The organism is Anaerobacillus sp. ABA4_114 (assembly GCF_056159065.1).
Map to the genome: position 1 here is coordinate 1898237 of NZ_JBSWUM010000001.1, position 57671 is coordinate 1955907.

Here is a 57671-nt window from a genome sequence, read left to right on the forward strand (position 1 = left end):
TGAATGACTCGTTCCCAGCTCACAACATCAGCCTCAGGTCTGCTTCACAAGAAAACGTCGTGATCATCGATCAGTCGAACGTAGCGGATCATATCGTCATCGGTGAAATGGATCGTTTCAGCGCTATGACCCTGCTTCATGATGAAGCCATCTACTTGCACCAGGGTATACAGTATCAAGTGGAAGAGTTGGACTGGGATGAGAAGAAAGCTTATGTGCGCCAAGTAGACGTGGAATATTTTACAGATGCGAACCTTGCAGTTAGCTTAAAAGTATTAGAAGAAGACAAACTTTCTGAGCACGATTCCACTACCGTTGGATTCGGAGATGTTACAGTGAATGCGATGCCTACCATATTTAAGAAAATCAAGTTAAGTACGTTTGAGAATATCGGTTCAGGGCCAATACATTTGCCAGAGGAAGAGCTGCACACGACATCGACATGGGTTAGCTTAAAAGAAGATAAAGATCAGCTCGGTACAAAAACGATGGAACAGATCCTCTCAGGCATTTCGAACGTGATTAAACACGTTGTTCCAGTACTCGTGATGTGTGATCAAAACGATGTCCACGTTGTTCCTCAGATCAAGGCAACACACAACAATTTGCCAACAATCTTCCTGTACGATCGTTATCCTGGTGGAATCGGCCTCTCGGATGAACTATATAAGCGATTTGAGGAACTCGTCACTTCAGCTGAGAACCTTATTCGAAACTGTCCATGCGAGGACGGTTGTCCTGCATGTATCGGAACAGAACATGAGGCGAGCAATGCGAAAGAATTGAGTATGAGACTACTTAGAAGACTGATGGAAGAGCGATGATCCTCCATCACAAGAGGGGCGCGAGTAGGTTAGCGCCTCTTGCTTCTAAATTTGTAAGAGGTGAACGTTTATGTCACTTAAAGCAAAATTAAATAGAATGAAAAAGCATATCAACACCGATGAAAAGAAAGAAGAAGTGAAAGCGGTCGAACCTACACTCACTGTGCCTCACCTTGAGAAATGGACGAGCCTTGATTCTGAGCCGTTCTTTTTTGACGATGAGTATGCGATCGTGAGAAAGAAGACTTATCCGAAGGACCATCAACATGGTCGTTATGTATTCAATGAGCTTGAACGTGTGATCGAGAGGTGGAACAATTTTCACAGAGCTCATCCACTTTCATCAAAAAACCTTAATCCAAGTGATCTTTTATTTTTCGATACTGAAACGACAGGCCTTGGTGGCGGAGTTGGAAATACGATTTTTCTTCTAGGGTACTGTCAGTATACGAATGAAGGAATTTCAATGAATCAATACTTTCTACCAGGTCCAGGTAGAGAAGTGCCGATGTATAAGGCCTTTCTCGATGATGTTCAACATTTGAAAAACCTTGTCACGTATAACGGGAAAGCATTCGATTGGCCGCAGGTGAAAACAAGGCATACACTTATCCGTGAACAAGTTCCGAAGCTTCCACAGTTCGGACACTTTGATCTTCTTCACGGAGCACGAAGATTTTGGAAGAACGAAATGGAATCCGTGAGGCTATCGAACGTGGAGCAGCAGAAGCTCGACTTCATTCGTAAAGAAGATACACCTGGATATTTAGCTCCTATGCTTTACTTTGAGTTCGTAAAGGATCCTGATCCAGACTTAATTTCGAGCGTGATGAAACACAATGAGGAAGACATTCTCTCATTGATTACACTCTATATTCATATGTCCAACTTATTATTGGACAATAGAGGACATCATTTATCTGCAATGGAGCAGTTTCAATCTGCAAGATGGTGGGAAGCTGTAGGTGAAGACGATCATGCAGCATCACTTTATCAGCTTTCGATCGACGGGAAATATGATCGAGATGCAAAGAAAGCTCTTGCAAAAATTCATAAAAAGCAAGGCGACCTAGCAAAGTCACTTCCAATTTGGATCGAGTTATCGGAAGACACGAACGATGAAGAAAGTGACATCGAGCTTGCCAAATATTATGAGCATAAAGAGAAAGACTATGAACAGGCGCTTCATCATGCTTTATTAGGCTACCAAAAGTGGAAGAGTAAGAAACGAATACTAAAAGATAAAGCTGAGGCTGAACGAATACAGTACATGAAACGAATCGAACGATTAGAGCAGAAAGAAGCACGTAGACGGTAGGAGGTTATTATGCAGGACTTTTATGACGTATTAAAGAAAAAGGAACCATTTCACTCACTTAGCGACGCAGAAGTTGAGGAATTGATCGCATCAGCTCGCTTCTCCACCTACCATAAAGGGCAATTTCTGTACCATGAAGATGAGGATGCAGATGCGCTTTATTTATTAGTATCAGGTATTGCAAAGAACATCGTTCATAAGTCGAACGGCCAACAAGCCACGATGCGCTTCTATTATCCAGGAGACTTAATCGGGCTCATGATTATGCTGACAGATGAAACGATGACGTTCTCTGTACAAGCCAATGATGATTGTGAAGTCATCCGCATTAAGAAGGAAGTTATGCTGAAGATCATGACGGAGAATCCTACTTTCTCACACAATGTTCTCGACACGATCGGTGAGCGGATGAGAAGCCTGTATGATGAGATCAAGCAGGAGCGGGACCGTGAGACAGAAGGGGAAAACATTGCTCTCTACCGTACAAGAGTGAGCTCGATCATGGATTCGAAAGTGACGATCCCACCTACCTACAGCGTTCTAGAAACCGCTGAATTATTTAGAACGAAGAATTATGATGGCGTGATCGTGAGCGAAGATGGAGAAAGTGTAATGGGGACGGTTACGCCTCTCGAGTTATTTAACGCGTTCACACGTGGGGATTTTCAAGATCCCATTCATAAGTGGATGTATCAAAACCCCAACCTTGTTGAGGAAGATGCATTTAGTTATGAGGCTCTCGCATATTTAAAATTTCACAAAGTATCTCTTCTACCTGTTGTAAAGCGAGATAAGCTCGTTGGGATGGTATCTGCAAAATCGTTCCTAGGCATTCAAGAATCGGCGTATCTTGACCTATCCTATCGATTATCACGTGCGAAAGAACTCCAAGAAATCGTGGATCTTTCTCCGCCAAATCACAAGGAATTTCATTCCTTCATCGAAGAGCTGCTCGAAGCAAACACACTGGGGTACGAAATCTGCGAGATGATGTCCAATTACAATGATGAGATCCATAGAAGAGTGATTCTTCTAGCTGAAAAAGAAATGATCAAGGAAGGGTATGGACGACCTCCCGTCAATTACTGCTTTATCGTCATGGGAAGCGAAGGGAGAAAAGAACAGGCGTTCAGCACTGATCAAGATAATGGCATGATCATTGACGATTATGAGCACCTTGCTCATAGAAAAGAAATTGACTCTTACTTTAGCAAGTTATCTGCAAAGATCAATAGAAAATTAACAGAATGTGGATTACCAGAGTGTTCTGGCGGGATAATGGCACAAAATGAGAAATGGAGAAGATCGCTGACGAATTGGAAAAAAGAGGTAAATAGATGGATCACCGAAACTGATGCAGAAGAAATTCGTAACTTTACAATCTTTATGGACTTCAGACCGGTATATGGTGATTTTGATTTATCAAGAAGTTTACGGCATGCGATAACGAGCAAGATCAAACGTGCCCAAACTCTTCAAATGCTTCTGATGAAAGATACGATTCGGTTCCGTGTACCGTTGAATCCGATTGGGAAGCTTCAGCTTCGTGGAAAGGAAAAGACGCTCGATCTGAAAAAATCAGCGATTATGCAGATCGTAAACGGAATTCGAATCTTTGCCATGAAGTATGGTGTTGAAGAAGTGAATACCATCAAACGATTACACGCATTGAAGAAAAAGGAAATCTTTCACCATCGGGATGTAATCAACATCGAAACAGCACTTCATTATCTCTATAGTTTCAGGATCAGGCAAAACCTCCACCAGTTAAGTAGAGGCATCGAGATCACAAACAGCGTCAAGCCCATGGAATGGGATAAGGAAGAAAGAAGGAAAATGAGGGAAGCGCTCCTAGTTGCAAAGCGTATGCAGCAAGTAAGTGAACTGAGCTTCCGTAGGAATCGGAGTATTTAGTTATGCCTTCAATAGGATACAAGTTAATAAAATATTTAGTGTTCAACCGACGAAAATGGAAAAAGAAGATGCGAAAGGAAATCGACTCACCCGTCTATAAACGGCTTGAAGAAAAGCTGCCTGAATATCAGCAGGAGAGCGTGAGGTATTTTACAGTATTCGACTTAGAGACAACGGGGTTCTATCCTGCGATCGGTGATGAAGTTATTTCGATTGGAGCTGTAAAAATTGATCTTGTAGAAGGTCGAATATTAGAGGAATCGTTTTATCGAATCGTCCGACCGTTTAATAAAGTGCCGAGGTTCGTTAGACAACTAACAGGGTTATCCATCGGAGAGATAAGAGCTGGTTGGTCATTTTTAGAAGCTCTTGAAGAATTCATTTCCTTTAGTGAAGGCACAACGCTCATCGCGCACCCCGTAAAGTTCGATGTGTATGTTCTGCAAGCGCTCGTTCAAAAGTGGAATTTACCAGATTATTTACCACCTTATTTAGACTCTGAAGCACTAGCGAAGGAAGTATTTCCATCAGGAAATCCTCAGCTTGATTCGTTGATCCGCAAGTTAAATATCGAACGGCATGAACGACATCATGCGTTGAACGATGCAAAGATGACTGCGGAGTTGTGTTTGAAGCTATTCTCAAAGCTTCATGTCGAGAAAACACTAGATGAGGAAATAAAGGCTCGAATACAGCGAGAAAATCTGGTATTTGGCAGGAAATAACCATTCTTACTAATCATTTCCCGGGTAAGCGCATAATATTGTGCAATTCGACGAAATCTAAGTAAAAACTTGTCATTTCTGCGTTTACATTTGTCGTAACTTGTTGTAACTTTGAATAGGAAAAAACATTTTGTTTAGCATTAACGTAATGGAGAGATGGAAAGTGAAACAGGTCATAATGGTTTTGTTTTTTGTAGTGATTGCATTAACGGTAGTAGTTATGAGTGAAATCAGCGAGTCTGCTCAATTATACGATGATTCTGAAATCGTCCAACAAAAATAGGCGGTTTCCGAGCGTTTCAAACGGCAAATAAGGACAAACACACAGTACATGTACGCATGTGGTTACATAAATTAGTAGGGAAATCTATATTCTAGAAGGGGGAACCTACTAAATGTTTAGACGTAATGATCACATGGGTCCAAACGGTAACATGCCTAATCAGGTAAGTCCTAGTATGCATGGTCCGAACGCAAACATGCCAAACCAGGTCATGCCTGCTATGCAAGGTCCGAATGCAAATATGCCGAATCAAGTGAGCCCGGCGATGCAGGGGCCAAATGCAAATATGCCACATCAAGTTAGTCCTGCTATGAAAGGTGGAAATGGGCAAGTAAGTCCAGCCAATCAAGGTCCTTGTCCAACAGGTCCATTTGTCTATCCGACAAAGCAATGTGTAAAGAACTACTGCTACAAGCATCAAGTAGAACACATTCATCCTACACACATTAAGAACGTTCATCATCATATGTATGAGCACAACCATGTTTACCCACTAACGCAGTCTGACGAAGTATTGGCTTCGCATACGAACAATTATCCACCACCAAGACCTACAGGTGCTATGCCAGCTGGAATGGGGCAAGACCCATCACAAGTGGCTGGAGCAATGCAAGGTCCAGGCGGCCCGGCTCAAAAGAGAAGAAGATAATTACAACAAAACGAACTGGATCCCAGTTCGTTTTTTAATAGGAGTGGAAACGATGGCTAACGTATTGCTCGTTACAGGGTATAAAGCTCACGAGATAGGCATTTTTAATGACGATCATCCCGGATTACATATCATCAAGGAAGCTTTACGGATCAGGATCTCTCAGCTGATCGAAGACATGGAGTTTGAATGGATACTCATCAGTGGCCAGACTGGCGTCGAGCTATGGGCGGGGGAAGTAGCGCTCGATTTACGAGAAGAATATCCAGACCTTAAATTAGCTGTGTTAACTCCGTTTCTTGATCAGGAAACGAAATGGAAAGAATCAACTCAGGAGTATTATCAAATGATAATGTCAGAGGCTGATTTCGTTGAGTCCATCACGAATCGACCTTATGAAAATCCTGGCCAACTGAAGGCAAAGAACGAATTTTTGGTTAAAAAAAGCGATGCTATGCTCATTCTTTATGATGAAGATACGCCAGGATCACCGGATTTTTATTTAAAAGAAGCGGACAACAGAAAGAAACAGCAAAGTGAATACGAAGTTTATACGATAACCCCTATCGATCTTGATTTGCTGCAGCAGGACTTGCAGGAGAGCGACCCAGATTTTTACAGTCAGTAAACATTCCAATTGACAAGTTGAAAGACTTTTGGAAGAATAAAATAAAGACAAAAAACAGTGTACATACTGAGGTGATATTATGGCAGAACAGCAATCGTTACAATTAACAGCTAAAGATATTCTTGAAAAAGACTTTAAGAGTGGTTTTCGTGGGTATGACCAAGATGATGTAGACAAGTTTTTAGATGTTGTGATCAAAGACTACGAGAATTTCGAGAATGAAATCGATCATCTTCGCCAAGAAAACACGCGTTTAAGAAGAGAAATGGACCGCATGTCTGAGCAACAAAAACGCCAACAAACGCGTTCTCAAACTCAACCAGGCAATACTAACTATGATATTTTGAAACGTTTATCTAACTTGGAGAAGCACGTATTTGGAAGCAAACTATACGAATAAACCGCCAAAACAGGTGGTTTTTTTTCTGAGAAGTAGATAAATTTCAATTACCGTACTTTACGTATAAAAATATTAGTCCAAAACAAGATAATAAGGTATTCTTGCAAAATCCATCGAATTAAGCTATAATGAAGTTTGTTGTCCTAATAAAGATAACGTTCGGGTAATCGCTGCATAGGAGTCTTATCTCTTATGTAGAGGAAAGTCCATGCTCGCACGATCTGAGATGATCGTAGTGTTCGTGCCTGATGAAACAATAAGTCAGGGTAGTCCATTCGGGCTAACGGCGGGGAAAAGGCCTAAGTCTTTCGAGATACGGCCTGAATACTCTGAAAGTGCCACAGTGACGAAGTCTTAATGGAAACATTAAGAGTGGAACGAGGTAAACCCCACGAGCGAGAAACCCAAATTATGGTAGGGGAGCTTTCTTGAAGGAATTTAACGGATAGAAAGCCAGACGGAGGACGCGTCTGGAGATAGATGATTACCACCTGAGTGCGAGGGGAGACCCGTTTGCAGTACAATGGAACAGAACATGGCTTACAGAACGTTATCTACTTTGAAAAGCCCCGCAAAGGGCTTTTTTGCATGTTTAGAGGAATTCCTGTATGATTAAGTCGAAAAAATGTACGGGGTACATCTTAGAAAGATGCAGTCATACGATCGGAGTTGAATAGAATGGCAAAATATGAACTGATTGCAACGGCTACAATGGGTCTTGAATCTCTTGTTGGTCGAGAAGTAAAAGATTTAGGTTTTGAAAACGTACGTGTCGATAATGGAAAAGTTACATATGAAAGCGATGAGCTCGGTATTTGCAGATCAAACTATTGGCTAAGAACAGCCGATCGCGTCAAGTTGAAGGTCGGGGAATTTAAAGTAACAACCTTTGATGAACTATTTGAGGCAACAAAAGCTTTACCATGGGGCGATCTCTTGCCAGAAAATGCGGAGTTCCCTGTTTCGGGTAAATCGGTTAAATCAACGTTATATAGTGTGCCGGATTGCCAGGCTATCGTAAAAAAAGCGATCGTAGAGAGTATGAAAGAGAAATACAACGTTTCATGGTTTGATGAAGACGGTCCGCTCTTTAAGATAGAGGTTGCTATTCATAAAGATACTGCAACCCTTACAATCGATACGAGTGGTAAAGGTTTACATCGAAGGGGATACCGTTATCATCACAGTGCAGCTCCGTTGAAAGAGACGATGGCAGCAGCGATGATCATGCTCACAAACTGGAATGCTGACAAGCCCTTCATGGATCCTTTTTGTGGATCAGGTACGCTTCCAATCGAAGCGGCGATGATCGGGCAGAATATCGCCCCAGGCTTTAACAGAGAGTTTGCTTCAGAAGATTGGGCGTGGATCGGGAAAAAGCGATGGGAAGAAGCGATGATTGAAACAGAAGACCTTGCTAAATATGATCAGCCGCTTCATATCTTTGGAAGTGACCTTGATCCGAAGATGGTCGAACTCTCAAAGAACAATGCATTAGAAGCTGGTTTCGGTGATATGCTTCAGTTCAAGCAGATGCAGGTTTCTGACGTGAGTTCTAAGATGGAATACGGTTGTTTGATCGGTAACCCTCCATACGGTGAGAGACTTGGAGATCGAGAAGAAGTCGAACAAATGTACAAAGACATGGGACGAGCGTTCCGCGATCGTCTCGACACGTGGTCGATCTATATCTTAACATCTCATCCAAAATTTGAAGAGTTATACGGCAAGAAGTCTACAAAGAACCGTAAGCTTTATAACGGTGATATTAAAACCCACTATTATCAGTTCTTTGGACCTAGACCGCCTAAGAAGTAATGAAGAAACCCCCAGCATGTGCTGGGGGTTTTGTTTATACTTTTTCTACGATATACGCTCGTTTATCTCGGAAATACTTTTCCCCGTCATCAGAGGAATGTTCAAAAAAACCTTCCAATTCATTCACTACTTTATATTCCCTCTCAGGATCTGAAAAAAGTTGGGAAGCATTACTTGCTAGTAGTACAACGTCCGTCGTCGATACGAAGCTATCAAGTTCTTTTGCGGTATAATGTTCTCCAGGTTTAAGTGTGTTGATTCGGTGTTGTCTCATGATTAACTCCTCCTATCTAATTGCGTTATAGTATCCTCTACCCGGGAACAACCTGCATGTAAACAACCGAATACGTATAAATTTAGTATTGAGAATTATTTGGGGAGGGAAGGTATGAAGAAAACTGGGTTTTATCTTTTTGTTTTTATTGTGCTAGGGTTGTTCTTGGTGAATCCTCAGTCTGAAGATTATGTGCAGTGGGCGGCTGATGAATTGAAAAAGGATCAAAATAAATTAGTGGAGATCGGGGTAGATCTTGCGGTAGTTCCGTATCTTACTGCAAACACTGCTCGGACAGATTGGTTCGTTTTCTCGATTTACAAAACGAAACATATAGATGGTACTGTCATTACAACGGTGGGCGTGGTGAATAACTTTATCGTTATTTCTAAAAAATGATTGATGGACGTGTACGTTATTTTCATGTATCGTTTTTAGTGGACTCAATAGAAAGGGGGATATGGAAATGGAGTTAAGCATTTTTAGTTTTCTAGTTCCGATTATTGTTGCTGTGTATCTTGCTATCGATGCACCTAAACATGGCAAAAACCCATGGCTTTGGGGGATATTAGGATTTTTATTTACACTTCTACCATTAGGGATCTACTTGATTAAGACGGATCGTAAAGTAGCGGGTTGGATTTTCGTTGTACTATCGATTCTTTCGATCATAGGTACAATCGCACTTATAGGCATGGTGATCGCTATTTTCTCTAGCGGAAGCGCAGGTATGTAATCTAGCTGTTTTGAACTTCTTAAAATAGGGAAAAAGAACCTCATTGGATATATGGAGGAATGGATATGAAGTATTGTATACAATGTTGTTCTTTGTTGAAGCGGTCAGAAAAGGAGTGCCCCGAGTGCTTGAACGACCGGTTTACTACTCTCGAAATTACATTACAGCATTAAAAAAAGACATAGGATTTATCCTATGTCTTTTTTCGTATTCTTAGTTAATCGTATACCAGGTTATGGTAGGATAGTTACATAGAGGGATTAAGTTGTTCTCAGTTCTTTCTCAGAGAAATATTCGGGCTTTTTAGCACCTTGTGCATGTAATTCCTTAAAGCAGCATTGATACTCATGCAATGACATGTTGCCATTTAAGTAATTCACCTGAGCGAAATCGAGCAGCTCGTCCGCAGTAGATGGCTCTTTACCTTTAACTTGTTCGAATGTTTTGATCAGACTATTGATAGACAATCTAGACCCCTCCTTGAACTAGTTTTCCTTACAAAAAGGATAACATGAGATTTTTAAAATCCATTGTTTTTGAATTTTTTAACTTCCGACAAAACGTTACATGTTTTAACGAGGGTTGTCGAATGCGTCATGCCGTTACATAACAAACACTTATACGAAAGGGAGCGAGAAATATGCAAGTCGATTTGAATAAAATTGAACAAGATTTTTTGAACTATACGAAGAAGATGACAGGCTTTAATGAAGCGATCGGGCTGATGTACTGGGATTTAAGAACGGGTGCGCCGAAAAAAGGAGCTGAGCAACGTTCTGAGGTCATCGGTATGATGTCATCTGAGGTGTTTAATATGTCCGTCTCGGACGAAATGAAAAACTATCTCTCTAACCTATCAAATGCAAAAGACCAATTAGATGAGAAGACAGTTAAGGCTGTCGAAGAATGTCAAAAAGAATATGACCGAAACATTAAAATTCCTGCAGAGGAATATTCAGAGTACGTTATTTTAAGTTCGAAAGCTGAAAGCGTGTGGGAAGAAGCGAAGGAAAAGAATGACTTTGAATTATTCCGACCATATCTTGAGAAGTTGGTAGCTTTTAATCAAAAGTTCGTGGAGTATTGGGGCTATGAAGACAATAAGTATAATACGCTGCTAGATTTATACGAACCTGGGGTTACGGTGGATATGATCGACCGCGTGTTTGGACAACTGCGTGACCATATCGTTCCACTCGTTAAAAAGGTAGTTGAATCGAGTGACAAACCTCATACTGATTTCTTATTCGAACATTTTCCTAAAGAGAAGCAGCAAGATTTCAGTTTAGAAATACTTAAGAAGATGGGGTATGACTTTGATGCCGGACGACTTGACACGACTGTACATCCTTTTGCTACTGGCTTAAATCCTGGGGATGTTCGTGTTACAACGAAGTATGATGAAGGTGATTTCCGCACAGCTGTATTTGGAACCATCCATGAAGGTGGGCATGCGCTGTACGAACAAAATATCTCTACAGATTTAATTGGGACACCACTATGTTCGGGCACTTCTATGGGAATCCATGAGTCTCAATCTTTATTCTGGGAAAACTTCGTCGGTCGTAATAAATCATTCTGGAAAAATAATTATGAGACGTTAAAAGCGTATTCTTCAGGACAGTTCGACGGCGTGAGTTTAGACGATTACTACCGTGCGATCAACGTTGCAGGACCATCTCTCATTAGAATTGAAGCAGATGAAATGACGTATGCCCTTCATATCATGGTTCGATATGAAATTGAAAAAGGGTTGATCAACGGGGAGATCGAAGTAAAGGACCTTCCGTCTATTTGGAATGAAAAGATGGAAGAATACCTAGGAATCACTCCTGACAATGATGCGAATGGTGTCCTGCAAGATGTTCACTGGTCAGGCGGTGCGTTTGGGTACTTCCCTTCCTATGCACTAGGTTATATCTACGCAGCACAAATAAAGCATGCGATCTTGAAAGACCTTCCTAATTTTGATGAACTCTTAGAATCAGGCGATTTTCTTCCGATAAAAGAGTGGCTCACTGAGCATATTCATCAATACGGAAAGATGAAAAAGCCTGTTGAGATCATTAAAGATATTACTGGTGAAGGACTAAACGCTGCTTATTTAATCGAGTACCTAGAAAATAAGTACAGTGAAGTCTATCACATAAATGCTTAATTGAAGCTTTTAGCTATCACAAGAGTCGTCTAATAAGACACCAAATACATCTCTGCCTGCACAGAGATGTATTTGTGTTTCATCGTGCATGGACGCCTGTGATTAGCTACCGCTCACGTTTCATATTGGTGTAACTACTCTTAAAGAAGGGTACATCCATTAGTGTTGAAAATGTAAACAGATTAGAGGAGGGACGTTTTATGGAAAAAATTCGTTGGGGTATCATCGGATGCGGTGATGTGACAGAAAAGAAAAGTGGCCCAGCTTTTCAAAAGATTGAACATAGTTCACTTGAAGCCGTGATGAGAAGAAATGGAGAAAAAGCAAGAGATTATGCAGAACGGCATGGCGTCCCTAAGTGGTATGATGATGCAGAAGATCTGATACATGACGAAGATGTGGATGCTGTATATATAGCCACTCCACCTTCTACACATAAACACTATACCTTGATGGTTGCTGAAGCTGGAAAGCCTGTATACGTGGAAAAACCGATGGCGAGTCGTTCGGAAGACTGCCTAGAAATGGTCCGTGCATGTGAAAAACACGAAGTACCATTGTTTGTTGCCTATTACAGAAGGTCGCTACCTAGATTTTTGAAAGTGAAAGAACTAATCGAACAAGGCGCAATTGGAGAAGTGCGATTCGTGTCGGTGCAGCAGATGCAACAACTCGTGAAAAGAGATGAAGAAGGGAATTGGCCGTGGAGAGTGAAGCCTGAAACGAGTGGTGCTGGATTGTTTTATGATGTTGGTTCCCATACATTAGACTTGTTGGATTATTTACTTGGTCCTATTTCAGATATCAAAGGTTCAGCTTATAACCTTGCTGGTTCCTATCCAGCAGAAGATACTGTGAATGGTGCCTGGAGGTTTGAGAGTGGTGCTGTGGGGACTGGCGTTTGGAATTTCTCTTCTTATAAAAACGAAGATGATAACCGTATTGTTGGGACACGTGGAGAAATACAATTTTCTACGTTTGATGATAAACCCATTCTGTTAAAAACGGATTCAGTTGAAGAATCTTTTCGTATTGAGCATCCTCATCATATTCAACAGCCACATATTCAATCGATCGTCGATGAATTACTCGGGAATGGGAAATGTCCAAGCACTGGGAACACAGCTTTAAGGACAAACAAAGCAATGGATATGCTTGTGGAAGAGTATTATCTGGGCATCGAAAAATAAAGGTCAAGGATACATTGAAAGAGCTTGGATCAGCAGCGTGCTTTCCCAAGCTCTTTTTTAATTTTCTAATGCCATAACCGTCAGTCAATCGGCCGACATCACATTCGTATGATGTTCTTTTACCCCTGCAAACCCTCTTATAATAATATCTGAAAATAACTTCGACCTCTCTTTCAAATCGTCAACCGAGTAAAGGCCAGAGAAATATTGGATGACTAAGCCGTCGATCATAGCAACGAAAGCACTGACCCCTTCTCTGTAATGAAGTGCCCAATACTCTTTTTGAGGATCTAGTTCTATGAATTTGTCTCTTAAGTAGAGGAGCATTTCATCAAAAGCACGTTTAAATTCTTTAGGTTCTTTGTTTTGTGCTTGTTTACTCATCTCAGCTTGTATCTTATCGAAGTTATCCTTGTTGTAGTCCATAGAACCATAAATGAAGTTTTCAATGAATTCTGGGACGGTTTCACCTTCACAGCAATCGATAGCATTTTCATAATCAAGCATTAGTCTAGATAAGTTTTCATTCATAAGATCGACTCCTTTTAAAAATGTAAACTCCTAATTCCCCGATAATAAAAAATAAAACCGTTGAAATATATTGAAAATTACAAACGTTTACATGTAAGATTAACATGTAGCTCTTTATTATCGTTGAAAAATGTTCTACATAAAAAAGGAGTGATCTAGGATGGAAAAGGTAACGTATGAAATTGTAGAAAGAACGGCAATCGTCACGATCAATAACCCGCCTCTTAATGTATTAAGTAAAGAAGTGATCAACCACATTTATGACATCTTTCAAGAACTTGAAACGAATGACGAAGCTGTGTCGGTCATCTTAACGGGTGCTGGAGACAAAGCTTTTGTGGCAGGTGCTGATATTAAGGAGTTCCCTGAATGGATGGGACAAGCCAATTTCAAGGAAATCGTCATGGATACCCATCGAATGTTTAACTACATTGATGATTTTCCTAAACCGACGATCGCTCTCTTAAATGGACTAACATTCGGCGGAGGCTGTGAACTAGCCATGACTTGTGATATCCGTGTCGCTGAAGATCAGGCGCAGCTAGGTTTGCCAGAGATTAAACTAGGGTTGTTTCCAGGTGGAGGAGGTACTCAGAGGTTACCTCGCTTGGTGGGAGAAGCGAGAGCAAAAGAAATTATGTTTACTGGTGAACCGATCAGTGCGCACGAAGCAGAACAATACGGACTTGTGAATCACGTTGTGCCAACTGGACAAGGCATGACATACGCACAGAGTCTAGCGTCTAAAATATCTGATAAATCTCTTCAGTCTTTATCCAGAATAAAACAAGCGGTTAATAAAGGAACTGAACTGCAGTTGGAAAAAGGGATTGAACTTGAAGCAGATCTGTTCGACCAAATCTTTCAGACTGAAGATATTAAAGAAGGTGTAAATGCCTTTTTTGAAAAAAGAAAACCACAGTTTACACACAGGTGATAGGGAAGAGGGAATGAGATGAGCCACGAAATGAACGTAAAGGTTAGATTTTGTGAAACAGATGCCCTTGGGCACGTGAATAATACGAGCTATTTCATTTACATGGAGGAAGCAAGGGTTGAGTTTTTGAATCAGCATAGAGGAAGTTCGGGTACTGATGACTGGAAATTCATCTTAGTATCTACAAATTGTGATTTCCATGCTCAACTGTACTTCGGTGAAACGCTTACGGTTGAAACGGATATCAAGAAGATTGGAACGAAGAGTTTCGTCATGCGTCACCGTATGACGAATGCAGAGAACGGTAAGCTTGTTGCTGAAGGTGAATCCGTTATTGTTTACTTTAATTTTAAAGAACAAAAAAGTGAGCCGATTCCTGAAGCGCTTCGAAAAGCGCTCGAGGAAAGTTTTCAAGTAAGTTAAAGGGCTGCAAAATGAGCGTGGGTAAACCTCGCTCTTTCTTTTTTATGAGAAAAATGATTCGAAAAAGAGATTTATGGATATTGTGTAATGTATAGACCTAACGAAAGGACTGATTCTTTTGAAAAAACTATCAAAGCAACAGTATGATAAAGCCTGCTCATACATAGAGAACGAGGCGAGAGGAATCGATCGAGCATATTTTCATTTTTGGAATGGATCAGGAAGTAAAGAGGAAGTGTTAGAACAGCTAGAACAGTACCGAAATGAAGATGGCGGGTTTGGTCATAGTATAGAACCAGATTTTAGACTAAAAGAATCATCACCGATGGCTACCACTGTAGCTTTTCAATTTTTAATTAAGCTCGGATTATCTAAAGACCATCCGTTTATTCAAGAGGGAATACGTTACTTTCAATCTACATGTAAGGAGGAAGGATGGAACGCTGTGCCAGAGGCAGTCAACCATGTTCCTCATGCACCATGGTGGAGTGTTCAGGAGGGAGAGCAGAAATACTCGGCAAACCCTGATGCCGAAATCGTCGGTTACCTGATGGCGTATAGTGATGATAAGGAACCTAAATCTTCAATGCTTATGAAAGTGATGGATCATTTAAGTGATTTGAACGAATATGAAATCCACGAAGTTCAATGTTACTTGAGGCTAGCTGATTTAGCTCAAGGAGATATTCAAAATGTCATACTAGAAAAAGTGCAAAAGCAGCTTCCATATATCGTAGATCGTCCCGAGAAATGGGATTCGTATGGCGTTCAACCCGTTGTTCTCGTCGATTCAGAAGAGTCACCATTTGTAGATGAATTGAATCAGGAGGTTCATGTTAATCTTGACTACATAATAGAGAAACAGCAGGAAGATGGTAGCTTGGCACCTACTTGGGAGTGGGGGCAGTACCAGGATGATTGGGAAAAAGCGAAGAAAGAATGGAGTGGGCATCTTACAGTTCAGCAATTGATTACACTGAGCAAGTTTGATCGAATCGAACGTGAACAGTGATGAAGGAGGCTAATTAATGAAAGCTGTAGTGATCGAAGCCTATGGTGGACGAGAGCAATTGAAAGAAGTTGAACTTGATTCGCTAACGCCAAATGACGACCAGGTCGTTGTTGAAAGCTATGCAACTTCAGTAAACCCTATCGATTGGAAAGTAAGAGAGGGTTACTTGAAAGAGAAACTTCCTTTCAATTTTCCAATCACACTTGGCTGGGACATTGCGGGTATCGTAAAGGAAAAAGGTAGCAACGTAACAGACTTTGAAGTTGGAGACAGGGTTTTTGCAAGACCAGCAACGACAGCTCAAGGTACTTACGCTGAAGAAGTTGTCGTGGATTCTCATTTACTCACTCATATCCCAGATAATATCACATATGAAGAAGCCGCCTCGATCCCGTTAGTGGGTCTTACCGCATGGCAGTGCTTGATTGATTTTGCAGATGTTAGAAGAGACGATAAGGTTCTGATACATGGCGGTTCTGGTGGAGTTGGGAGCTTTGCGATCCAACTTGCTAAGGAGAATGGTGCTTATGTAGCAACAACGTGTAGTGGGAAAAACAAGGAGTACGTTGAAGCGTTAGGCGCAGATCGTGTTATCGATTATGTAGAAGAAGACTTTTCTAATGTTGTGGAAGAATACGATGTTGTAATCGATACGATCGGAGGAGAAGTATTGGATAAAAGCTTCCTCGTATTAAATGGTGGAGGAAGGCTTGTGTCGATCGTCGATATGCCAGATAAAGAAAAGGCGAAGGATAAAGGAGTTCGCTCAGGAACAGTATGGTTAGAACCCAATGGTGAACAGCTAAATCAGATCGGTGAACTTTTAAGAGAGGGGCGTATCAAAGCCACTATCGGGCATCGGTTTCCGTTTAGTGAAGAAGGAATTAGAGAGGCGCATAGAGTGAGCGAATCGCACCACGCTAGAGGCAAAATCGTCATTCTTTTTGATAAATAAAGGCAGCTTCGGCTGTCTTCTTTTTATGTGTTTATAAAATTTCACGCACCGTATTATAGATAAAATTTTAAAAACAATACTTTAAGAACTCAATACCAAAATAAAAAGCCAGGATATACAATCCTGGCAAAAAATTAAAAGATAATATGCGCCATAATCACGATCACTGGTAGTGAAATCAGTGTACGTTCTAAGAAAATGATAACAAGATCAAAGAAACGAACAGGTACTTTTGAACCAAGTAACAATCCACCTACTTCTGACATGTAGATCAACTGGGAAACAGATAGACAAGCGATGACGAAGCGAGTTAATTCACTTTCAATGCTTGAACCTATGATAGCTGGTAGAAACATATCTGCAAATCCGATCACCATCGTTTGAGCAGCTTCTGCGGCTTCAGGCACTTGCATCAGATTGAGTAACGGAACGAATGGTGCTCCCAAATAGCTGAATAGAGGGGTGTTTTCAGCAATAATCAATGCGATTGTTCCGATTGCCATAACGATTGGAATAACGGCCATCCACATATCTAAAACGTTTTGAACGCCGCCTTTTGCGATGGATGAAATCTTGTTTTTACTTGCAGTTTCAGTCGCTTTGACGATTCCGAATCGAAATGGTGTATAGCCGTCTGGAATTGCATCACTACGCTTATCGGATACATTTTCATGTGTTTCATCAGGTTTTCTAGATAACGGCGGTATCCTAGGCATGATGATTGCAGCAATGACACCAGCCAGTGCGATCGTTAGATAATAAGGTACGAAATATGCTTGAAGTTTCATTTCGGCTAACACTACGATACTGAACGTAATGGATACAACAGAGAAGGTAGTTCCGATTACCGCGGCTTCTCTTTTTGTATAATATCCTTCTTCATACTGTTTACTTGTGAGTAGAACACCGATCGTTCCATCACCCATCCAAGATGCGAGACAATCGATAGATGAACGACCAGGGAGTGTAAAGAGCGGTCTCATGAATCTAGTAAGAAGCGCACCGCATAATTCTAGCAACCCAAAATTTAATAAAAGTGGTAAGAAAAGGCCAGCAAATAAAAATACAGAGAATAGTATAGGTATAAGACTATTTAGCAGCAAACCACCCGTTGCATCTGACCAAATCCATTCTGGCCCAATCTTGTATAAGGTAAGAATAGCAAAGATCATCCCAAGTGTACGGGCGATGAGCCAGATTGGTGAAACTTGCAGTAAGTTTACGAGAAATGGGGAGTTTGTTACCCATTTTGGCTTAGCCACCACTGCAATAATGCTGAGTATCACTGTGATCGAAATGATAAGTGTCATTACCTGGGGAAGCGTTACTGGAACTGATTCAGCAAAAAATACTTGAAGCCAATCAGCTAGTTTCGCTATTGGTATCGTGATTCCTTCCTTTGCGGGTATGGGAATCATGAATAAGAATATCCCGATCAATGATGGTATAGCGAATTTCATGATACTGGAAGCTGTTACGTTTTCTTGATGATTACTACTTTGCATCGACGGTCACCTCTGTTATGTATAATAATTTTATGAATAACTGTATCTTTATAAAAACAATGTTATAAATATAACACAAAGCTGTTAAAGTAACAGCAATAAAATGAAGTTCAAGAATATAGACATTGTTCTGAAAACAGAAACTATTATTTATTATACCGATAAAAGACAGGTAATTAAAGGTTTTTGTGACAAAGTGTCCATCTAACTTGGAAGATAACGTCCTAGAGAAGAGGGCAATTATACATAAATAAAGGCAAGGAACTCATTTGTCGAGTCCTTGCCTACGTAAAAGCTATATATGTTTAGCATGTCTAGTTTGCCGATTATATTCAAGATGATTTTCAAATGTAGAACCGAAAAAACAGGAAGAACATTTTTGGTATCCTTTTTGCTCCGTCAATACCTCAAGTTCTGTGTCAAGATTAACCTCAGACCGATCTTTAAGTGGTGTTTCAGGTAAGTGGCATTCATCACCAGCATAGGCTGTCCTATGGACAATTCGGTTTTGGTGGTCAATCATGTATTTTCCCATATTGTTATATCAATTCCCATCTATAAGAAGATTACTTTTAGTGTAACACATGGGTGAGTGGATTGATATAGCATAAATTATTTATTATACCCTATTTTGTTAAAAAATATTACTATAAATGTGCTATTTTCTAAAAAAATTCATAAATGTGAAACCTTAAGGGGTGTTTTACGTAATAAAAGTAAAACAAATGAGGAGGAATATCATGAGTGGAATCGGATTGTTTTTTCTAATCGTAATGACTAGCATTATTTCCCTCGCATTTTACTCCGATCATAACCGTAAAAAAAGGAGAGTAAGTTCGAATGCAAAACCTTCTTTCGAGTCCCGCTCAGCTGCAAGTATGTTTGTTATCGCATCGATTGAAGAGCAAGTAGACATTTCCCCAGAAGAACGAAGCGAACTAGAACAACTTGACGTAGAAGGTATCCTTGCATTTGCTGTTGCTAGAGAGTGGTTATCTAGTGATGATGAATCATCGATTAAAGACCAACTTCACTCAACAAAAAATGAGCCTTCATTCGATTCAAGTTATGTTGAAACGGACCATACGTATGGTGGCTCAGGAGGGTACGATAGCGGAGGCGGATTCGATGGAGGTGGGGGAGGTGGATAACTTAATGAATGAGAATGTGATTATCCAGTCTGGATCGTTAGCAATAAGGAGTCTCGCGCCAGGTGATGAAGACCTCTTATCAAAGTGGCTGACCAATGATCAAGTTTTGAAATATTACGAAGGAAGAGATCGTCACTATACGTTAAATGGTATCAAGGATGACTATTTTGATCGAAATGATGTCGTCGGTTGTATCGTATCCTATGATAAAGCTCCAATTGGTTATATTCAGTTCTACCGCTCCTCTTCTATTGCATGGGTAACCCTTCCAGATGGGACATACGGTATGGACCAGTTTATCGGTGAGCCTTCATACTGGAATAAAGGCATAGGTACTGCCCTTGTTAAAATGGTTGTTGAGTTTCTTATTAAAGAAAAAAATACATCGTTAATCGTTATGGATCCGCAGTTGTGGAACGATCGAGCAATTTCTTGTTATGAAAAAGTTGGGTTTAAAAAGAAATGTATTCTAAAACAACACGAGTGGCATGAAGGCGCGATGAGAGATTGTCAGCTAATGATGTATGAACCTTATCTCCACCTGAATTCTATAAAAGATCAAGATAGATCATACATAAACAATATGTTCAAAAAGAGCTGGGGAAGTGACGTGATGGTGGTTTCCTCAGGTGTTTATCATAGCGATGATTTAGACGGCTTCTATATGAAGCATAAGGATAAGGTCGAAGGATTAATCACATACGTTTTCCGTGGTGAAACGTGTGAAATTATTTCTCTCGATAGCTTTAATGAGGGGACTGGCATAGGGAGTAAGCTATTACTTGAAGTCGAGCTAGCAGCTTATCGAAGAGGTATCCATAATGTAGAACTTCTAACAACGAATGACAATATGGACGCACTCCGTTTTTATCAAAAGAGAGGCTATCGTATTACGAGCGTATTCTGTGGTGCAGTTGATGAGGCACGTAAGGTGAAGAATGAAATACCAATAACAGGGTATTACAACATTCCGCTGCATGATGAACTGCTCTTAACGAAAAACTTAAAATAAAAAATAAGAGCCCGGTGAGGAATCACCGGGCTCTTATGAATTTACAATTTATGCTTTTGTTACGTTAGCAGCTTGAGGTCCGCGGTTACCTTCAACGATTTCGAAGCTAACTTCTTGGCCTTCGTCTAGAGTTTTGAAACCTTCGCCGTTGATTGCAGAGAAGTGTACGAATACGTCGTCTGCTCCTTCAACTTCGATGAAACCGAAACCTTTTTCAGCGTTGAACCATTTTACTTTACCGTTTTGCATAAAAAATTGCCTCCTAATGTACCACATCGTACATAATTTAAAATTCACCACTTCACTAAGTAATACGTTTACATTAAAAAACTGCAACTTCAGTAGCGAGGATTTAACTTTGTTACCCCCTCGAGAAGTTACAGCTAATTTAAATCCTAAATATATTAAAAGTAAAATGGTTTAATTACATAATAGCATTCGCGAATTCGGAATGCAAACCTTTATTGGAATTCTTTTGGGATTTTAACGGTGAGTCTTATTCGTCGTTTTTGAATCGGTATGATTGAGCCAAATAGTGCGATTATTGAAGCGCCGATTAAGATCCCGGATACGCCTTCTCCAGCAAACAGTAAGAGTGATAAAAAGACGATTAGATCAAATATTGAATCTAAGATAGATAATAATGAAATCGTCGTAGCCCGCACATGCGAAGGAATGATATCGTTACTGAGCTGAGAATAGATCGGATAACGAATCGCACCGATCCACCTTAAGAAAAGGATGACACCAAGAATCAACCAAAGCGTATCTTGAAACAGTGCTGCTACAAGAAGTCCACCTGCACTCAGAAAGCCTGAAGCATACATCAAGGTTATTCTTGAAACCCTTTTCGTGAGAAATGTAATACTTCTTGATGAAAAGAATGCGAGAAGTGCTCCAATTGCATAAACAGGCCCGATTAAAAATACGGGTAACCCCGCTTCGGTCATCAGGGGTTGATCAAACCTCTCGAACACAGCCACTGTGGGGATGAAAACGAGTGTAAGGTTCAGAAACATCAATAAAAGCTGCGGGGCTCGTTTGATCACACGTAATCCTTCTACAACTTTATTCATCGACGTATCCGATACAGTCATCTCAACGGCTGGTTCATGAATGAAGAATAGTAGAATGAATTCAATCAGATAGACGCCAAGGCTTAATAGTATTAACAGCTGGAATTGCTGCTGATTTAAATCGTTTGCAAGAAAAGCCCCTATCAATACCGCAAGAATCATCGAGATAAAACCTGCGGATTGAATTTTTCCCATCGCTTCATCCATCTTGCTCTGCTTTTTATCGACTTTTAACGATTCGTAGATTAATGCTTCATCCGCTCCAGAGAAAAAGGTAACAGAAAAGCCATTTAAAAAACTAAATAGCATAAATAACCACAGATCGTTTGAAAGCAATAGTACGATGATGCTCAGAAGTTTAATTAAGGAGCCGATCAAGAAAGACAGCTTCGGACCAAACCGGTCAGCAAAGACCCCGGCAGGTATTTCTCCGATCAATACGGCACCGCTCCAGCACATCAATACGACTAAAATCGTTGCTTCCGTTAAGCCATTACTTAAATAAAACAGTGTTAGAACAGGCTGCAAGAAGCTAATTGACCCAAAGAAATTCACCCAAAATAAAACAGAAATGTTCCTTTCAGAAATCGAGTACATTGTCCTCCAACTTTCTTAAAATGTTCCGACAAATCGAAAGCAGGAGGGGTTATGATTAGTTCGTTTCACCTCTCCTGCTTGTAAAAGTTGAATGTAGAATTTTTGACATATGATTTACTCCTCAATTGTTATGAGAAAATTATAGCAAATTTTTCAGATAAGATATATTGCACATTCAATTGTTTCGTTCTTGATAGAAAGAAGGAAAGTGTATTACTACGTTAACGAAAAGGAGAGATTGTGATGAAGCAAGCAGAAGAACGATTAGAATCCTATCGTACAGGCATCGAGCAGCTTACCGAATCATTACCCGAAGCTATAAAACAGTACAATAGGTTTACCGGAGAATGTTTTGAAGAAGGCGACATCCAAAAGAGTACGAAGCATTTAATGGCTTTAGCTATCAGCACGAAGGATGGGGATAAAGAGAGTATGACCTATCATATGGATCAATGTGTTGAACTTGGATGTAGTGACAAAGAAATCTATGAAACGATGTTGGTATCCGCTGCATACGGTGGTGGATCAGCCATGAGTCAAGGAGTTACGAAGGGTCTAGAGATCCTTAAAGAGATTAGACAAAGATAACAAAAACTGTGTTACCATGAATTGGATAATGGGAGGGATTAGATGGAAACGTCTCTTATTACCACAAGACATGGTATCAAGGAGTATTACTATAGGAGAGGAACTGGAAAGACGATCGTTTTGTTAACAGGAATGGGCGGATCACTTTATGAGTGGAACGAGCTAATGGATTCTGACTTTTCATTTCTAGCTTATAACCGAGCCGGATATGGAAGGTCAGAGCCTGTATTGAATCACACGTTAGCAACCCCTCACGAAGAGCTTTATTCTTTATTAGAAGCGCTCTCTATCGATGAAGCAGTTATGCTTGCAGGTTTTTCGTATGGTGGATTGATCGCTCAAGGATTTGCGATGCATTATCCAGAGAACGTAGCAGGGGTGTTATTGATCGATTCAACATCGATTAACATGCACCGCTTAGATGAAGTGAAGTCAAGTGATGAAACCCACACTGATGAGTATTGGATCAAGATGTGTTCGAGGTTGTCTGCATTAACTCCTACAGAGCTAGAGCTCGAACAACCACCTGAACTCCATCCAAAACAAAAAGAATGGAACAACAATATTCAACAGGCATTATATGATCACGAGCTCAACCCAAGTTTATATCAAACAGTTGGGAAAGAACTCTCACTTTGGAAGGAGTATGCTGCATCGCTACATAATCGATTGTTTCCACAAGTTCCACTCGTAATCATAGCGAGAGATAAAAAACATAGTATCCGGGAGCAAATCGATGCAGGAAACGTAAAAGATGAAGCGGAAGAGATGGAAACGGTTTGGAGTGAGTTGATTCAAGAGCAAAGGATCCTAGCTTCTAATAGTGCTTACCGTGTTGCGAAAGGATCAGGCCATCATGTTCCTCTGAATCGCCCTGACCTTATTCTACACTCTCTTAAGGAATTACTTAATCGTTGAGCGTTTTAATAGGGCTTGATTGAGGAAAACTTTATAATAGAGGTAACTAAGAAAAAGGGGTGTATGAAATGTCGATTGAAAACCCATCTCGAGAAGAGATTAAGAAAATCTTAAAGGACAATAAACGGATTGCCGTTGTAGGACTTTCGAATAACCCTTCTCGTACGTCGTATATGGTATCACAGGCGATGCAAGATGCCGGTTATGAAATCATACCCGTTAATCCGACGATCGACGAGACGCTTGGCAAGAAAGCAGTTGACTCATTAAAAGATATCGAAGGACATGTTGATATCGTAAACGTATTTAGACGGAGTGAGTTTCTACCTGACATTATGAAAGATGCTGTGGACATTGGTGCTGATGTGTTTTGGTCACAGCTTGGAGTCGCCAATGAGGAAGCCTATCGATTTGGGAAAGAGCACAACATGACGATCGTTATGGATCGCTGCATCAAAGTTGAGCATGCAATGACGAAATAAGTAAAGACGTCCAACAGTGGACGTCTTTATTTGTTTAGAAGATAAATGAGCGTGATATCTGCCGTAATTGCAATTTGGCCAGGTTGGATAGGGGTTGCAGATGAGTAAGCGATATTTCTAGGAGTAATCGTCTCTGGAAAGCCTGCTTCAATCACTTTGTGTGGTGATGTTGGAAGTGAAAGTCCAAGCGCTTCTGAGATGTTTTCTGCTTTTGCTTTTGCCTGGCGTATGGCGAGTCTTTGAGCTTTTTCGTAATACGGCTCTTTATTACGCACATCGAACGTAATGCTAGAGATGGTCGTGGCACCAGCCGACACTGCTGTATCGACCACTCTCCCGGTTAATGCAACGTCATCGATCACCACTTTTAATAAATGTGTGACCTTGTAACCGAGGAAAATCTTCTTATTATCCTCATACTTATATTCTTCTTCTATTTTGTAGACAGCCGTTCCGATGTTATGTGGCGGTATTCCCATTCCTCTTAACGAAGCAACGATATTAGTTGTTGTAGAGGCATTTTCTTGTTGTGCTTCGGTGATAGAAGCAGACAGCGTTTCGACCCCAAGAACAGCGATTCCACGGTCTGGTGTGACGTCGATCGTGCCCGTCCCCATCACCGTTATCGTATGATCGCATTGGCACTCTTCATGGCCTTTTCTTTCTTCCGTCATAGTAGCACCTCTTTCTGGTTATTACTCAGCAGGACAATTCCGATTACTTTTGTTAAACTTAAATTGTCAAACAAGGAGGAATGTACATGTCAAAACAAGAAACGCTACAAAAATATGCAGAGCTTGCGCTTAAACGAGGAGTTAACCTACAAGAAAATCAAATGTTAGTTGTGAATGCGCCAGTTGAAAGCGCTGACTTCGCAAGGATGGTAGCAAAGAACGCTTATAAAATCGGAGCGAAAACCGTACATATTAATTGGGCAGATGATACTCTTGATCGTTTATGGTATGAAAATGCAGCCCAGGATGTGCTAGAAAACGTCCCTGAATGGCGTGTGAAGATGTTCGATCATTTTGCTGAAGAGAGCGCTGCACTACTCTCGATTCGTTCTACAAACCCGGATCTACTTAAAGGAATCGACTCATCCCGCATCTCAGCTTCTAACAAAGCAGCTGGAGAAGCGATGAAGAACTTCCGTAAATATACGATGAACGACAAGATCACATGGTCAATCGTCGCTGTTCCCAATGAAGAATGGGCGAAAAAAGTGTTTCCTGAGTCAGACGGTGAGGAAGCGGTCGAAAAGCTATGGGAGCAAATCTTTAAAATCACTCGTGTAGATAAGGATAATCCGATCGAAGCGTGGAATGACCATAACGCGACTCTTGCAAAAGCAAGAGATGTATTAAACGATCGCCAGTTTAAAAAGCTCATTTACAAAGCACCGGGTACAGATCTTGAGATCGAATTGCCAAAAGGACACATCTGGAAAGGCGGTTCATCTCTTTCTGAGAAAGGGATCGAATTCAATGCGAATATGCCTACAGAAGAAGTATTCACACTTCCAGATAAATATGGGGTGAACGGTACGGTTTCGAGTACAAAACCTCTTAGTTACGGTGGTAACTTAATCAATAACTTCTCTCTCACGTTTAAGGATGGTGAAGTGGTTGATTATTCAGCAGAAGAAGGAATCGAGACGCTTAAGAGCTTGTTGAACATGGATGAAGGTGCGAGAAGACTAGGGGAGATTGCAATCGTTCCACACGAATCGCCTATTTCCCAATCAGGTCTCATTTTCTTTAACACCCTGTACGATGAGAATGCTTCTTGTCACCTCGCGCTTGGTAAAGCATACCCAAGCAGCATTAAAGGCGGAGCAGATATGGATGATGAAGCACTAGATCAGAATGGCGTGAACAATAGTATCACGCACGTTGATTTTATGATGGGATCTGGTGAACTTGATATCGATGGCGTTCTAGAAGATGGGACGACAGAAGCCATTTTCCGAAATGGAAACTGGGCGATCGATGTAAACTAATATTTAGAGCTCTGGCTAATAGCCAGAGCTCTTTTTGTTTTGCAGCACCTGTTATAATGAAAGGTAGTAAATACATAGATCAGGTGATGATATGCACGAATCAATAAAGGTTTCCGTTCGACCGCTCGTTGAATATGCATTTCGAAGTGGAAGCATAGACGCACGCTTTCGAACGGCGACTACGATGCATGAAGGGACAAAGCTACATCAATACGTTCAAAAACAGTATGGTGAACAGGATCAAAAAGAAGTTCCATTTGAGATGGAATTTGAATACGACGACCTCCTTTTTTATATTGAAGGCCGATGTGATGGTCTATTAAAGAGAAACGATTCGTACGTTGTCGATGAAATCAAATCAACTTCACTTCCACTTGAGGAAATAAACGAAAACTCTTATCCCGTTCATTGGGCTCAAGCCAAGTGCTATGCTTACATGGCTATGAAGAAGTATGACCAGGTCACTATTGACGTTCAGTTGACATACATCCAATCTGAAACGAAGGAAGTCCGAACGTTTATCAAACCATACTCACTTGAAGACCTTTCGCACTTTATAAGTGAAGTCATACAGCGCTATACGCCTTTCGCAAGATGGAAAGTTGACCATCATTATCGGTTAAAAGACAGTAGTCGTGCATTGGCGTTTCCGTTTGAAACCTATCGAGAAGGACAACGAAAGCTTGCTGGATCTGTTTATAAAACCGTCCAAGAAGGTGCGACACTCTTTGCTTCCGCTCCTACAGGAATCGGAAAAACGATGAGCACGCTTTTTCCGACGATAAAAGCAATCGGTGAAGGACATGGACAGAAGATCTTCTACTTAACCGCTAAGACAATCACACGGGAAACTGCAAAAGAAGCGTTTAAAATGATGGAAGATAAAGGTCTGAGTGCTACATCCGTTACCATTACCGCGAAGGACAAAGTTTGTTTTAAAGAGAAAACGATTTGTCAAAAGGATTATTGTGAATATGCAGATGGGTATTATGATCGTATTAATGAGGGGCTATTAGACCTCTTGAGGAACGAAACGAGAATTACGAGAGAGGTCCTTGAAGACTATGCACATAAGCATCGACTCTGTCCTTTTGAACTTTCGCTAGATGCTGCCTACGTTGCAGATGCCGTGATATGTGATTATAACTATATATTTGATCCGCGCGTATCGTTGAAACGGTTGATTGAAGAGCAAAAGAAACAAACCACGGTGCTGATCGATGAAGCGCATAACCTTGTTGATCGAGCAAGGGGGATGTTTTCTGCAGAATTGTATAAATCTGCATTCTTACAACTAAAACGATCCTATCGATCGACTAATCATGAAATTTCGAATGCCGCTTCCTCTATCAACAAATTATTTATCGATTATAAAAAATCCGCTCAGAGCGGTTATGTTGTTCAAACTGATGTTGATGAAGAATTACTCGTTCACCTCGATACGTTTGTTTCAGTGTGCGAGAAGGAGTTGTTACTTCAGGGGAATGATGAAGAACTGTTAGATGTGTATTTTACATGTCAAAATTTCATACGTATTGCGAAACTATATGACCATCATTTTTTCACTCTCGTTCAAGCGGGGAAATCTGAAGCTAGCATGAGATTATTCTGTTTTGACCCTTCAAATCAACTTTCTAGAATGCGAAACGGTTTCAGGTCGACCGTCTTCTTTTCAGCTACCTTCTCACCACTGTCCTACTATCAAAACATGCTTGGTTGGGAGGATGATGACTATCAAGTAACGATCCCTTCTCCCTTTCCGGAAGAGAATATGAGTGTTTATATCGCACCGTTGTCTACGAAATACCGAGATCGCGAGGAAACTTTGGAGCCACTCATCGATCTACTTGAAAATGTTGTGACAAAAAGAAAAGGCAACTACTTGTTTTTCTTTTCTTCCTACGGGTATATGGAACGTGTTTATGAAGCGTATACAGATAGAGAAATTGACACCGACACGATTCTTCAGCATCAAAACATGACTGAAGAAGAGCGGGAACAGTATTTAGAAACATTCACATCTGGACGTTCAAAAAGCCTCGCTGGTTTTGCTGTACTCGGGGGGATCTTTTCTGAAGGAATCGACCTTAAAGGAGATCGACTGACTGGCGTAGTCGTTGTAGGAGTTGGATTACCAAACTTTGATACTGAGCGCAAATTGATGAAAGAACGGTTTGACCTTGACGGGAAGAATGGATTTGAATACACGTACGTGTATCCTGGAATGAATCGAGTTCAGCAAGCAGGCGGACGATTGATTCGTTCTGAAACGGATAAAGGAATTCTAGTGCTGATCGACAGCCGTTACGTAGAAAAGCGATATCAACAGTTATTACCTTTTGAGTGGAGAAACTTTGATCTGCTTACTCCTGAAAAAAAGATACAGTGAACATCACCCGCTGCTATGCGGGTTTTGTTGTGTCTCTCCTTCTCCTTCATAATATCCTCCATTCTAAGTTTAACTCCTAACGGAACAGGTAATAGATTAAGATGAATGAAACTTGAAGGAGACCCATACACAATGAACTTATTCCTTGTCTTTGTCTTATTTATCATTGCAGCAATCGCGACATACTTTGTAGCGACTCGGCTCGCTATGTACGGCGATGCCCTTAGTGAGAAAACAAAAACCTCATCAGCGTTTATGGGGATCATCATAGGTGCTGCTATATCTTTGCCAGAACTGACTTCAAGTGTGACGGCTATTGCGATCGATAGCCCTGACCTTGCTATCGGAAATCTGTTAGGAAGCAATTTATTTAACCTTTTAGCGCTTGCGGTACTTGATATTGTGTACCGGAAAGAGCAGATCATGGGCAAAACGGATATTGGTAGTAAACTCTATATCTACTTAGTGATCGTGATGACATTGATTGTAGTAGCTGGTCTATCTCTTACGCTACCTGCATCAGTGTTCCATATTGGATATAGCTCTGTCATCCTTGTTTTCGTGTATCTTGTAGGAATCAAGTTGATCAACAAAAAAACGGAAGAAAAAGTGAAGCGAAAGAGCAGGAAAAATGAACAGTACAATGATTTTACGTACAAAAAGGTCCTGACGAGATTTATCCTTTCAGCAGTAGGGATCATGATCGTGGGAACAGTCCTGACGTTAACGGCTGATCGAATCGCAACCGAAACGGGTCTTGGGGCTTCGTTTGTCGGCTCGTTCTTAGTAGGTGCTAGCACGTCGCTTCCTGATGCTGTGAGTGTTGCGACCGCGCTGAAATTGAGAAACTATAACATGGGAGTAAGCTCATTACTAGGAAGCAACGCATTCAATATCATGCTGCTTTCTTTTACGGATGTGTTGTATCTCGAGACGAATATTTTTAGACACGCTAGTATGTCGAACATTATTACGACTGTCTCGTCAGTCGTTGTCATCCTTGTGATTTTATATAGCATTACGAGAAGGAATCACAGAACAACGTTTTACTACGTGCTCCCACCACTCACCATCGTCATCATCTACTTCATCGCTACGTTTACAGTCTACCAAATGAGATAAATGATAGAGGCGGAATGCCTCTGTCATTTTTTTTTCGATTCGAAAATTTGGGCATGGCAGGAATGAGAGCGTTTTACAAGAATGTAATAAATTTTCAAACACGTTTACGCGTGTGTAGACGGTGGAATCCCCCGTTTAGAATACATCTTGGAGGTTACACACATGTCAAAAGGAAATAGCATTCACGCTCTCATCATCCTATTATTTACACAGTTTATTTCAGGAGGAGTAACGAATACAAAAGGAATTGTTCTGAACCAGGTAGAAACCGACATAGGGCTCGATATGAGTCAATTTGGACTGGTGGTCTTTATCTTCCAGCTAGGTTTTACCTTTGCGAGTTTACTCTTTGGTTTTTTAACGGATAAAAAAGGACTTCGCATCATGGTGATCTTTGCAACAGCTCTAATGGGGCTTGGATTCCTTGGTACGGGGTTCGCACCAAACATCACGTTCTTTCTAGGATTCTATATGCTGATCGGCTTTGGACTTGGAGCTCTAGGTGTTGCATCGAATGCGATCGTTCCTGCTGCATACCCGAATAAACAATATCAGATGTTTAACCTGGCTATGGGGATTTACGGACTCGGGATGGTCTTATTCCCTCAAGTTTTAAATTTCTTATTCCAGTTTGGTTCATGGCGATACTTTTATGTAGGAATCGCCGCTCTTAACGTAATCGTGATCTTCTATGTCACATCCGTTGCGTTTCCAGAAGGGAAGCCTCAAAAAGTTAACTTAAAAGCATTTATCCCAATGATAAAAGACGCTCAGATGGTCTTTCTCATGTTCTTTCTTATCTTTGAAGTCTCCGCAGAGGTTTCGTTTACGAATTTCTTTCCAACCTATTTGAAGTCGTTAGATCTCGGTGGTCTCTCGCAAGAAGCGAAGTCTGATATGGTCGCAACGATTCTATCGCTCTTCTCAGTGTTCTTTATGATTGGAAGATTAGGGGTCGCGTATCTCGCGAACAAAATAAATGAAAGATTGATCATGATCACATTTTCACTCGGTTCAGTGCTGATCGTTGGCATTAGCTTTCTGTTCGCAAACCAAATGCCTTATCTATTTGCAGGGGCAGGTTTGTTTTTCTCAGCGCTATTTCCAACCGCAACAGCATTCGGAACGAGCATTTCGAAAAACCCAGGCTCTGCGCTTGGCCTAATCTATGTAGCAGCTGGAATCGGTGGAGGACTTGCAGGGTATTTGATCGGAATTGTGTCAGAGATATTCGGCAACAAAGGAGGATTTAGCTTAATCATCGTGTTCCTAGGACTTATGTTTGTTTCTTCTTTACTACTGAACACGAAAAAATCGAGCCAGACACAGAGTGGGTAAGCATGTAAGGATATCCGAAATCACACCTATCTACTGGTGTGATTTTTTTGCTTCTAATGACCGCATACTAGTTCTTGAGAAGGTTTTCTACCTATCAGTTGAACGATCGTGTAGATTGAGAGATATGGAACGTTCTTCGTATATTGGCTTCTAATTCGATAAAATAATAAAATAACGTTGACCTTGTGGTGTACCCCACAGTTTATGATATAGGTGGGAGTGAGAGAATGTACAAGATTAGTGATTTTTCCGAGATGACGGGATTAAGTAAAGAAACATTACGTTACTACGCAGAAGTAAAGTTACTCGAACCCGCTTACATTGATCCAGTTAACAAGTATGGGTACTACGATGACGGTAGCTACTTCTTAGCAATCCTCCTAGTGAAGTTAAGAAGGCTTGGTTTTTCAATACAAGAAATGATCGGTGTGATGGAGGACGAGTCTTTTGCTAACTTAGAACAATTATTACTTCAAAAAAGAAACAAGATTACTATGCAGATAGAAGATCTTTATCTTCAGCTTGAGGAGATTGATGAGTTTCTTGCATCTGGAAAGGAGAACGATGAATGATTCAATGGAAAGAAGAAATGATTATTGAGAAGAACATAGAGAACGTATGGAGATTGTTTTTAGATGAAAACATCAAACGGATCATGCCGAAAGTAGAGGAACATATTTTGATCGAAAAGAAGGAGGATGAGGCAGGGGCAAAGCATAAGCAAACGTATCGTGAAGGAAAGCGGCTTGAAACCTACATTGTCGAAACACTAGCATATGAAGACCTACCGGACAAAAAACACAAAGAACAAAGTTTCGTTTTGGGGAAAGCGTTTGAGATCACACTTTCGTTTACGTTACTTAAACTTGATGAGACTACCACTAAATTTATATATGAAGGTCAAAACAAAGGTGTTAACTTTGTTGGAAGGGCAATGTTGAAGTTAGGTAGTGAGAAAAGTAACAATAAAGTGGTACACGAGTTTATGGAAAGAGTTAAGACCGAAGCGTTAACAGGGTAATACAGCATCAAAAAGAGAGCTTATCAGCGGGATAAGCTCTCTTTGTCTTTATACTATGCGACTCTACTCTCAGAACGCTGAGAAGATTTATTCACTGCTTTGTAGATGCGTGGTGCCATAACAGCTGCGACGATTGACATGATGATATCTTTTGGTAGCGGAGCGAGCATCCACATCCAAGCCATACCATACGTGAACCCTTCAGGCGCCATCGCCCAGAATTTATAAGCAAAATACATATAGTTTGTTCCCAGAACGTAGTTAAGAATAAATGCTGTGAAACTAGCGATCATAAATGTTTGTAAAGTAGGCTTTGCTTTTGATTCAATGATCTTTCCTGCGATATAAGCGACTAAAATATACGATAAGATAAATCCAAATGTCGGTTTGAACAGAATACCAGGACCTCCGGTAAACTGAGCGAAGACCGGTGCACCTACGAAACCAACTAACGCGTAGACAGTCATTGAAATTGCGCCTAGTCGGCTACCTAGTAATAGCCCTGCTAATATAGCAAAGAATGTTTGTAGCGTAATCGGCACGCCACCTACGACTAAGAATTGTGCGATATTTGCTCCGACTGCCATCAAGGCAGCAAACATTCCAGCGAATACTAAATCAATCGTTCTCATTTTTTTCATAGTTAACCCTCTCTTTCGGTTTCTATAAAGAATCGTAAAAGATTTCCGTCATAGTGTCAACTTAATTTTTGTGTAAGTTAACAAATAAAAAAGAGGTTAACAGCACTTCGATGTCAGGAACATTTATTAAAATTGTATATGATTTATGTTAGCGTGAAACCCAATAGGCGTAGAAGGAATTGTAGGACGTTGCCTTGAAAACTACTACTTAAATCCACAATGTATGGTAAACTTATTACGAAAGTACGTTGAGAGGAGCCTCTGTATGAACTTACTGAGGGGAACCATTCTAGTCGTTTTATCCCTTTGCATCGTCCTTGCAATAGGAACTGCCTTTGCAAATGAGCAAAAGGATGAACTTGTTTTTGTTACTGGTGAAGTACAAAAGAAAATGGTGCGATATGAAGAACCCCAACTAACTGAAAAGACAAATGACAAGAGCGGGAACGATGAAGAGACGATCGATGCGGTCGAAAAACCTTATTTTTATCTTATTGTAAACAAAACTCCCTATTTAGCCGATGAATCAAAATGGAACAAGGTCGATGAAGGAGATCACGTCACGATCGGGTATGAACCTGGAAATGTACATAGATTAAAAACAATTGATGAAGAATAGACAATAAGGTACAATACGGTTCGATGTTTTTCTCTCCTGCCACTGTGCAGGATTTTTTATATACAGCAACCTTATTGAAACGGTAATCCGTCGATAATCGGTCGACAACTTATAAAAACAGCCTCTATCTGGCAATGCTGAACAAAATGAGAGAAAAAGAGATAGAAACACATGTTCTCATATGGTAGGCTATTCTATACAGAGTTTTGAAAGGGGAAAAACATGGCAACGAAACAAAAACAAGCAAACGAATATAGTGATGATTCGATTCAGGTGCTTGAAGGTCTTGAAGCGGTTAGGAAACGTCCTGGTATGTATATTGGGAGCACGGATTCAAGAGGTCTTCATCACCTTGTATATGAAATTGTAGATAACTCAGTAGATGAAGTCCTTGCTGGATATGGTGATGAAATCAAAGTAACGATCTATGAAGATAACAGTGTGAGCATTCAGGATAACGGCCGTGGGATGCCCGTTGGAATGCATAAGCTCGGTAAACCAACTCCTGAAATCATCTTAACGGTCCTTCATGCAGGTGGTAAGTTCGGTCAGGGCGGTTACAAAACGAGTGGTGGATTGCATGGTGTTGGTGCTTCTGTCGTAAATGCCTTATCTGAATGGCTCGAAGTGACGATCCACCGTGACGGCTTTACGTTCGTGCAGCGTTTTGAAAACGGCGGTAAACCGGTAACGACCCTTGAAAACAAAGGAAAAACACGTAAGACGGGTACATTGATTCATTTTAAGCCAGACACAACGATGTTTAGCACATTGAATTATAACTACGACACGTTGAGTGAGAGACTTCGCGAAGCCGCTTTTCTTCTTAAAGGATTGAAGATTACGCTAGAAGACCAACGTCATGATCGTAGCGAGCAATTTTACTTTGAAACAGGGATCGAAGCGTTCATCGATTATTTAAACGAAGACAAAGAAACGCTACATCCCGTCGTAACGTTCGAAGGTGAGAACAACGGAATCGAGCTCGACTTCTCGTTTCAATATAACGACGGTTTTTCTGAAAACGTTCTTTCGTTCGTTAACAACGTTCGAACAAAAGATGGCGGTACGCATGAATCAGGTATGAAGACTGCAATCACGCGTGTGATCAATGATTATGCTAGAAAAGTGAACTTATTAAAAGAAAAAGACAAAAACCTCGAAGGGAACGATATTCGAGAAGGGTTTACTGCGATCGTATCGGTCCGTATTCCAGAGCACTTACTTCAATTCGAAGGACAAACTAAAAGCAAACTCGGTACAAGTGAAGCGCGTTCCGCAGTTGATGCTGTTGTTTCTGGACAATTTTCTTATTTCTTAGAAGAAAATCCATCGACGAGTGAGATGCTTATTAAGAAATCGATAAAAGCGGCTCAAGCAAGAGAAGCAGCTAGAAAAGCACGTGAAGATGCGCGATCTGGGAAAAAAGGAAAACGTAAAGAAACGATCTTGAGCGGGAAGCTAACCCCAGCGACCTCTCGTAACCCTAAGAAGAATGAACTGTATCTTGTTGAGGGTGACTCAGCCGGAGGTTCGGCTAAACAAGGGCGAGACCGTCGTTTTCAGGCTGTTCTACCGTTACGAGGAAAAGTCATCAATACGGAGAAAGCCAAGCTTCAAGACATTTTTAAAAATGAAGAGATCAATACGATCATTCATGCCATTGGTGCAGGGGTTGGTCCTGACTTTGACATCGAAGATACGAACTATGACAAAGTCGTAATCATGACAGACGCTGACACGGACGGTGCTCACATTCAAGTTCTTCTATTAACGTTTTTCTACCGCTATATGAAGCAGCTTGTCGAACATGGCAAAGTCTTTATTGCTCTTCCTCCACTTTATAAAGTAAGTAAAGGAAAAGGGAAGAAAGAAGTCGTAGAATATGCCTGGGACGAAGAAGGCATGAAAGAAGCGATGAAAAAAGTAGGGAAAGGCTATACGATCCAACGTTACAAAGGTCTAGGTGAAATGAACGCCGATCAATTATGGGAAACAACGATGAACCCAGAAAGCCGCACGTTGATCCGTGTGAAGATCGAAGACATTGCAAGAGCTGAACGACGCGTTTCGGTTCTCATGGGGGACAAAGTTGAACCCCGAAGACAATGGATCGAATCAAATGTGGCCTTTGGATTAAATGAAGATACCAACATCATCGAAAACGAGAATATTTCCATCATTGAGGAGGCGTAACATTGGCTAACGCAGAGAAATTCTTAGATTTACCACTAGAAGACGTCCTTGGTGATGCATTTGGTAAGTATAGTAAATACATTATTCAAGATCGAGCACTTCCTGATGCTAGAGACGGACTTAAACCCGTTCAGCGACGTATTCTTTACGCGATGCATCATGAAGGAAACATCGCAGATAAACCGTTCCGTAAATCTGCTAAAACAGTCGGTAACGTCATAGGTAACTATCACCCGCACGGCGATACCTCCGTCTATGACGCGATGGTACGTATGAGTCAAGATTGGAAAGTGCGAAACGTATTAGTTGAAATGCATGGAAACAACGGTAGTGTGGATGGAGATCCACCTGCCGCGATGCGTTATACGGAAGCACGTCTTGCAGCGATTTCTTCAGAACTGTTACGAGATATCGAAAAAGATACAGTTGAATTTGCACCAAACTTTGATGATACGCAGGAGGAACCGATTGTTCTTCCTGCTCGTTTTCCGAATCTACTCGTAAATGGCTCAACGGGAATCTCTTCTGGTTATGCGACGGATATTCCACCTCATAATCTTGGAGAAGTCGTTGATGCTGCTGTTATGCAGATGGAAAACCCAGATGTCACTGTAGAAGAGTTGATGACGGTCATCAAAGGTCCAGATTTCCCTACTGGCGGAATAGCGCAAGGAACGGAAGGAATTAAGAAAGCTTTTGAAACTGGTAAAGGGAAATTCATCCTTAGAGGAAAAGCCGAAATAGAAGATTTACGAGGTGGCCGCCAGCAAATCGTCGTAACAGAGATTCCATACGAAGTAAACAAAGCGAATCTTGTAAAGAAAATCGACGAACTACGGGTCGACCGTAAAGTTGAAGGCATTTCTGAAGTACGTGACGAAACGGATCGGACGGGACTTCGCTTCGTTATTGAACTGAAGAAAGAGGCAGATGCGTCCGGCATCCTTAAATTCTTGTATAAAGCGACTGACCTACAGATCACGTATAACTACAATATGGTCGCCATTTATAATAAAACACCAAAGCAAATGGGATTGAAACGAATCCTGAAAGCATACATCGAACACCAAAAAGAAGTTGTAACCCGCCGTTCTGAACACGACCTTCGAAAAGCAAAGGCTCGTCAACACGTTGTGGAAGGGTTAATACGCGCCGTTTCGATTTTAGATGAAGTGATCGCTACGATCCGCTCTTCAAAAGATAAGCGTGACGCTAAAAACAACTTGATTAGTGAATATGATTTTACAGAGGCTCAAGCGGAAGCCATCGTAACGTTGCAGCTTTATCGTTTAACGAATACAGATATCACGACGCTTGAAAAAGAGTCCAATGATCTGGATAAGTTGATTAAAAAACTCGAGTCGATTCTCGGGAGTGAGAAGAAACTCGTTTCGGTTATTAAGAAAGAACTTCTTGAAATCCGTAAGAAATATGCAGATGCGCGTATGACTCGAATCGAAGAAGAAATCGAAGAAATCAAAGTGAACCTTGAAGTGATGGTCCCTTCAGAGGATGTGATCGTTACTGTCACCGAAGATGGTTACGTTAAGCGTACGAGTCCAAGGTCTTATGCTGCTTCGAACGGAAAAGACTTCGGAATGAAGGAAACAGACTTCTTACTGCGCCAATTTGATAGCAATACAACCAATACCATTCTGCTCTTTACGAATAAGGGAAGCTACATCTATTTACCTGTTCACGCACTACCAGATATCAGGTGGAAAGATCTAGGTCAGCATGTTGCGAATCTATGTCCGATCGATTCTGACGAGCGGATCATTGAAGCGATGGAGATCAATGAATTTGAAGATGAACGGTTCCTCGTATTCGTAACGAAGCAGGGGATGATTAAGAAAACGGAACTATCTCAATACAAAGCTCAGCGGTATTCTAAACCGTTGATGGCACTCAAGCTTAAAAAAGATGATGAACTAGTAGATGTGTATGTGACGAATGGTAAGAACGAAGTGTTTATTGCAACTCATTTTGGTTATGGATTACGATTTAAAGAAGAAGAAGTAAATGTCGTTGGTCAGCGTGCAAGTGGTGTGAAAGGAATTAACTTAAAAGATGATGACTTTGTCGTGAGCGGAATCTTGTTTGATGCAACAACGAAGTTTGACTTATTCCTCTTGACTCATCGGGGAGCGGTTAAAAAAATGCCGTTAAGTGAATTCGATCTAGCCTCCCGTGCTAAACGAGGCGTCGTCATGCTAAGAGAGTTGAAATCGAACCCGCATCGAGTGATAGGCGTTAAAACCGTGACAAAAGGTGATACTGTTATTGTTCGGACTGAAAAAGGAGAACCAGTACAAATTGACCCTTCAAGCTACCGACCGAATGACAGGTATAGCAACGGATCGTTTATCGTTGATGTTGCTGACACCGGCAATGCATGTGAATTAAAGAAAGAGTCAAATACTGATTAAAACGAATGTGAACCTGTTCAGTTAGTGAACAGGTTCTTTTTATGGAAAAAAGTATGCTATACTAAAGGGTGCGAACATATGATTGCCCCTCCGGAAATATCGCACCATAATCATCTAAGAATAAAACAACTAGGGAGTTGAGAAGAATGGAAGGAAAAACCCACTTGATGGGTGGTCTTTGTATGGGGGCAGCGGCTCACAGCTATTACATAACGGAAGTATTACCGGTTCCAGAGCTCATCGTATTTTACGGTAGCTGCTTGTTCGGAGCTTTGTTACCCGATATCTGTCACCCGGGCTCGTGGACAGGTAGAAAAGCGAAAGTATTATCTAAAAACATAAGTCGGTTCTTTGGTCATCGAACGATCACACATAGTCTATTGTTTCTAATCTTAGTTTATTGGCTCACATCTACGTTTACATTTATGTACTACGAGACTGTTCAAATCGGCTTGCTCGTCGGTATTATCAGTCACATAGTTCTAGATGCACTAACGGTGAGAGGAATACAGTTATTTTATCCAATTCCGCTCAGAGTTCGCTTTCCACTCTACTTAAAAACCGCTTCTAAAGGGGAATCAGTCATATCGAGTAGCTTGATGCTCCTAACATTATTTTTTGTATACAAACAAATGTTCTCGTAGCGTAAAATCGGCACTTCTTTTCTTGTAAGCCTAATTACATTCAATCAACGTTACAGTATAGTAAGGTAGAGTAGAGGCTAAAGTAGAAAGGATGGAACTATGAAAAAACCAAGTAACTGGTTAAAGTGGGGCGGCATCATCTTAGTAGTAATTGGACTCATCTGGTTTAGCCGTACCTACTTAGATTTCCGAGTGAACGATATACGAGATTGGATTTTATCATTCGGAGTGTTAGCTCCCATTGTATATATCGTGATCTATACGATTCGTCCGCTCATTTTTTTCCCAGCATCGGTATTATCGATCGCTGGAGGACTCGCTTTCGGGTCTTTATTTGGAACAATTTATACGGTCTTAGGTGCAACCTCAGGTGCCGTCTTATCATTCGTCGTGGCGAGAACGCTAGGAAAATCGATCGCAAATAAAGACTGGCAAGGGAAAGGACGTAAATTACAAGAGCAGCTTGAGAAGAATGGCTTTTTCTATGTTCTATTTTTCCGTTTTGTTCCGTTGTTTAATTTTGATCTGATCAGCTATTCAGCTGGATTATCAAAAGTTAAGTTTTCATCATTCCTATTCGGTACGTTGATCGGAATAATCCCAGGCACGTTTGCTTATAACTTTCTAGGTAGTAGTCTTGTATCAGGAGATCCGCTTGTGATTGCTAGTGCAGTGATCGTCTTCTTGATCTTGTCTGTTATCCCAATATTGATACGAAATAAATACGCTAAGAAAGACCCAACTTTACAGAAGAAATAAACAAAAAGGATCCTACCGCGATGGCAGGATCTTTTTTATAGTTCAAGTTTTTCATCGCTTAAACGCTTTTTAGCTTTCTTTGTATTGCGCCTCTCAATCACGAGATAGATAATGGTGGAGACTAGTAAGATAGAGTGCGTCACACCAAATTCAGTGCCGTAGTAATCCGAATGCCAATAGGAAACAATACCAGGAATAACACGATCACTAATTGGATAAAAAATTGGAACAGCGTCATTCATATGTGTTAAAAAGTCAACGAACACATGGAGGAACCATCCCCAAATAAAGCCAGAGAGTGGCGTTAGTTTAAATCCTTTATGCAATAACATAAGGACAATAAACGCAATGAACCAAATTACGAAGGAATGTCCGAGTTTCCTCAAGAGATCTACGACTGGGTGGTCAAATAAGACATGAACGAAACCGTGCATTGAAAACGCTTCTTGTGAACCGAACAGTTTTTGTACTCCGTATTCAGCTAATAAGTATAAGAACATGACATAATAGATGATATCAGGAGCGATTCCACCGATCACGATCGACTTGACCGTTTTCCGTTGTTTCTTACGAAAGAAGAAGTAGCTCCAAAATGCATGATGCAATGTATTCATGTTAATTACCTCGCTTAATCCTAACATTGACTCCTATTTTATCATTACATTGTAATGTTTTGCTCATAAATACGCCTATCTACTTTTCATAAGCGTTATTTCAGACACGTTCCGCTCGTTTTGATAAAGTTAGTGATGACGACTACCTTATGGAGGGATCTTATGAATTCATTTAATGAAGAAATAGATAGACACAATACTCATTCAGTAAAATGGGATCATACAGATGATATTTTTCAGAAAGAAACTCTGCTTCCTATGTGGGTGGCGGATATGGATTTTAAAGCTCCTGAGAAAGTGATAGAAGTGCTTATGGAGCGGGTGAAGCATGGTGTTTTTGGCTATTCGATGCCGACACAGAATACGAGAAACGTGGTGAAAGACTGGTTAGAGCGAAGGCATGATTGGTCGATCGATAACGATTGGATCGTTTTTACATCTGGTGTTGTCCCTGCGATAGCTGCAGCAATCAATACGTATACCTCAAAAGATGATAAAGTTCTAATCCAATCACCGGTTTATTATCCATTTCGGGATATGATAGAGAAGAATGATCGAATCGTAGTTGACAATCCGCTTGTTCTAGAGTCAGGTACATATAAAATGGACTTTGAGGACTTAGAACAAAAAGTAAAAGACCCAGCGGTTAAAATGCTACTACTGTGTAATCCTCATAATCCGGTAGGTCGCGTGTGGACGCGTGATGAATTAACAACTCTAGCGAATTTATGTGTTCAGCATGACGTGTTGATCGTATCGGATGATATACACTTTGATTTAATCTTTAAAGGGTACAAACACACCCTTATTTCAACGCTTTCATCGGACATTGCTGAACATACCATTACGTGTATATCACCGAGTAAGACGTTTAACATTGCAGGTTTACAAGCATCGACGATCGTTATACCGGACGAAAAGAAGCGGGAGCAGTACGAAGATTATATGAAGAAGATGGGATTGTTTGCTCCAAACGCGCTTGGAATTCTAGGGATAGAAGCGGCTTACACGCATGGTGAAAAGTGGTTAGATGAACTCCTTATTTATCTAGAAGATAACTTATCCTATCTAACGTCATTCATTAAAGAAAACTTGCCTGAAATTCGTGTGATTCAGCCTGAAGGAACGTACCTGGTCTGGTTGGACTTTCGATCTCTTCAACTAAATCATGAAGAATTAGAGGCGTTTATACAAAACGAGGCAAAGTTAGCACTTGATGAAGGATATATATTTGGAGAAGGAGGGAAGGGGTTTGAGCGAATTAACATCGCCTGTCCTCGCTCCACGCTTGAAAAAGGTCTTAAACAATTAGAAAACGCGTTTAGAAAATAGAAATTGGATGCAGGGCGCTATACAACTGGCGCCTTTTTCTGCGATTAGCGTAGTACCTAATGAGGAAATTTTGTAACAAAACAATGTCATTTATAGAAGTTCTTACATAATCACGCGAAGAATCAGAATTTTTGTTATGATAGAAGAGGTTGGATTTATACAGTAGTCGCTAGATAAGGAAAGCGGGTGATGATTGTGAAAAAAGCCACAAAAGGACTCTTAACCATCCTACTTTTCTCTGTTCTTGCATTTAGTTATCTAAAACTTGCTGAAATTTATGTAGACTATAAGAACGATAAATATAAAAACACTGCGAGTGCAATTAGTCTCGATATCAGTTTGCACCAGAAAATCGAAGAACAGAACATTTATGAAATCCACTTACATAGTAAAACAACGAATGCTAACGAAGTGGTCACATCAAAAGAAAATGAAGAAACGTTAATCAAGTGGCTCAACAGCTTAGGCAAAAGCAAAATTACAGAAGTACCAACACACCGAGTAAGCGTAGATAAAGCTGATCTGATTGTTTACTTTAAAACTGGAAAAGAAATGCGTATCAACTTAGATGATGATTCAATTGTCATTTCGAGAAATGACAATGAGAACAAGAAGTTTAAAAACTATTTGATAAGTGATAATAAATTAACGGAAGACGTCAGAAGCTTATTAGGTAAATAATTTTTAATTCCGTCTCACTATCTTAAGTTTACTTAACGATTGAGACGGAATTTCATTATTTAATATGACTTCCTATAATATATATTATGTTAACTAAGATAAAATTAGAAAGACATGTAGATCTTCTTAAACTCTCTCACTTCTGCTTCATCGTCATACTTTACGTTTACGATCGTTCATTAATTGTCATGTTCGTAGCTACCAAATAAATTCTAGATCGCTCTTTATAAATCTCGCTAAAAAACTATAGACTACTCGTGTTTACACGAATAGTCTATCAGCTTTGCATAATTAGTTTATTTGTATTATATGGAATCACTCATCGTTTTAATTTAGAATCAACGTCGGTTCATATCCAACATTTTCTCCACCGTAAAATTCAATTACGTTAGCATTGAATCCTGCTGTTGTCGTCGCTTTTAACCTGAACTGTGTAAGTCCATTCGAGTTAATACTAGATAAGCTGCTAGCTGGCAGTTCTATATCGATATAATCACCACTCGGAGGTGCAAAACTTGTTATTGTGGTTTGGGTTGGTGCACTTCCGTAATCTGCTTGTTCAATTGAAGAATTGCTACCAAACGTTCCTTTTTTTACATCTAGCTGCAGGTTTGCTATGTTCCCTTGTTTTGATTTTACGTATAATCGGATTTTTGCGGATTGGATTGTCTCTGTAGTCCCACTTGTATCGAACGAAAGCAGTCCACGATACGTATCAGTGTTATACATCCCTTTGTCGCCGACCTTTACTGAACCAGTTCCTTTTCCATCAGCTGTATATTGACCAACAAATCCATCATCATTCCCAATCGATACAATCGTAGTCGGATCATCATGAATACCGGTTTCAATGAGATAATTTTCTGTTTTCACCTTTTCAGCGTTTCCATTCGAATCAACACTAAAGAATTTCAGTGTCGTATCTTTCGTAATCGTAATCGGACTGCTATAGACTTGTGATGATTGGGTTGGAATCGTTCCATCAGTCGTGTAATATGTCGTTACTGGTTCATTAGAGCTTAGTTCAACGCTCACTGAATCCTGATAAGTTCCTCCACTTGGAGAAGCAGTTGTAACAGGCGCATTTGGATCAGTTGGATCAGTCGGTTCGTTAGCATTAAAGAACTCCCACATCATCCTGCTCGCATTTGGTCCTTGAGGGTCTGTGTAGCTTCCCTGTGAGCTCCCACCAGACCATGCATGCCCCATGCTTTCCACGATAACTTTTTTCATCCACACTTTACCATCTTGCCCATGATAATCATTTAAGGTGTAACTTCTTCCGCCTGGAACCTGCAAGTTTTCCGTGTTTTCAGGCACATCATCAATCCATTCGTCTTCGGTACTTGTAGCTGATAAATCATTTGTTACTGCCCATTGTGAAATTACTTGATCACCGTTCACCGGTCTAACCGTGTAGTCAGACGTCCCATGAAAGACGATGACAGGTAACAGTTTTGCGTGACTACCCATGGCGCTATATGCTGCACGACCTTGTAACGTTGGGTCAGGTCCTCCACTAGACATTGCACTAAAAGCAGAAGATGAAGTTGTAGCTGCTTTGTATTCTAGGCCAGCACCAACCCCAATTCCTGAGAATATATCGGGATAAGTAGCGCCCATGATCACACTCATCGCCGCACCAGCTGATAGCCCTGCTACGTAAACTTTATTTTGTTGGATCGTATAATTTGTTTGGATTTCCTGAACCATTCCAGCGATGACTCTCGGTTCTCCACTACCTCGAGACTGATGACTTGGCTCAAACCAGTTCCAGCATTTACTTGAGTTTGCACTCGAGTTTTGCTCAGGATATAAAACAAGAAATCCCTTTTCGTCAGCCAGCGTATTCATTTGTGTACCAGTTGCAAATTGATTCGCATCTTGCGTGCATCCGTGAAGCATAACGTACAATTGGTAAGATTGATTTTGGTCATATTGTTCAGGAATATACAGCTTATATGTTTTTCCTCCGTAGGATCCTGAAGTGAACTGTCCTGCTGCTAATGTGGAAGAAGGTGACAAGACTGAAGAGCATACTAACAAAAGAATTACACCAATAACCCAACTCATTTTCAATCGCATATAACAACATCCCCTTTCCATTGTGTGTGCTTCGCTATGATAAGGGGCTCGAGTTACACCGTGGTTACAGAAGGATTATTAAATGAAACTAATCTCCTATTATTATTAGGAAACTTACTTCGAGCACAGGTTATCTTTCAGTACAAAAGGATTAACTTTGGATGTTTCAAAACGTTACTCCTAATCATTCTATTTAATACTATCTCAGGATTCAAAGACATTGAAACCATCTCAAAGGTTCAAAATTCCGAAACAGAACAAACGTTCTATACTCGATAAAACCTTAACTCATAAAGAAAAAATGGGAAATGCAAAGCACCTCCCATAAATGTGACCTATAGTTGATCGTTTAGATTACTTCCCTTTAAATTGTGGAGCGCGCTTTTCCTTAAAAGCAGCTGCCCCCTCTTTATGATCTTCCGTCGTTACCATCATCGCCTGCGTAATTCGTTCCTGCTCTAAAACGTCTGGAAGCGATGCGGTTAGGGATGCATCTGCAATTTTCTTTATAAAACCAAACGCTTTACTAGGCCCTTTAGCAAGCTTTTCAGCATAAGCGATCGCTTCATCTTGTAACTGAGATAATGGGTACGTTTGGTTGACGATCCTTAATTCTTTTGCCTCTTTTGCAGATATCGGCTGTGCTGAGAAGAACAATTCTTTCGCTTTGTATGGACCTATTAATCGTGGAAGGAATGAAAGTCCTCCACCATCTGAGATCAATCCTACTTGAGTAAAGCTTAAGACGAAGCTGCTGTCTTCTGCTGCTAGGATGATATCACTTGCGAGTGCTAGGTTGAAACCAGCACCTGCTGCAAACCCGTGGACGACAGAAATAATCGGCTTTTCAAGGTCTTTCATCACAAGTATAAGTTCATTCAATTTCCCAATATGTTCATAAACTTCGGTTGAAGTAGTGTCGCCCATCGTCTTCACGTCTCCACCAGCACTGAAGGATCTACCCGCTCCAGAAAGGATCACAACACGAACCTCATCGTTCTCCTTTGCATCCTGAATGGCTTTTGTAAGTCCTAAGATCATCTCTTTACTAAATGCGTTCAAGGCTTCAGGACGGTTTAACGTAAGGTGAAGTACTGCTCCCTCTAGATTTACGTTTAAATGATCTGTTTTTACTGTAGTTTCCATTCTAATCTCTCCTTTTATTGTTCGATGAGCGAATCATCGTGAATTTTTATAATAAGAAAGCGATTGCAGTTTTTGATAGAGCTAGCATCGGATCCTTCCCGCTTTTCACACCTCGTACTTCTGTTTCTTGTAACTATGTTGAGCAATTCTTCTGTTCCGTTCAATCGAACTTCCAAAATCGTAAGGTGAAAGTTCGTTGAAAACGAGTTGAAAAGCTTGCTGTTTCTTTTCTTTCGGTAAAATACTCATAAGCAGCATCCTAGCAGTTGACTCAGTAGTTTGAAGCGCTTCTTCTAAATACGTTCTCGCAAGCATGAGTTTTATCTCACTCTGGTGTTTCACTGCTCGAAGAACAGCGGACTCTGCAGCGTATAACGTAATCGCGATATTTGAAAGCTTCATCACTGTTTCTTGATGTTCCATCAACCGCTCACCGTGTTTCTCATATGCGCTTCCTACACAGTACAGAAAGATGTTTCGGATGCTCTGGATAGCCGATTCTTCATTTAGAGATTCATGACGATTGTCTTCTAAATCTCGTCTTGCTTTCTCGACTAGCTCTTCAATCGGAATGGCACCCTTCATTGCTTTCTTAAAGAGCGTTCCGATGATCAACAGTCGATTCACCTCATTCGTACCTTCAAAGATACGGTTAATCCTTGAATCACGGTACATCTGCTCGATCTGGTACTCTTGTATGAAACCGGCTCCTCCATGTAATTGAAGAGATTCATCGACGACTTTATCTAGCGTTTCTGAACTGAAGACTTTACAAATTGCACACTCGACTGCGTACTGCATCATTTGTTTGCCGATAATCGTATGATCCGTTTCGTCATAAAGTCCTTTCATGGCTCCCTCTAACAAAGATGCTGTTCGATATTGAAGAGACTCGGAAGCATAGATTGTAGCCATCATACGCGTTACTTTATCTTGAGTAGCCGTAAATTCAGCGATGGTTCGTCCAAACTGTTTCCGTTCATTTGTATGTTGAAGAGCTAACTTCATGGCGTGCTTTGCTCCACCAGTACATGCTGACCCGAGGTTGAAACGACCTAAGTTCAGTACGTTTAGGGCAATCACGTGCCCTTTCCCTGCCTCTCCGAGAAGGTTCTCCACTGGCACCATGCAATCTTCGAAAATCACCGATCGAGTCGATGAGCCTTTAATCCCCATCTTCTTTTCCTCAGGTCCGAGTGATAGACCCCGAAAATCCTTTTCTACAATAAATGCTGAAAACTGTTCGCCATTGATCTTGGCATATACGATAAACGTATCTGAAAATACCGCATTCGTAATATATAGTTTTGTTCCATTCAAGAGGTAGTGCGTTCCTTCTTTATTCAGTACAGCCGACGTTTGGGATGCTAGCGCATCGGATCCAGCATTCGGCTCTGTTAAACAATACGCTCCGATAAATTCACCTGAAGCAAGCTTGGGTAAATACTTCTTCTTTTGCTCCTCGGAACCAAAGTGAGTGATCGGTAACGTAGCGATGCATGTATGGTTGGAGTGAGCAACACCATAACCGCTCGTTTCTCCAATCACCTCTCCAACGATCCCTTTAGCGATTTTATCAAGCCCGAGTCCTCCGTATTTTTCTGGAATGCTGTGAGCAAGTAACCCAAGCTGGCCAGCTTTCCTCAATAGCGAAACAACTCGATCGAAATCCTGATGTTCAATCGCCTCTCTATGTAGATTCACTTCCCTCTCTACAAACTGACGAGCTGTCTTTGCAATCATACGGTGTTCATCTGTAAATTCTTCAGGAGTAAATACGTCGTCTGCTCTTTGATAAAGAAACTCAAAGCCCGCGGGATTTGCCTTTGTATCTGCCATGTGAAACCTCCTTTAAGGTGAAGCTTTTTTACCGTTTTACACTCACATTGTTCCGCGCGTGAGCGATTAGGCTTGCAACGAAGTGATTGAGGTGGCGGAAACGTTCATCTGATGTTTGTCCCTTTTTAAAGCGAAAGTAGATTTGCTGACAAATAACAGCGAGTTTGAAATAAGCAAATGTTAAATAGAAGTTCATTTGAGAAACGTCTCTACCGGATTTACGCGCATAAGACTCGATAAATTCATCTCTCGTCATAAACCCTTTCATCACTGTGACGGGTGGTTTTCCCATTCCTCGTTTAAGCGGTTCTGGATCATCTTCTTGCAGCCAGTACCCCATTGCCGCTCCAAGGTCTGCGAGAGGATCGCCTACGGTTGTCATCTCCCAATCAAACAAACCAACTAGTTTGCTTAGATCATCATGAGCAAACATGGCGTTATTCAGTTTGAAATCATAATGAATAACTGTAGGATGTTGAGAGTGTGGAATATTGTCTGCTAACCAATGCGTTAGCTCTTCAACACCTTTGATGTCATCTGTCTTCGAACGGTTATAACGTTTGATCCATCCGTGAACTTGTCGTTCCATAAATCCGTCAGGACGACTAATTTCTTTCAATCTAGTTGTTTCATAGTCAATGCTATGAAGCGCTACGAGTGTGTCTACCATCGACTCAGACATGCTTCTGCATAACGCTTCCGATGGTTGAAACCCATCAGGAAATGATGTGTCGACCACTACACCTCTCTTTCTTTCCATCAAAAAGAATGGAGCTCCTAGCAAATTTTCATGATAGAGATACGGCTTAGGAGCTAAGGGGAAGATCGGATGTAGTTCCTTCAAAATCGTAAACTCCCGCTCCATATCATGAGCCTTAGGTGCTACAGGTCCAAGGGGAGGTCTTCTTAGAACGGCTTCCCACTCACCTATCGATAGCTCATACGTTAAATTGGAACTACCGGTACCAAATTGACGAATTGTAAGCGAATCATCAGGCAAATCCTCGATGTTTTCTCTTAAAAAGTTTTCAAGCTTTCGTTGATCGAGCTCTTCTCCTTTTCGAACAGAAATCGTATCATCTGAATAAGACATCGTTCACCTCCAGAATAGTAGCTTGCTAGTTCTTCACTTGTTTTTTTGTATAGTCATAAAAGCCTCTACCGGTTTTACGGCCAAGTGTCCCTGCCTTAACCTTTTCCTCAATGAACTTAGGAGGTTTATCCTCAGGATTACCAGTTTCATTGTAACGCTGCTGCATCACATAGTAGCCGACATCGATTCCTGATAGATCCATCAATTCAAATGGACCGATCGGATGCTTGAGTGCTTTTCTACAGATTAGATCGATATCTTCAAAGTCTGCGATTCCTTCTTCGTATAAGTTCATCGCTTCTTTTTGCAATGCGCCTAGGATACGGTTCGCAACGAATCCTGAAATTTCTTTTCTTAGTAAGACGCCTGTGCGATTAATTCGTTCACAGAGTTCCATTGTGACACGAGCGGTCTCTTCAGAGGTCTCCTCACTCATAACAACTTCGACACAGTCCATAACGAGCGGCGGGAAGAAGAAATGCATGTTCACGACTTTATCCTTCCGATTCGTAACAGAAGCGAGGAGAGAATTAACAATCGTTGAACTGTTTGTTGCAAGGATGACTTCAGGAGATGCGTATTCATCGATCTTTTGAAAGACGTCACGTTTTGCGTCTAGTTTCTCGACGATGGCTTCGATGATGAAATCTGCTCGTACAGCCGCTTCTTCTAAGCTTGTAGTAAAGTGCAATCTACTCAATGCTGCTTGTACATTTTCTTCTGTGATCTTTCCTTTTGTAACCCACTTTGTCATGATGTCTTCAAGCTTCTCACGTGCCACTTTTAATGCATCTTCATTAATATCTTGAATGGTTGTGTCATATCCTCCGAGTGCACAGAGCATGCCGATCTGATGCCCCATCGATCCTGCTCCAAGAACTGTGATGTTCCTGATTTCTGAATGGTTCATTTTCGCTCCTCCTTAAGAGTACTGAAATTTTAATTGCTTTCCTCAATGCCATTTAACACCATATCAACGAATATTCTAGCTACTTCTTTATCAGGCAAAGGTCCATCTGGCTGGTACCATTGGTAAGTCCAATTTGACATGCCGAGAATACCAAAAGTGACGATTCCGATATTAAGATTGCTTCGGAATTCTCCATTTTCAACGCCTTGTTTTAACAGGTCTTCAAAGTGAAAGCGGATTTGGTCCCGCTTCGGTAAAATCTCTGATAAATTTCCTTCATTCAAATTCTTTATTTCACGAAAGAAGACGCGCGCACTTTTTCCTTCGAGCTCAATGTTATGAATGAGCATGTAGACCATGTCATAGAGCTTTGTTCGACAATTCTTTGAGCCGTCTTCTAAAATCTCTTTTTGCTGCTGAATCATGCTGTCGATGTAAGAAGAATGAATGTCCATCAACAGTGCTTCTTTACTTTTAAAATAGTAGTAGAAGGTTCCTTTCGTCACACCGACGGCGTCTACGATATCTTGTATCGATGTTTCACTGAATCCTTTTTTCTCAAATAGCTCGATGCTTTTCAATGTTAGTTTGTGTTTCATAGTAGGTTCCTCTCTATCTATCGCGTATCATCGTTTTCTATTCTTATGAAGCTTAAATTGAAATCCTCTTGGTGACTGACGTAACTCCTAATCACATGGCATGCTGTCCACCATCAACGACGAGAATATCTCCTGTTACATAGTTAGATGCATTTGAAGCCAAAAACAATGCTGCACCCTTTAGATCGTCATCTGACCCAAATCGATTTAAAGGCGTCGAATCTAGTATTTTGTCACCACCAGCTTCAATTAGTCCCTTTGACATTTTTGTTGGAAAGAAACCTGGGGCAATCGCATTAACGTTGATGTTGTGTTCTCCCCACTTTACGGCTAAATCTTTTGTAAATGTGATGACTGCTCCTTTACTCGTGTTGTAGCCGATCGCATTCATAAAACGAGGATCAGCACCACCGAGTCCTGCAACAGAGGCGATGTTGATGATTTTACCGCTTTTTTGCTTGATCATTTCTTTTCCGACTTTCTGAGCAAAAAGGAACGTGCCGGTTACGTTCACCTCCATCACTTTATGCCACGCTTGAATAGGCATATCGATAACAGACTCTCCCCACGTTGCGCCACTGTTATTCACGAGAATATCGATTCTCCCAAACTGTTTCATCGTTTCATCGACGACTCTTTGAATGTGTTCCTGATTCGTTACGTCACACTCGAATGCAAGGGATTTAACGCCCATTTTTTCTAATTCCTCTCGAACTTCTTCACATGCTTCCAGTTTCCTTGAACAAACAACGACGTTTGCACCAGCTTCTGCGAATCCTTCTGCAATTTGTTTCCCTAGTCCTCTTCCGCCACCAGTTACGATGGCTGTTTTTCCTGATAAGCTAAATAACTCCATCACATTCATGCTGTGTTCCTCCCTTTTTAGCGATACTTATTCAGTTCATGTTTCGCGACAGCGTTTCGATGAACTTCATCTGGGCCATCAGCAAGTCGTAATGTCCTTGCATTCGCCCAATGTGCTGCAAGCGTATAATCATCGCTTACTCCAGCGCCACCACATGCTTGAATAGCTCTGTCGATCACGTTTAGAGCCATATTCGGAGCAACGACTTTGATCATCGCAATTTCTGCTTTTGCTTCTTTATTTCCGACGGTATCCATCATGTGGGCAGCCTTCAATGTGAGAAGTCTCGCTTGCTCTATTTCAATTCTAGAGTCAGCGATCCATCCCCTTACAACCCCTTGTTCTGAAAGTTTCTTGCCGAATGCTTCACGGTTATGTACGCGTTTACATAAATCCTCAAGCGCACGCTCAGCTGTTCCGATTAACCGCATACAGTGATGGATTCGACCAGGTCCAAGTCTTCCTTGTGCGATCGCAAACCCTTTTCCTTCATCCCAAATGATGTTAGATGCGGGTACCCGAACATCTCGAAACTCAATTTCTGCATGACCATGAGGAGCATGATCATAACCGAAGACGGGAAGCATTCGTTTGATTGTGACACCTTCTGTATCAAGAGGTACTAAGATCATCGATTGCTGTTCATGTTTCGCAGCAGTAGGGTCACTTTTTCCCATCACGATTGCGATTTTGCATCGAGGATCTCCTGCACCAGAAGACCACCACTTCGTTCCATTGATCACATATACATTACCATCTCGCTCAATATGAGCTTGGATGTTCGTTGCATCTGAAGAAGCGACATCAGGCTCCGTCATCGAGAAACATGAACGAATGTCACCCGAAAGTAACGGTTCGAGCCACTGTTTTTTCTGTTCATCAGTACCGTACCTGACGAGAACTTCCATGTTCCCAGTGTCCGGTGCTGCACAGTTGAACACCTCAGGTCCAATCATGGAGCGTCCCATCTCTTCGCAAATCGGAGCATAATCAGTGTTCGATAGCCCTTTCCCATATTCGCTGTCGGGTAAGAAGAGGTTCCACAGTCCTTCTTCCTTCGCCTTCTTCTTTAACTCTTCCATAATGGGAGGTACATCTGACCAGCGTGATTCTTGTTTTGAAAGCTGGTCTTCATAGACGCTTTCGTTTGGATAAACGTATGTATCCATAAATGCTGATACTCGTTCGAGGTAAGATTGACACACCTCGGAATAGGTAAAGTTCATCGTTATTCATCTCCTCAGAATACTAACTAACCGGTTGGTATGTTTATGATATTAGTATAAAATGTAATTTCAGAATATTCAACACAATAATAAAAAAGCGGGTGATTCACCCGCTTACTGTCTTACCTTTATATGTAGCTTCCTTATCTTCTTTTTTAAAAATGACCCTAGACATATTCGTGAAAAGTAGAGTTCGATTCCTTAGTCGATCCATTTCCGTGAATAACCTCACGATAAGCAGCAAACAAATCGTCGACAGCATTCTTAGCTGCTTGGCTATTCCCGATCATATTGATAAAGCTATGTAGAAGTGACTTATAGTGTACGTGCTTAATAAGTGTACCTGCGCGATGTAATCGACTCGCGAACGCTTCTCCTTCACTACGGAGTGGATCTTTTTCAACTGTCACGATGAGTGCAGGAGCAACGTCATCCAATTTTTCTGCGCGTAAAGGTGAAACAAGCGGATTACTCGCGTTGTTTTTGTCTTTTAAATAGTGATTCCAAAACCAGTCCATTTTCTCACTTGTTAAGTTATACGTGTGATTTTCAAGATAGGATGCTGTTGAAAGGTTGTAATCCAATACTGGTGTGATCAACAGTTGAGATGCCAACTCACCCTTCAAAACAAGACTCACAGCTGCTGCGAGGTTTGCTCCTGAAGATTCTCCTGAAATCGAAATGTTTGAAGAATCACCGCCAAGTTGTTCGCCGTTTTCTTTCAACCACTTAAGTGTGTCGAGTACATCATGAAGTGCAGCAGGGTATGGGTGCTCCGGTGATAACCGGTAGCCAACGGATACAATCATGCATCCAAGTGATTGACACATATATCTGCAGAAGTTATCGCTGCTTTCAATCGAGCCGAATACCCATCCACCTCCATGACAATACATGACGATCGGTAAGGGTTTTGAGTGTTGAGGCGTATAAATTTTCAAGGGTATATTGTGCTCACCAATCTCAGTATGATAAACCGTAAGCTCCTCAACTTTAATCGGCGTAAAGTATGCTCTTGCTTCCTCATAGTAGTATCGGGATTGTTCAGGAGAAAGAATGCTTAAATCTGGATGCTTGAGTTCCTTCATTCGCTCTCCAATGCGAGAAATGAGGGTTAATGTTGCTGCATCAATGTGAGTCATTCGTTTTGTTCTCCTCACACAAACTCTTTGCATTCCGAATGTTCAACATTGCGCTAGTGTTAAATTCAGAACAGTAGTTTAGTAACGTTTTTTGCTCCATTGCAACTACCTTTGCTTTCTTGTTCGGAAGTTCGATCTCCTTTAGTATGTCTGCACCGAATCGTTTTATAATTGGAAGGATGATACGGTTCCTTACATCAGGTTCACCGATGATCCGTTTTGCACCATATTTATTGATGAGAAAGTATCCCATCGCGAGAATGATCGCTTCCCCATCAGTTGGGTTTAAGTATTCACGAGGACCTATCAATAAGTGCATGCCAAGGTCGCTTGGCTCTGCATCGTAGTAGTTTTTGATCGGATCTTGTTGTATGTCGTATGCAATTAAATAACACACTGGTTCGTCATCGACGTAACCCATATAGACATCTTTATGACTTGCTTGGGTTGAACTGGTTAACCAAGTGTGAAGTTCCTCCATTGAAAGGTCGAGCTTCCAAAAGGGTTTGATATGCTTTTGGTGCATCCAGTTGTGTAGAATTGGTAAATCGCTTTCAACTTCGATAGGACGGAACGAAATGGTTCTTCCTAAGTGAGTAAATTGACATTCTGTTTTCATCATCTCTCTTTTCATCTTATCCCCCTTATAAAAAGGCGGGGAGATCCCCGCCATGTTAAACCTGATTTGTTGTAGCAAACTGATGTAAAGCGTTTTTTACCTTTCCAAATTCAGATGCGTGTGGACGATCATCACCGTCACCATAGCCGTAGTCCACCATACGGTTTCGGTTCAGTGTAAGCTTTGTAAGCTCTGGTTTGAAGAAATCAAACAGCTTGAATCGTTCTGACAGTTCCGGGAACCTGTTCTGATAGGATTCAATGCTTTCAGCTAACTTACTCCAGAATGACGTTTCATCCATAAGATCTGAGCGTTCTAATACAGACGACATGTAGCGCATGTGACAGATAAATAGACCTGTGAAGATGAACTGCGTGAGACCTTCAGGTGGCTCACTTCTGAGGACTTTCTTCAAGTCATCTGTTAGCACATTTAACTCCTCGAACGGCTGATCACTAATATTCACGTCATCCACGAAATCTTTAACCGCTAATCGATGAGGCTTGTAATCTTTCAGAACAAGAATCGTATTTTGGCCGTGTGGTGAAAATACGACGCCATATCGGTATAAGTAATGAAGAAGTGGCTTCAAGGTCACATCCATGAATGCCGTAATCCACTCGTCTGTACTTAACCCTGACTTCTCAATCAAGCTTTTCACAAATGGCTTCCCATCATGGTCTTCATAATGAAGTGCTGCAAGAGTGATCGCTTCTTCTCCATCTTCAAGGTACGTGTAGATGCTCTCACGGTAAATGACCCCTAGCATTTCAAGGTATTGATAAGGCGCGTTCGGTAGATCGAGATAATGCTTTTGATCAACGTTTAAACTTGCGATCTCACCCGGTAGGATCACGCGGCATTCGTTTTTTAGGAAGTCATCATTTTCATAGATTCCTTTAATAAAGCTTGTGATCGTCGGAGCGATCAACGTTCGCTCTGCTGGCAGCCCTCGATACACGAGCGTGTTTAAAATACTCATGGGTAGCTTAACGTGATGCTTTTTTTTATCTGTCATATTAACAAATGTACGAATTGATTGTTGGGGTAGATAGCGATCAGACGATTCTCCGAGCGGAATGATCACTTTGTTCGCGATCTCACCAGGGAAGTTCTGGATAATCGTATTTTTCCACTGCCATTCATGAATCGGCATGAAGTAGTAGTCTTCGACGGTCACATTTTTGTCTATCATCTCTTGAGCAAAACGGTTGCGATCTTCCTCTGATAATACGTCGTTGATCAGGTGGGCGTATGACTCCCCTTCAACCGCTTGAAACGAGCTACTGTCTTTATGAACAGCAATCCATGATAATGAAAGTTCGTTTTGCTGTTCAGGGGCATAGGAAAGGTAATCATCATAGCCGAAGCCGATTCGTCCTTTGTTGTATGTAATCCAAGGATGACCAGTCATATACCCTTCAAGGAGAGCATAATCCATGTCGACGAGATCATCTGAAGAAACATGATTCGTTAAAAGGTGAAGGTCTGCTAAAAGGGTCTGATTCAATTCCTTAATGAGATGCCCCGCCGTTTCACTGGACATGCCGATGATCGGTTGAATATCAAGGAGAAAATCGATAGCGCTCGCTGCTTCTACCGTGTTTTCTGATTGTTGAATGAAGATGGATTCAGGATCAACATAGAAGCTATCGAATAAACGACGCTTTGAACGATATATGTATCGCTTTGTATCATTGATGATCAACCGACATGTTAACCACCCGTTCCCCTCCACTGAAACTTCAGGTTTGATCATGCCTTCATACATATACTCAGACATCATCTTAGCGAGAAGTGCTTTATTTACAGTAATCCAGTTCTCTTCTGTTAAAACGTTCATGAGTTCGTTTTTGTGTAGCATATTATTCCGCCTCCTTTATGTAGTAGCAAGTACTTTTGATCCGAATGATTGAAACACGTTTTCATATTGAAGGTGATACACGTCATAGCCCATAATTTTATTTAAGATAACAGCATTACGGTGTGCGCCTAAACCGAGGTCTGGAGCACCGACACCGTGTGTATGCAGCTCGCCATTCTGTACGAACAGGCTACCGTGGTTCCCACCTATTGTTTTGATTCGATAGTCTTCTGAAATTTGCAGTCGTCCTTGTTCATCTTTCATTACAACCGCATCTGGCAAGAATGAGGGTGTTGATTGCTGATAGCCCGTACAAAAGATCACATGGTCTGCATCGATGAGCACGTCTTCATTCGTGATGGTTTGTTTACCAGAGAGCTTCCAACGTCTACCGTCACGAACAATTTTGTTGACGCTTGTCATTGCTTGGAGATGAATATCAGGTTCAACACCACCAACAGACTTTTCATAGAGAAGATTATAAATATCTGAGATTGTGTCAGCACTGATGCCTTTATAGAGCAGCCCTTGATCTTTTAGCAGTTCATCCTTCTTTTCCTGATCGAGTTGATAGAAGAACTTTGTGTAATCAGGTGAGAAATACTCTAAGCCAAGCTTTGAATACTCCATTGGGAAGAAGCCGTTAGAGCGTGTATACCAGCTTAGTGAATAGTCCTTTTCTTCTTGTTCTGACGCTAAGTCATAAAAGATTTCTGCAGCACTTTGTCCACTTCCGATCACAGCGATCGATTGGTTCGGTTTGATGTATTTTTTATGATCCAAATAGTGTGATGAATGAAAGACAGAGTCACCAAGTGCATGTTGAAACGGTTCTGGTATGCTAGGGACAGAGCCGATGCCAAGTACCACGTTCTTTGCATACACTACTTTTGTTTCGGAAGTTTGGACGTGTTGAACAATGACCTCATAACACGTCTCTTCGTGTGACAGGTTAATGGGTTCTACCGATTGGACGCGATGCCCGAAATGGCACGATGACAGTTCTTCACTCACCCATTTGCAGTAATGGTTGTATTCTTTTCTTGGAATATGAAATTTTTCTAAGAAATAAAAATGGTACATTCTGTTATGTTGTTCAAGGTAATGCAAGAAACTGTACTTGCTTCTGACGTCAGCCATCGTAACGAGATCAGCAAAGAACGGAACTTGCAGTGTTGTACCATCGATCATCATTCCGGGATGCCAATCGAACGATTCTTTCTGATCGAATAGCGCGACCTTAAGATCAAGCGGTTCCGCTAACGCAGCTAGTCCTAAGTTGAATGGCCCGATCCCGACTCCTACGACATCGTAAAACTCATTAGGCATTTCCCCACATCCTTTCAAATCGTTCCCGCTCACAAAACATCAATAGTCCAGTTTTGTCTGGAAGGTTGATTGGATAAGCAGGTTCAAACCCACATTTTTTAAATACATGGATCATTTTTTCGTTTCGAATATCGGGCTCAGCGATGACCCGTTTTGTTTGTTTTTCTTTAAATTGTTTCTTAACCATTTCACGGAGAAGTGGAAGAGCAAGCCCTCTCCCAAGGTGATCTTTTTCACCTATAAGGAGATGAACGCCTTGGTCGAATGGTTCGTTTTCATAAGTCCCTTCTGTTACATCTCCTTTAACCCAATAAGCCTCCCAATAGCTGATCGGTTTTCCTCCGTAAAATCCTAGATAAAGAGAATGGTGGGAGTCGGCTAGCGCTTTTTTGAGATGGTCTTTGTAGGATTCGAATGAGACGTTCAGATTCCAAAATGGATGAACATGGTCCTCATTCATCCATTTATGGAGTAATTCCACATCTCGATCAAACGCCACCCGTTGAAAGGAGATCGTTTCTAATGAATTAGTTTTCATGAGTCACTTTTACTTCCTTTGCGATAGGGTTCTGGACCATCGTGTAAACAGATTGCGTTGCAAGTGAACCAACTAGTTCGTCCATGTCATATAAACGAGTGAGTAGATTCGCTTTGCATGAAATGACAGGGTCGTTAAGTAAACTCTTGATTAATGGTGAAGAATCACGGTGTTCATTGTTTGCTAGTCTTGAACGAACCATATCGATTAAGTCAGTTTCTCGAATTAACCCACTACTTCCGAAGCCGTTGATCAGGCCGAAGAGGTGGTTGAAAAAGAGATAGTATGTGAAGCGCTCTACTGCTACTTCATCTGAACAAATCGTATCACTTCGTTCATTTAAAGAAGGAAGATGAGCTTTTAACGCATGTGCCTTCGACTCACTGAAATAGTACCCTTGATTATCGCGATAGTAGAAATGCTTCGGATAGCCATCTTCTAACACTACGACAGAGTTTTGCTGGTGTGCTTCAAGAGACAGTCCATACTCATGATGGAGCCAAAGCATCGGTTCAAGTGAAAGATCAA

Annotated in this window: 57 protein-coding genes and 1 other RNA gene (2 of these 58 running past the window's edge); 35 read left to right on the forward strand and 23 right to left on the reverse strand. The window is 41.1% G+C overall.

Translation table 11 applies throughout. The annotated features are described in order from the left end of the window. The 9 genes from ACXAEY_RS09610 to ACXAEY_RS09650 form a co-directional block, all read left to right on the forward strand. Positions 1–824, forward strand: partial view of a DEAD/DEAH box helicase gene (locus ACXAEY_RS09610; protein WP_474811629.1) — the end only. 1438 nt of this gene lie to the left of the window's left edge; the window shows 824 of its 2262 coding nt (coding positions 1439–2262); its start codon lies off the left edge, out of view; it ends in the stop codon at positions 822–824. Between the two features lie 70 nt (positions 825–894). Next, complete coding sequence (locus ACXAEY_RS09615; RefSeq protein ID WP_474811630.1) at positions 895–2142, forward strand: ribonuclease H-like domain-containing protein; 1248 nt, start codon at positions 895–897, stop codon at positions 2140–2142. Between the two features lie 9 nt (positions 2143–2151). After that, a complete protein-coding gene (locus tag ACXAEY_RS09620; RefSeq protein WP_270182261.1) occupies positions 2152–4056 on the forward strand; it encodes a DUF294 nucleotidyltransferase-like domain-containing protein in 1905 nt (634 codons plus the stop codon). A gap of 2 nt (positions 4057–4058) precedes the next feature. Next, positions 4059–4781, forward strand: a complete 723-nt coding sequence (locus tag ACXAEY_RS09625; RefSeq protein ID WP_474811633.1) for a 3'-5' exonuclease — start codon at positions 4059–4061, stop codon at positions 4779–4781. A gap of 395 nt (positions 4782–5176) precedes the next feature. Further along, a complete protein-coding gene (locus tag ACXAEY_RS09630; RefSeq protein WP_270182259.1) occupies positions 5177–5713 on the forward strand; it encodes a CotD family spore coat protein in 537 nt (178 codons plus the stop codon). 52 nt (positions 5714–5765) lie between these two features. Beyond that, positions 5766–6341, forward strand: coding sequence for an SLOG family protein (locus tag ACXAEY_RS09635; RefSeq protein ID WP_270182258.1), 576 nt, complete (start codon positions 5766–5768; stop codon positions 6339–6341). Between the two features lie 76 nt (positions 6342–6417). Further along, complete coding sequence (gene gpsB / locus ACXAEY_RS09640) at positions 6418–6741, forward strand: cell division regulator GpsB (protein ID WP_270182372.1); 324 nt, start codon at positions 6418–6420, stop codon at positions 6739–6741. Positions 6742–6896: 155 nt separating this feature from the next. Next, positions 6897–7289: RNase P RNA component class B (gene rnpB / locus ACXAEY_RS09645), an RNA gene on the forward strand. A gap of 130 nt (positions 7290–7419) precedes the next feature. Continuing rightward, entirely contained in the window at positions 7420–8559 is a 1140-nt protein-coding gene (locus ACXAEY_RS09650; protein ID WP_270182257.1) for a THUMP domain-containing class I SAM-dependent RNA methyltransferase, read from the forward strand. A 34-nt stretch (positions 8560–8593) separates the two neighbouring features. Here ACXAEY_RS09650 and ACXAEY_RS09655 read toward each other — a convergent pair whose 3' ends face one another. After that, a complete protein-coding gene (locus ACXAEY_RS09655; protein ID WP_224882825.1) occupies positions 8594–8833 on the reverse strand; it encodes a hypothetical protein in 240 nt (79 codons plus the stop codon). Positions 8834–8947: 114 nt separating this feature from the next. Between ACXAEY_RS09655 and ACXAEY_RS09660 the strand changes: the two genes are divergently transcribed. Continuing rightward, positions 8948–9232: a hypothetical protein gene (locus ACXAEY_RS09660; protein ID WP_270182256.1), complete on the forward strand. Its 285-nt coding sequence runs from the start codon at positions 8948–8950 to the stop codon at positions 9230–9232. A gap of 67 nt (positions 9233–9299) precedes the next feature. Beyond that, complete coding sequence (locus tag ACXAEY_RS09665) at positions 9300–9569, forward strand: hypothetical protein (RefSeq protein WP_270182255.1); 270 nt, start codon at positions 9300–9302, stop codon at positions 9567–9569. A gap of 260 nt (positions 9570–9829) precedes the next feature. Here ACXAEY_RS09665 and yppF read toward each other — a convergent pair whose 3' ends face one another. Beyond that, positions 9830–10036: a YppF family protein gene (gene yppF / locus ACXAEY_RS09670; RefSeq protein WP_270182254.1), complete on the reverse strand. Its 207-nt coding sequence runs from the start codon at positions 10034–10036 to the stop codon at positions 9830–9832. Positions 10037–10209: 173 nt separating this feature from the next. Between yppF and ACXAEY_RS09675 the strand changes: the two genes are divergently transcribed. Both ACXAEY_RS09675 and ACXAEY_RS09680 read left to right on the forward strand, forming a co-directional pair. After that, positions 10210–11727, forward strand: a complete 1518-nt coding sequence (locus ACXAEY_RS09675) for a carboxypeptidase M32 (protein WP_474811637.1) — start codon at positions 10210–10212, stop codon at positions 11725–11727. A 200-nt stretch (positions 11728–11927) separates the two neighbouring features. Further along, positions 11928–12917 (forward strand): Gfo/Idh/MocA family protein, encoded by a 990-nt coding sequence (locus ACXAEY_RS09680; protein WP_270182252.1) that lies wholly within the window; start codon positions 11928–11930, stop codon positions 12915–12917. An 84-nt stretch (positions 12918–13001) separates the two neighbouring features. Here ACXAEY_RS09680 and ACXAEY_RS09685 read toward each other — a convergent pair whose 3' ends face one another. Beyond that, positions 13002–13448 carry a hypothetical protein gene (locus ACXAEY_RS09685; RefSeq protein ID WP_270182251.1) on the reverse strand — a complete coding sequence of 149 codons (447 nt, stop codon included), beginning with the start codon at positions 13446–13448 and terminating at the stop codon, positions 13002–13004. Between the two features lie 160 nt (positions 13449–13608). Here ACXAEY_RS09685 and ACXAEY_RS09690 point away from each other — a divergent pair, with 160 nt between their 5' ends. From ACXAEY_RS09690 to ACXAEY_RS09705, 4 genes are all read left to right on the forward strand, one after another. Next, positions 13609–14385, forward strand: a complete 777-nt coding sequence (locus tag ACXAEY_RS09690) for an enoyl-CoA hydratase (protein ID WP_474811640.1) — start codon at positions 13609–13611, stop codon at positions 14383–14385. An 18-nt stretch (positions 14386–14403) separates the two neighbouring features. Next, positions 14404–14808 carry an acyl-CoA thioesterase gene (locus ACXAEY_RS09695; protein ID WP_270182249.1) on the forward strand — a complete coding sequence of 135 codons (405 nt, stop codon included), beginning with the start codon at positions 14404–14406 and terminating at the stop codon, positions 14806–14808. Positions 14809–14926: 118 nt separating this feature from the next. Beyond that, positions 14927–15820, forward strand: a complete 894-nt coding sequence (locus ACXAEY_RS09700) for a hypothetical protein (RefSeq protein WP_474811642.1) — start codon at positions 14927–14929, stop codon at positions 15818–15820. 16 nt (positions 15821–15836) lie between these two features. Further along, on the forward strand, positions 15837–16775 hold the full coding sequence (locus ACXAEY_RS09705; RefSeq protein ID WP_474811644.1) for an NADP-dependent oxidoreductase: 939 nt from the start codon (positions 15837–15839) through the stop codon (positions 16773–16775). Positions 16776–16909: 134 nt separating this feature from the next. On the opposite strand, the gene ACXAEY_RS09710 is transcribed toward ACXAEY_RS09705, so the two are convergent. Then, positions 16910–18280: a YjiH family protein gene (locus ACXAEY_RS09710; protein ID WP_474811646.1), complete on the reverse strand. Its 1371-nt coding sequence runs from the start codon at positions 18278–18280 to the stop codon at positions 16910–16912. Positions 18281–19020: 740 nt separating this feature from the next. Here ACXAEY_RS09710 and ACXAEY_RS09715 point away from each other — a divergent pair. Next, positions 19021–19431, forward strand: coding sequence for a hypothetical protein (locus ACXAEY_RS09715; protein ID WP_474811648.1), 411 nt, complete (start codon positions 19021–19023; stop codon positions 19429–19431). Beyond that, positions 19424–20443: a GNAT family N-acetyltransferase gene (locus ACXAEY_RS09720; RefSeq protein WP_474811650.1), complete on the forward strand. Its 1020-nt coding sequence runs from the start codon at positions 19424–19426 to the stop codon at positions 20441–20443. Before ACXAEY_RS09715 ends, ACXAEY_RS09720 begins: the two co-directional genes overlap by 8 nt. A 48-nt stretch (positions 20444–20491) precedes the next feature. On the opposite strand, the gene cspD is transcribed toward ACXAEY_RS09720, so the two are convergent. Continuing rightward, on the reverse strand, positions 20492–20692 hold the full coding sequence (gene cspD / locus ACXAEY_RS09725) for a cold-shock protein CspD (protein ID WP_270182243.1): 201 nt from the start codon (positions 20690–20692) through the stop codon (positions 20492–20494). A 212-nt stretch (positions 20693–20904) separates the two neighbouring features. Next, positions 20905–22116: an MFS transporter gene (locus ACXAEY_RS09730; RefSeq protein ID WP_474811652.1), complete on the reverse strand. Its 1212-nt coding sequence runs from the start codon at positions 22114–22116 to the stop codon at positions 20905–20907. A gap of 243 nt (positions 22117–22359) precedes the next feature. Here ACXAEY_RS09730 and ACXAEY_RS09735 point away from each other — a divergent pair, with 243 nt between their 5' ends. The 3 genes from ACXAEY_RS09735 to ACXAEY_RS09745 all read left to right on the forward strand — a co-directional run bounded on the left by ACXAEY_RS09735 (position 22360) and on the right by ACXAEY_RS09745 (position 24104). Then, positions 22360–22704: a carboxymuconolactone decarboxylase family protein gene (locus ACXAEY_RS09735; RefSeq protein WP_474811654.1), complete on the forward strand. Its 345-nt coding sequence runs from the start codon at positions 22360–22362 to the stop codon at positions 22702–22704. 42 nt (positions 22705–22746) lie between these two features. Then, positions 22747–23622: an alpha/beta fold hydrolase gene (locus ACXAEY_RS09740; RefSeq protein ID WP_474811656.1), complete on the forward strand. Its 876-nt coding sequence runs from the start codon at positions 22747–22749 to the stop codon at positions 23620–23622. 68 nt (positions 23623–23690) lie between these two features. Continuing rightward, a complete protein-coding gene (locus tag ACXAEY_RS09745; protein WP_474811658.1) occupies positions 23691–24104 on the forward strand; it encodes a CoA-binding protein in 414 nt (137 codons plus the stop codon). 26 nt (positions 24105–24130) lie between these two features. On the opposite strand, the gene ACXAEY_RS09750 is transcribed toward ACXAEY_RS09745, so the two are convergent. Then, positions 24131–24778, reverse strand: a complete 648-nt coding sequence (locus ACXAEY_RS09750; protein WP_474811660.1) for an SIMPL domain-containing protein — start codon at positions 24776–24778, stop codon at positions 24131–24133. A gap of 86 nt (positions 24779–24864) precedes the next feature. Between ACXAEY_RS09750 and ACXAEY_RS09755 the strand changes: the two genes are divergently transcribed. The 6 genes from ACXAEY_RS09755 to ACXAEY_RS09780 all read left to right on the forward strand — a co-directional run bounded on the left by ACXAEY_RS09755 (position 24865) and on the right by ACXAEY_RS09780 (position 31973). Continuing rightward, positions 24865–26103 (forward strand): aminopeptidase, encoded by a 1239-nt coding sequence (locus tag ACXAEY_RS09755; protein WP_474811662.1) that lies wholly within the window; start codon positions 24865–24867, stop codon positions 26101–26103. 91 nt (positions 26104–26194) lie between these two features. Beyond that, on the forward strand, positions 26195–28492 hold the full coding sequence (locus tag ACXAEY_RS09760) for an ATP-dependent DNA helicase (protein ID WP_474811664.1): 2298 nt from the start codon (positions 26195–26197) through the stop codon (positions 28490–28492). A 132-nt stretch (positions 28493–28624) separates the two neighbouring features. Beyond that, a complete protein-coding gene (locus tag ACXAEY_RS09765) occupies positions 28625–29614 on the forward strand; it encodes a sodium:calcium antiporter (protein ID WP_270182235.1) in 990 nt (329 codons plus the stop codon). 162 nt (positions 29615–29776) lie between these two features. Next, positions 29777–30952, forward strand: coding sequence for an MFS transporter (locus tag ACXAEY_RS09770; RefSeq protein ID WP_474811666.1), 1176 nt, complete (start codon positions 29777–29779; stop codon positions 30950–30952). A gap of 227 nt (positions 30953–31179) precedes the next feature. Continuing rightward, a complete protein-coding gene (locus ACXAEY_RS09775) occupies positions 31180–31524 on the forward strand; it encodes a MerR family transcriptional regulator (protein ID WP_474811668.1) in 345 nt (114 codons plus the stop codon). Continuing rightward, positions 31521–31973 carry an SRPBCC family protein gene (locus ACXAEY_RS09780; RefSeq protein ID WP_474811670.1) on the forward strand — a complete coding sequence of 151 codons (453 nt, stop codon included), beginning with the start codon at positions 31521–31523 and terminating at the stop codon, positions 31971–31973. The genes ACXAEY_RS09775 and ACXAEY_RS09780 overlap by 4 nt, the downstream gene beginning before the upstream one ends. A 53-nt stretch (positions 31974–32026) precedes the next feature. Here ACXAEY_RS09780 and ACXAEY_RS09785 read toward each other — a convergent pair whose 3' ends face one another. Further along, entirely contained in the window at positions 32027–32605 is a 579-nt protein-coding gene (locus ACXAEY_RS09785) for a biotin transporter BioY (protein ID WP_474814793.1), read from the reverse strand. A 274-nt stretch (positions 32606–32879) separates the two neighbouring features. Here ACXAEY_RS09785 and ACXAEY_RS09790 point away from each other — a divergent pair, with 274 nt between their 5' ends. The 5 genes from ACXAEY_RS09790 to ACXAEY_RS09810 all read left to right on the forward strand — a co-directional run bounded on the left by ACXAEY_RS09790 (position 32880) and on the right by ACXAEY_RS09810 (position 39261). Further along, positions 32880–33233 carry a hypothetical protein gene (locus ACXAEY_RS09790; RefSeq protein WP_270182231.1) on the forward strand — a complete coding sequence of 118 codons (354 nt, stop codon included), beginning with the start codon at positions 32880–32882 and terminating at the stop codon, positions 33231–33233. A 222-nt stretch (positions 33234–33455) separates the two neighbouring features. Next, positions 33456–35429 carry a DNA topoisomerase IV subunit B gene (gene parE / locus ACXAEY_RS09795; RefSeq protein WP_474811672.1) on the forward strand — a complete coding sequence of 658 codons (1974 nt, stop codon included), beginning with the start codon at positions 33456–33458 and terminating at the stop codon, positions 35427–35429. A gap of 2 nt (positions 35430–35431) precedes the next feature. Then, positions 35432–37858: a DNA topoisomerase IV subunit A gene (parC, locus tag ACXAEY_RS09800; RefSeq protein WP_474811674.1), complete on the forward strand. Its 2427-nt coding sequence runs from the start codon at positions 35432–35434 to the stop codon at positions 37856–37858. 146 nt (positions 37859–38004) lie between these two features. Then, the gene (locus ACXAEY_RS09805; RefSeq protein ID WP_474811676.1) at positions 38005–38502 is read left to right on the forward strand and encodes a metal-dependent hydrolase; all 498 of its coding nucleotides are present in this window, start codon (positions 38005–38007) and stop codon (positions 38500–38502) included. Positions 38503–38601: 99 nt separating this feature from the next. Next, complete coding sequence (locus ACXAEY_RS09810) at positions 38602–39261, forward strand: TVP38/TMEM64 family protein (RefSeq protein ID WP_474811678.1); 660 nt, start codon at positions 38602–38604, stop codon at positions 39259–39261. A 35-nt stretch (positions 39262–39296) separates the two neighbouring features. On the opposite strand, the gene ACXAEY_RS09815 is transcribed toward ACXAEY_RS09810, so the two are convergent. After that, positions 39297–39875 carry a hypothetical protein gene (locus ACXAEY_RS09815; protein WP_474811680.1) on the reverse strand — a complete coding sequence of 193 codons (579 nt, stop codon included), beginning with the start codon at positions 39873–39875 and terminating at the stop codon, positions 39297–39299. A 162-nt stretch (positions 39876–40037) separates the two neighbouring features. On the opposite strand from ACXAEY_RS09815, the gene ACXAEY_RS09820 reads away from it, so the two are divergent. Together ACXAEY_RS09820 and ACXAEY_RS09825 are read left to right on the forward strand one after the other, a co-directional pair. Continuing rightward, positions 40038–41207 carry a MalY/PatB family protein gene (locus ACXAEY_RS09820; RefSeq protein WP_474811682.1) on the forward strand — a complete coding sequence of 390 codons (1170 nt, stop codon included), beginning with the start codon at positions 40038–40040 and terminating at the stop codon, positions 41205–41207. A gap of 189 nt (positions 41208–41396) precedes the next feature. Then, positions 41397–41888: a hypothetical protein gene (locus ACXAEY_RS09825; protein ID WP_474811684.1), complete on the forward strand. Its 492-nt coding sequence runs from the start codon at positions 41397–41399 to the stop codon at positions 41886–41888. A 327-nt stretch (positions 41889–42215) separates the two neighbouring features. Here the strand turns inward: ACXAEY_RS09825 and ACXAEY_RS09830 are convergent, their stop codons facing one another. The 14 genes from ACXAEY_RS09830 to ACXAEY_RS09895 form a co-directional block, all read right to left on the reverse strand. Beyond that, positions 42216–43973 (reverse strand): extracellular catalytic domain type 1 short-chain-length polyhydroxyalkanoate depolymerase, encoded by a 1758-nt coding sequence (locus ACXAEY_RS09830; protein WP_474811686.1) that lies wholly within the window; start codon positions 43971–43973, stop codon positions 42216–42218. A 354-nt stretch (positions 43974–44327) separates the two neighbouring features. Continuing rightward, positions 44328–45119 (reverse strand): enoyl-CoA hydratase/isomerase family protein, encoded by a 792-nt coding sequence (locus ACXAEY_RS09835; RefSeq protein ID WP_474811687.1) that lies wholly within the window; start codon positions 45117–45119, stop codon positions 44328–44330. Between the two features lie 105 nt (positions 45120–45224). Continuing rightward, entirely contained in the window at positions 45225–46958 is a 1734-nt protein-coding gene (locus ACXAEY_RS09840; protein WP_474811690.1) for an acyl-CoA dehydrogenase family protein, read from the reverse strand. 28 nt (positions 46959–46986) lie between these two features. After that, complete coding sequence (locus ACXAEY_RS09845; protein WP_474811692.1) at positions 46987–48051, reverse strand: phosphotransferase family protein; 1065 nt, start codon at positions 48049–48051, stop codon at positions 46987–46989. 25 nt (positions 48052–48076) lie between these two features. Beyond that, entirely contained in the window at positions 48077–48961 is an 885-nt protein-coding gene (locus ACXAEY_RS09850) for a 3-hydroxyacyl-CoA dehydrogenase family protein (protein WP_474811694.1), read from the reverse strand. A 29-nt stretch (positions 48962–48990) separates the two neighbouring features. Continuing rightward, entirely contained in the window at positions 48991–49560 is a 570-nt protein-coding gene (locus ACXAEY_RS09855; RefSeq protein ID WP_474811696.1) for a TetR/AcrR family transcriptional regulator, read from the reverse strand. A gap of 91 nt (positions 49561–49651) precedes the next feature. Beyond that, the gene (locus ACXAEY_RS09860; RefSeq protein ID WP_474811698.1) at positions 49652–50425 is read right to left on the reverse strand and encodes an SDR family oxidoreductase; all 774 of its coding nucleotides are present in this window, start codon (positions 50423–50425) and stop codon (positions 49652–49654) included. 17 nt (positions 50426–50442) lie between these two features. Next, complete coding sequence (locus tag ACXAEY_RS09865) at positions 50443–51651, reverse strand: acyl-CoA dehydrogenase family protein (RefSeq protein ID WP_474811700.1); 1209 nt, start codon at positions 51649–51651, stop codon at positions 50443–50445. Positions 51652–51818: 167 nt separating this feature from the next. Then, positions 51819–52793 carry an alpha/beta hydrolase gene (locus tag ACXAEY_RS09870; protein WP_474811702.1) on the reverse strand — a complete coding sequence of 325 codons (975 nt, stop codon included), beginning with the start codon at positions 52791–52793 and terminating at the stop codon, positions 51819–51821. Beyond that, entirely contained in the window at positions 52780–53427 is a 648-nt protein-coding gene (locus ACXAEY_RS09875) for a GNAT family N-acetyltransferase (RefSeq protein WP_474811703.1), read from the reverse strand. Before ACXAEY_RS09875 ends, ACXAEY_RS09870 begins: the two co-directional genes overlap by 14 nt. 40 nt (positions 53428–53467) lie before the next feature. After that, positions 53468–55276: an IucA/IucC family protein gene (locus ACXAEY_RS09880; RefSeq protein ID WP_474811705.1), complete on the reverse strand. Its 1809-nt coding sequence runs from the start codon at positions 55274–55276 to the stop codon at positions 53468–53470. 15 nt (positions 55277–55291) lie between these two features. After that, entirely contained in the window at positions 55292–56605 is a 1314-nt protein-coding gene (locus ACXAEY_RS09885; RefSeq protein ID WP_474811706.1) for a lysine N(6)-hydroxylase/L-ornithine N(5)-oxygenase family protein, read from the reverse strand. Next, positions 56598–57143 carry a GNAT family N-acetyltransferase gene (locus tag ACXAEY_RS09890; RefSeq protein WP_474811709.1) on the reverse strand — a complete coding sequence of 182 codons (546 nt, stop codon included), beginning with the start codon at positions 57141–57143 and terminating at the stop codon, positions 56598–56600. The genes ACXAEY_RS09885 and ACXAEY_RS09890 overlap by 8 nt, the downstream gene beginning before the upstream one ends. After that, positions 57133–57671 carry the end of an IucA/IucC family protein gene (locus ACXAEY_RS09895; protein WP_474811710.1) on the reverse strand. 1213 nt of this gene lie beyond the right edge of the window, so only the last 539 of its 1752 coding nucleotides appear in the window; the start codon falls outside the window, past its right edge; it ends in the stop codon at positions 57133–57135. The genes ACXAEY_RS09890 and ACXAEY_RS09895 overlap by 11 nt, the downstream gene beginning before the upstream one ends.

Coding starts and splice junctions, on each gene's coding strand:
- ACXAEY_RS09615 (WP_474811630.1), top strand. CDS start 895: ATGTCACTTAAAGCAAAATTAAATAGAATGAAAAAGCATATCAACACC.
- ACXAEY_RS09620 (WP_270182261.1), top strand. CDS start 2,152: ATGCAGGACTTTTATGACGTATTAAAGAAAAAGGAACCATTTCACTCA.
- ACXAEY_RS09625 (WP_474811633.1), top strand. CDS start 4,059: ATGCCTTCAATAGGATACAAGTTAATAAAATATTTAGTGTTCAACCGA.
- ACXAEY_RS09630 (WP_270182259.1), top strand. CDS start 5,177: ATGTTTAGACGTAATGATCACATGGGTCCAAACGGTAACATGCCTAAT.
- ACXAEY_RS09635 (WP_270182258.1), top strand. CDS start 5,766: ATGGCTAACGTATTGCTCGTTACAGGGTATAAAGCTCACGAGATAGGC.
- ACXAEY_RS09650 (WP_270182257.1), top strand. CDS start 7,420: ATGGCAAAATATGAACTGATTGCAACGGCTACAATGGGTCTTGAATCT.
- ACXAEY_RS09655 (WP_224882825.1), bottom strand. CDS start 8,833: ATGAGACAACACCGAATCAACACACTTAAACCTGGAGAACATTATACC.
- ACXAEY_RS09660 (WP_270182256.1), top strand. CDS start 8,948: ATGAAGAAAACTGGGTTTTATCTTTTTGTTTTTATTGTGCTAGGGTTG.
- ACXAEY_RS09665 (WP_270182255.1), top strand. CDS start 9,300: ATGGAGTTAAGCATTTTTAGTTTTCTAGTTCCGATTATTGTTGCTGTG.
- ACXAEY_RS09675 (WP_474811637.1), top strand. CDS start 10,210: ATGCAAGTCGATTTGAATAAAATTGAACAAGATTTTTTGAACTATACG.
- ACXAEY_RS09680 (WP_270182252.1), top strand. CDS start 11,928: ATGGAAAAAATTCGTTGGGGTATCATCGGATGCGGTGATGTGACAGAA.
- ACXAEY_RS09685 (WP_270182251.1), bottom strand. CDS start 13,448: ATGAATGAAAACTTATCTAGACTAATGCTTGATTATGAAAATGCTATC.
- ACXAEY_RS09690 (WP_474811640.1), top strand. CDS start 13,609: ATGGAAAAGGTAACGTATGAAATTGTAGAAAGAACGGCAATCGTCACG.
- ACXAEY_RS09695 (WP_270182249.1), top strand. CDS start 14,404: ATGAGCCACGAAATGAACGTAAAGGTTAGATTTTGTGAAACAGATGCC.
- ACXAEY_RS09705 (WP_474811644.1), top strand. CDS start 15,837: ATGAAAGCTGTAGTGATCGAAGCCTATGGTGGACGAGAGCAATTGAAA.
- ACXAEY_RS09710 (WP_474811646.1), bottom strand. CDS start 18,280: ATGCAAAGTAGTAATCATCAAGAAAACGTAACAGCTTCCAGTATCATG.
- ACXAEY_RS09715 (WP_474811648.1), top strand. CDS start 19,021: ATGAGTGGAATCGGATTGTTTTTTCTAATCGTAATGACTAGCATTATT.
- cspD (WP_270182243.1), bottom strand. CDS start 20,692: ATGCAAAACGGTAAAGTAAAATGGTTCAACGCTGAAAAAGGTTTCGGT.
- ACXAEY_RS09730 (WP_474811652.1), bottom strand. CDS start 22,116: ATGTACTCGATTTCTGAAAGGAACATTTCTGTTTTATTTTGGGTGAAT.
- ACXAEY_RS09735 (WP_474811654.1), top strand. CDS start 22,360: ATGAAGCAAGCAGAAGAACGATTAGAATCCTATCGTACAGGCATCGAG.
- ACXAEY_RS09740 (WP_474811656.1), top strand. CDS start 22,747: ATGGAAACGTCTCTTATTACCACAAGACATGGTATCAAGGAGTATTAC.
- ACXAEY_RS09745 (WP_474811658.1), top strand. CDS start 23,691: ATGTCGATTGAAAACCCATCTCGAGAAGAGATTAAGAAAATCTTAAAG.
- ACXAEY_RS09750 (WP_474811660.1), bottom strand. CDS start 24,778: ATGACGGAAGAAAGAAAAGGCCATGAAGAGTGCCAATGCGATCATACG.
- ACXAEY_RS09755 (WP_474811662.1), top strand. CDS start 24,865: ATGTCAAAACAAGAAACGCTACAAAAATATGCAGAGCTTGCGCTTAAA.
- ACXAEY_RS09760 (WP_474811664.1), top strand. CDS start 26,195: ATGCACGAATCAATAAAGGTTTCCGTTCGACCGCTCGTTGAATATGCA.
- ACXAEY_RS09765 (WP_270182235.1), top strand. CDS start 28,625: ATGAACTTATTCCTTGTCTTTGTCTTATTTATCATTGCAGCAATCGCG.
- ACXAEY_RS09770 (WP_474811666.1), top strand. CDS start 29,777: ATGTCAAAAGGAAATAGCATTCACGCTCTCATCATCCTATTATTTACA.
- ACXAEY_RS09775 (WP_474811668.1), top strand. CDS start 31,180: ATGTACAAGATTAGTGATTTTTCCGAGATGACGGGATTAAGTAAAGAA.
- ACXAEY_RS09780 (WP_474811670.1), top strand. CDS start 31,521: ATGATTCAATGGAAAGAAGAAATGATTATTGAGAAGAACATAGAGAAC.
- ACXAEY_RS09785 (WP_474814793.1), bottom strand. CDS start 32,605: ATGAGAACGATTGATTTAGTATTCGCTGGAATGTTTGCTGCCTTGATG.
- ACXAEY_RS09790 (WP_270182231.1), top strand. CDS start 32,880: ATGAACTTACTGAGGGGAACCATTCTAGTCGTTTTATCCCTTTGCATC.
- parE (WP_474811672.1), top strand. CDS start 33,456: ATGGCAACGAAACAAAAACAAGCAAACGAATATAGTGATGATTCGATT.
- ACXAEY_RS09805 (WP_474811676.1), top strand. CDS start 38,005: ATGGAAGGAAAAACCCACTTGATGGGTGGTCTTTGTATGGGGGCAGCG.
- ACXAEY_RS09810 (WP_474811678.1), top strand. CDS start 38,602: ATGAAAAAACCAAGTAACTGGTTAAAGTGGGGCGGCATCATCTTAGTA.
- ACXAEY_RS09815 (WP_474811680.1), bottom strand. CDS start 39,875: ATGAATACATTGCATCATGCATTTTGGAGCTACTTCTTCTTTCGTAAG.
- ACXAEY_RS09820 (WP_474811682.1), top strand. CDS start 40,038: ATGAATTCATTTAATGAAGAAATAGATAGACACAATACTCATTCAGTA.
- ACXAEY_RS09825 (WP_474811684.1), top strand. CDS start 41,397: ATGATTGTGAAAAAAGCCACAAAAGGACTCTTAACCATCCTACTTTTC.
- ACXAEY_RS09830 (WP_474811686.1), bottom strand. CDS start 43,973: ATGCGATTGAAAATGAGTTGGGTTATTGGTGTAATTCTTTTGTTAGTA.
- ACXAEY_RS09835 (WP_474811687.1), bottom strand. CDS start 45,119: ATGGAAACTACAGTAAAAACAGATCATTTAAACGTAAATCTAGAGGGA.
- ACXAEY_RS09840 (WP_474811690.1), bottom strand. CDS start 46,958: ATGGCAGATACAAAGGCAAATCCCGCGGGCTTTGAGTTTCTTTATCAA.
- ACXAEY_RS09845 (WP_474811692.1), bottom strand. CDS start 48,051: ATGTCTTATTCAGATGATACGATTTCTGTTCGAAAAGGAGAAGAGCTC.
- ACXAEY_RS09850 (WP_474811694.1), bottom strand. CDS start 48,961: ATGAACCATTCAGAAATCAGGAACATCACAGTTCTTGGAGCAGGATCG.
- ACXAEY_RS09855 (WP_474811696.1), bottom strand. CDS start 49,560: ATGAAACACAAACTAACATTGAAAAGCATCGAGCTATTTGAGAAAAAA.
- ACXAEY_RS09860 (WP_474811698.1), bottom strand. CDS start 50,425: ATGAATGTGATGGAGTTATTTAGCTTATCAGGAAAAACAGCCATCGTA.
- ACXAEY_RS09865 (WP_474811700.1), bottom strand. CDS start 51,651: ATGAACTTTACCTATTCCGAGGTGTGTCAATCTTACCTCGAACGAGTA.
- ACXAEY_RS09870 (WP_474811702.1), bottom strand. CDS start 52,793: ATGACTCACATTGATGCAGCAACATTAACCCTCATTTCTCGCATTGGA.
- ACXAEY_RS09875 (WP_474811703.1), bottom strand. CDS start 53,427: ATGAAAAGAGAGATGATGAAAACAGAATGTCAATTTACTCACTTAGGA.
- ACXAEY_RS09880 (WP_474811705.1), bottom strand. CDS start 55,276: ATGCTACACAAAAACGAACTCATGAACGTTTTAACAGAAGAGAACTGG.
- ACXAEY_RS09885 (WP_474811706.1), bottom strand. CDS start 56,605: ATGCCTAATGAGTTTTACGATGTCGTAGGAGTCGGGATCGGGCCATTC.
- ACXAEY_RS09890 (WP_474811709.1), bottom strand. CDS start 57,143: ATGAAAACTAATTCATTAGAAACGATCTCCTTTCAACGGGTGGCGTTT.